Here is a 57,671-nt window from a genome sequence, read left to right as displayed (position 1 = left end):
ACGCGAATTGCAAGAAACGGCACCTTGATGACAAGTGAAGGCCGTCTTGTTGTGAAAAATGCAAAATATGAGCGTGACTTTAGACCAATCGATGAAAACTGTGACTGCTATACATGTAAAAACTATACACGTGCCTATATTAGACATCTCATCAGAACAAATGAAACGTTCGGAATTCGATTAACAACTTATCATAATCTTCATTTTCTGTTAAAATTAATGGAGCAAGTGAGAGAAGCTATCCGTGAGGATCGTTTAGGTGATTTTAAAGAAGAGTTTTTTGAGCGTTACGGCTTTAACAAACCGAATGCGAAAAACTTTTAACGCATAAACGAAAGGCTTTACAATGCTTTAGAAAGGGGTGAAATAGAATGGATGGTGGTATGGGTTCAATCATTATGATTGTTGTCATGTTTGCTGTGCTTTACTTCTTGTTAATCCGTCCACAGCAAAAGCAACAGAAAGCTGTGCGTCAGATGCAGCAATCTTTATCAAAAGGCGATAAAATCGTCACAATCGGTGGTTTACACGGTGAAATCGACTCAATTGATGAATCAAAAGTGGTCATCAAAACAAGCGAAAACAACCGTTTAACTTTCGATCGTCGTGCTATTAGAGAATTAGCTGACAAAGGCTAATCCTCTGATACATAGCCATAAAAAAAAGAGCGATATAACCGCTCTTTTTTTATTTGCCTCGAAGATTGACGCCAATCATTCCCCCCAGCATACAAATGCCTAAAAATGCTCCATGATAGATAAACTGCTCTGGTGAAAACGTTTTTCCAAATCCCAAATATTGAAATAGAAATACAGTGAGGGAAAAAATGATAGACGTGACCGCACCAATCAGCCAGCCACGCTCCTTTGCTTTCCCTCCAGAAATGATGCCTCCTAATAAAAGGGCAGCAAAGGACAAAATCATAATCATCCATTTAAATGATGTTTCCTGCATACTTGTGAATGTAAGCATGAGCGACACAAGTAAACTTGTGACAACCATCACGATAAAAATGGCAATTAAGCCGGATAAAATGCCTTTTCCAATATGTTTCGTTTCCTGCATGTAGATTCGTCTCCTCTCCAATTGAACGAAGCTTGTCTTTTACTAAAATGTATTCACAGTGAAGAAAAAATAGACATGTTTCAGACGTTTCTTTTCTACATAAATAAAGTGTTTTGACACAAGCTATGTTGGAGAAGGAGGGTTTACATCACATGCAGGATATCTTGATCATTTCCATGAGAACCATCATTTTATATTTTCTTATTTGGTTTATATTTCGCTTAATGGGCAAAAGGGAAATTGGCGAGCTGAGCATTTTAGATTTAGTCATTTTTATGATGATCGCAGAAATTGCGGTTCTCGCCATAGAAGAAGTAGAGGATCACATGTTACATACGGTATGGCCAATCCTGCTGTTAACCTTCATTCAAATCACACTTGCTTACCTCTCACTGAAATTCCAAGGCGTCCGGCGCTTTCTTGACGGCAAACCGGCCCTGCTCATCATCAATGGGAAAATAGACGAGGGTGCAATGAGAAAACAGCGATACAATTTTGATGACCTTCTCATTCAATTAAGAGAAAATAACATCGACAGCATTCAGGATGTCTCTTACGCCATTTTAGAGCCGTCTGGAAAGCTCGCCGTTGTCGAAAAAGAAAACAAGCGCAAACATGCAGCGCTTGAGCTTCCACTTGTTGCGGACGGTGTCGTGCAGCATGACCACCTTAAGCAAATCAATCAAAATGAACAGTGGCTGAAAGATGAGCTTGCTAAAAGAGGCTATCATGATATCGATCAAATCTCTTACTGCAGCTTTAATCAAAAAACATTTTATATTGATTTGAAAGATGAAGTGATCAAAAAGAGATGAGCTAAAACAGCTTCCCAATGAACGGGATGCGGCGCAGCTCTTCTCGTTTCACTAGCCCTAGGCAGATTAATAGAATGACATAGAGCGTGCACGTAACAAAAATGAGCGTCACAAGTTCAATAGGAGCAGAAAAGAGTCCGTCTACTTGAGATTTCAGCCAAAGGCTGACAGCCCCTGTACCGATAATCACAAGGACGCATAGTCCATATTCCTTTAATGGTAAATGAATAGGCAGCACCTTTCCGACAGTTGCCGCATGGAGCAGCGTGACAAGGATGATGCCGATTAAGATCGCAAGTGCTGCGCCCATAATGCCAAAGCCAGGCTGGGAAGCAAGGGCAAAAATCATCCCTGTTTTCACAATTGCACCTATCAGGCTGTTGGTCATCGCCGCACCAGCTAAATTGAGTGCTTGAAGCACGGCTTGAAGGGGCCCTTGAAAATAATAAAGAAGGAAAAATGGCGCCATGAATTTCACATAAATGGCCGCGTGCGATGAACCATACATAAAGAGCGTTAAATCTTCTGCGTAAACGAAAAGAATAATACATGAAATGCCTCCGCTGAGTAAACAAAGGCGCATCGCCTGCTTCAGCCGGTATTCGACCGTTTTACGTTTGTTCTGCTCCATTCCTTCACTGATCGCCGGAACTAATGCAGTGGAGAGTGAATACGTAATAAAACTAGGCAGTGTCAAAAGGGTCAGGGCAAGACCAGTCAACTCCCCGTACTGCCTTGTCGCCTCTACAGCTGCATAACCAGCAATGGCAAGACTTTGCGCGACAACAATCGGCTCTAAAAACCACGAAATATTCCCGATAAAACGGCTGCCTGTTGTTGGCAGGGCAATGCTCATCAGCTGTTTAAACGTGTCCTTCCCGTCATGAATCGCCTTAAAAAATCGTTTTCGAATACGAATCGTCTTTTTATAGCGGAAGGCGATCAGTAAGTAAGCAAGTGAAATCATCTCTCCAATCACAGATGAAATCATCGCACCTGCTGCCGCAAATTCAATCCCGTAAGGAAGGAAAGCCGTTGTACATACTGCCACTAATGAAATTCTTGCGACCTGCTCCAGAACTTGAGACATCGCAAGCGGGCTCATCTGCTGTCTGCCCTGGAAATAGCCTCGTAACACACTGGAAATGGCGATGACTGGTACGACGGGTGTAATGGCAAGCAGTGGATAGACCGTTCTAGGATCAGTCAGCATATTTTCTGCCATGATGGGCGCAAACCATAAAAAGAGCGGCGTGAATATCAGGCTGAGTGTTCCTGTTATCGCAAGGGACATGACCAGAATACGTTTTGTTTTCTGTTTGTCACCCCGGGCTTCTGCTTCTGCGACAAGCTTACTAATGGCGACAGGCAGTCCGAATTGTGTGAGCGTCACGGCGAGAAAAAAGGTAGGTGCAGCCATCATATAAAGCCCGACCCCTTCTTCGCCAATGAACCTCGCAATGACAATTCGATTGACAAAACCCAATATTCTCGTGATAAAACCTGCTAAAATTAAAATAATGGTCCCCTTTAAAAACGTTTGCTTCGTCAAATCACAGATCACCTGCCTTCTCAAACGACATAGAATCATATACAATAAGATATGCGTGTATATCGTCCAAGCATGACAAGTCTCTCGATAAAAAACTGAAAAGGGGGAGCTACGCAATGACACAACATCCAGCTGCTATATACAAAGACCATTTAAAGCCTTTTCTGTTCAGTAAGCTTGAAGAATTCATCGTTTTGGGCTATAAAGATGTAGATTTAGAGGAATTATGGTCATACTTAGAGAATAAGAAGTGGAAGAAAAAACAAGAGTATCCGATTCATGAAATGGTTGCAGATATTTTATCTGTGAAAATAGGCGAATTTATGAACTATGCAACCGTTCAGTCGTTTAAAACGTCTGCTTTTTTGGACAGTGAAGATGGCAAGAATATGCTTGATGAACTGTTGAAATAAGCCATCTTAATGGATTCAGGTGTTTAAGGAGGAAATACATAATGAAAAAAGGGCGCATTCTTGCGTTTTTCTTAGTGGTTCTGTTAATCGGAACTGGCGTGGGCTTACTGACAAAGCCTGTTGCGAAAGATATGACGCTAGGGCTGGATTTACAGGGTGGATTTGAAGTCCTGTATGATGTACATCCAGTGAAAAAAGAGGACAAGATCACAAATAGTGTTCTCGTTAGTACAGTGGAGGCTTTAAACCGAAGAGCCAATGTGCTAGGTGTAAGTGAGCCGAACATCTCGATTGAAGGCAATAATCGTATCCGTGTGCAGCTTGCAGGGGTAAAAGATCAAAACAGAGCTAGGGAGATTCTTTCCACTGAAGCACAGCTATCCTTCAGAGATACGAATGATAAAGAACTTCTTAACGGGGCTGACCTAGTCGAAAACAGTGCAAAACAAACATTCAGTCAAACGAATGAGCCAATTGTGACGGTTAAACTAAAGGATGCGAAAAAATTTGGTGACGTCACAAGAAAAGTAGCGGCGATGGCGCCGAATAACCAGCTTGTCATTTGGCTTGATTATCACAAAGGAGATTCCTTCAAAAAAGAAGTCTCAAAATCAAACCACAAGTATGTATCTGCACCAAATGTGAATCAAGAGATTAACAGCAGTGACGTACAAATTGAAGGGAAATTTACTGTCCAAGAGGCAAAAGACCTCGCAAGTATTTTAAATGCCGGGGCATTGCCAGTAAAATTAACAGAAAAATATTCCACATCTGTGAGTGCGCAGTTTGGTGAACAAGCACTGAACGAAACAGTGTTCGCAGGAATTGTAGGAATCGCATTTATCTTCTTATTCATGCTGCTTTATTACCGATTACCTGGTCTTATAGCTGTCATCACACTCTCAGCCTATATCTACATTACGCTGCAAGTGTTTGACTGGATGGGCGCGGTCATGACACTGCCTGGAATTGCCGCACTTATTCTAGGGGTAGGGATGGCTGTTGATGCCAACATTATTACTTATGAGCGGATCAAAGAAGAGCTGAAGCTCGGCAAATCTGTCCGTTCTGCTTTCAGGTCAGGGAACCGCAGATCATTTGCGACCATCTTTGATGCAAACTTAACAAGTATTATTGCCGGCGGAGTGCTGTTCTTCTTCGGGACAAGCTCTGTAAAAGGATTTGCAACAATGCTCATCCTCTCGATTTTAACAAGCTTTATCACGGCTGTATTCCTATCAAGATTCCTTCTTGGACTGCTTGTAGAGAGCCGTGCGCTCGACCGCAAAAAAGGCTGGTTTGGTGTCCGCAAAAAAGACATCATGAGTATCCACGAAACAACAGAAAATACCGAACCGAAAACGCCATTTGATAAATGGGATTTCGTCAGCAAACGTAAAGGCTTTATGATTTTCTCCATAGCTGTTACTATTGCGGGAATCATCGTCCTTTCGATCTTCAAGCTCAATGCTGGTATTGACTTTGCTAGTGGAACGAGAATTGATGTTCAAAGCGATCACAAGCTGACAACTGCACAAGTAGAGCAAGACTTTAAAAAGCTTGGTCTTGAAGCAGACAGTGTTGTGCTGTCGGGGCAAAAAGAAAATCAGGCAGCTGCTCGATTTGTCGGGGTGCCGAACAAAGAAAAAATCGCTGAAGTGAAGGATTACTTCAAAGATAAATACGGCACTGAGCCGAATGTAAGTACAGTATCACCGACTGTCGGAAAAGAACTTGCCCGTAATGCGCTATATGCCGTCATCATTGCTTCCATTGGGATCATTTTATATGTATCCGTCCGTTTTGAGTATAAGATGGCGATTGCGGCGATTATCTCACTGCTGTACGATGCATTCTTTATTGTCGCCTTCTTTAGTATCACGCGCTTAGAGGTGGATGTCACCTTCATTGCCGCGATCCTCACGGTCATTGGGTACTCGATCAACGACACGATCGTTACCTTCGACAGGGTTCGTGAGCAAATGAAGAAACGTAAACCGAAAACCATTGAAGATCTATCGTACATTGTGAACTTAAGCTTACAGCAAACCTTTACGCGATCTGTCAACACGGTGCTGACTGTACTTGTCGTTGTTGTCGCACTGCTTATCTTCGGATCAGCGTCGATTACAAACTTCTCCATCGCCTTACTTGTCGGCTTATTAACAGGGGTGTACTCATCCCTTTATATCGCGGCACAAATTTGGCTGATGTGGAAAGGCCGTGAGCTGAAAAAACCAGCTAAGATTGATACAGATCAAGATATTTAATCTAGAAAGACTGCCTTTTTCGGCAGTCTTTTTCTATCGATTTTTCTGAAAATAAGATGATTCGAAAAAACATTTCGGGTTTCATTGATCTTAAAATGGTCTTTTGCTATAATGACTTACGTTTAGACCAGTATAGAAAGCAAGTGTCTGTTTAGGCATTTGGCTTTATTCATTGGAGGGGCTGTTATGAAGGTTCGGGAAACTGAACTGCCAGGTATCGGTCATAAAGCCGAAATGATCACAAGAAATAATGAGAAGCTTGCCATCATTACACATGATGACGGCAGAAGAGAAATGTATCATTTTCATGAGGACGACCATGAAGAAACGATTTCTGGCATCCTGCTAAACGATGAAGAAGCAAGACAAATTGCGGCTATTTTAGGCGGCATGGTCTATAAGCCGAAAGCGCTTGAAACCGTAGAGGTAGCCATTGATGAACTGGTGATTGAATGGTTTAAAATTGAAAAGAATGCACCAGCTGTTCAAAGAAGCATCGGTGACCTCAATGTTCGCCAAAACTATCAAGTAACAGTCATCGCCATTGTGAGAAAATCACATGAGAAGATTTTAAATCCAGGACCAGATACCATCATCGAAGAAGGGGATACCCTTGTCATTTCTGGAGAAAGAAAAGAATTAAAGAATCTGATTAAAGAAAAACTCAGCAGCTGATGATGCCCATGCTGATAGGTTTTCTTCCACTGCTTTCTTTCGGTGTTTAAAAAAGGCAGCGAAAAGGGAAGAATAAAAGAAAAAGCTTGGGGGATATGTAGATGAACAAACAACAATGGACCATCATACTCGCATTTATTTTCGTATTAATTGTCTCAGTATTTGCCGTGATTAATGTACGGCCTGTCGAGGTACACTACTTATTTGGAACGGCTGAATGGCCGCTGATCCTTGTCATTATCGGTTCAGTTTTAATGGGCGGGCTGATTGTGGCATTTGCAGGAATCTTCCAAATTGTGAAACTGAAACGTGAACTAAAAGCATTAAAAGCTGAGCGTGCAGCCGCTGCACCTGCTGCTTCGACGAAAAAGGCAGACAAAGATCTTCAAAAAAAATCTCATGTCACGCCTTTAAAAGAACAGCCAGCATCATTTGACCGGAAGGAAAAATAATCTTCCAGCACAATTTCATAAAATAAAAATTGAAACCCCTCAGGCCACTCTAGTATAATAGTGTGGTTGAGGGGTGAATTTATGTTATTATCCAAAATGCGCTGGGAATATGAACATCCAAGCGAAGAAAAAGTGAAATCACTCTCTGAAAATCTGAATATTTCAGCGCTGACTGCATCGCTTCTCGTAAAAAGAGGACTTGAAGAAGTAGAAGAGGCGAGGTCTTTTTTATTTGATCAAAAAGCCGAATTTCATGATCCATTTCTATTAAAAGGAATGAAAGAAGCAGTAGAGCGCATCAACAAAGCGATCGAAGAGCAGGAATCGATTGTGATCTTCGGAGACTATGATGCAGATGGTGTGACAAGTACGTCTGTACTTTTACATACATTAAAAGAGCGGTCTGCGATAGTAGACTTTTATATTCCAGATCGATTTAAAGAAGGCTATGGGCCTAATGAACAGGCATTTCGATATATCAAGGAGCAAGGAGCATCGCTTGTCATCACGGTCGATACAGGCATTGCTGCTGTAAATGAAGCACGTATTGCAAAAGAAATAGGGTTAGACCTGATCATTACAGATCACCATGAACCAAGTGAGGAGCTGCCTGAGGCACTTGCCATTGTCCATCCTAAGCAGCCTGGCTGTGAGTATCCCTTTAAAGAACTTGCTGGTGTAGGCGTAGCGTTTAAAGTGGCGCATGCACTGCTTGGGAAGCTGCCAGTACAGCTGTTAGATCTTGCAGCAATCGGGACAATCGCGGATCTTGTACCGCTTCATGATGAGAATAGGTGGCTCGCCAAAAAAGGCCTTGTACAGCTTCGGCAGTCGAATAGACCGGGGCTGAAAGCGTTATTGAAAGAAGCGGGAGCCACTCTAGAAGAAGCCAATGAGGAAACGGTCGGCTTTCAAATTGCGCCAAGGCTGAATGCTGTAGGACGAATTGAACAGGCAGATCCTGCCGTTCATCTTCTGATGACTGAGGATAAGGATGAAGCAGAAGAGCTCGCTCGTTTTGTACAGGAACTGAATAAAGAACGTCAAAAGATTGTCAGTACGATCACAGAAGAAGCCATTCAAATGGTGGAAGAGACAGGTGATGACCAGTCTGCGATCGTTGTAGCGAAAGCTGGCTGGAATCCGGGCGTTGTCGGAATTGTTGCCTCTAAATTGACGGATACTTTTTCTCGTCCGGCGATTGTGCTTGGAATAGATGAAGAGACGCAAATGGCAAAAGGATCAGCCCGGAGTATTCCTGGCTTCGATCTGTTTTTCCATCTAAGCAAATGCCGCGACATCCTGCCGCATTTCGGGGGGCACCCGATGGCAGCAGGGATGACACTTCGAGCGGATGATGTCGCTTTACTAAGGGAAAGATTAAATCAATATGCAAATGAAACATTGACGGAAGAAGATTTTATTCCAATACAGCGGGTCGATGCAGTATGCAAGGTAGACGAATTGACGGTTGAAGCGATTGAGGAAGCGGGGATGCTGTCACCATTCGGTATGTCAAACCCAAAACCGTTCATTATGATTGAAGATGCGAAGCTTGAAGATATCCGAACGATTGGGGCAAATCACAACCATATTAAAATGTCTCTGAAAGACGAAGACAAGCTGCTTGACTGTGTCGGTTTTCACCAAGGGAAATTAAAAGAAGAAATTGTTCCAGGAAGCCGCATTTCCGTGATTGGAGAAATGTCCGTCAATGAATGGAATAACCGGAAGAAGCCCCAGCTGATGCTAAAAGATGCACGAGTTGATGAATGGCAGCTGTTTGATCTGCGCGGGAAAAAGGATTGGGAGAAGAAAGTTTCGACGCTTGATTCAGAAAAATCTTTGGTTGTCTGTTTTGATGAAGCAACAAAACAGGACGTCGATATCCCCATTCATCATGTTCATGCAGAAAATGTATCAACGTTTGATGTACAGGGCAAATATGTGGTCTTTGCGGATGTTCCCGCAGATGAGCAATTGCTGAAGCAGCTTTTAGAAAATCAAAAGCCTGCCAGAATTTATACGGTTTTTCAAAGAAAAGAAGATCATTTTATGTCCTCTTTCCCAAGCCGTGACCAATTCAAATGGTTTTATGGGTTCTTGTTTAAACGGGGAAGTTTTCCTATCAAAGAACAAGGAATGGACCTTGCCAAACATAGAGGCTGGACAAAAGATACAATCATTTTTATGACAAAGGTGTTTTTTGAACTCGGTTTTGTTAAAATAGAGAATGGTGTGCTGTCAATAGTACTTGATGCCCCTAAAAAAGATTTAACGGCATCAGCATCCTATACAGCAAAACAACGATTGATGGAACTCGATCAAACACTAACATATTCCTCAGCTAAAGAGCTGAAGGAATGGCTGAATAGCATGATGAGCGAAGTCTCACCTGTGCTTTGACGTACGAGGAGGAAAAGGAAAAGATGGATTTAAAACAATATGTGACAGTTGTACCTGACTACCCAAAGGAAGGTGTACAATTTAAAGATATTACAACGTTAATGGATAAAGGCGAAGTGTACCGTTATGCAACGGATCAAATCGTTGATTACGCGAAGGAAAGAGACATTGATCTCATTGTTGGACCTGAAGCGCGTGGATTCATTATTGGCTGCCCTGTAGCATACGCACTTGGTGTAGGTTTTGCACCGGTTCGTAAAGAAGGAAAGCTTCCTCGTGAAGTCGTTAAAGTCGATTACGGCTTGGAATATGGTAAAGATGTATTAACGATTCATAAAGATGCGATTCGTCCTGGTCAGCGTGTCCTGATTACTGATGACTTACTTGCGACTGGTGGAACAATTGAAGCATCCATTAAGCTTGTAGAGGAATTAGGCGGCGTTGTGGCAGGGATTGCATTTTTGATTGAACTGACGTATCTGGACGGCAGAAAGAAGCTTGACGGCTACGACATCATGACGTTAATGCAATACTAATGGAGTTTTCGTAAAAAGCACTCAGTAAGAAGGGTGCTTTTTTCCTATCAAAAATCTTTTAGCGGACTTCTTCTCTTTACATCTATCGAATTTTTCTTGATAATAAACTACAATACAGTTTTCATTTAAAAAGGTGATTCCATGGCGAACGAACAAGTTTTAACGGCGCAGCAGGTCATTGACAAGGCAAGAGAATACCTGTCCGCTGAACATATTCAATTTATAGAGCGAGCATATGAATATGCTGAAAATGCACACAAGGAGCAATACCGGAAATCTGGTGAGCCCTATATTATCCATCCAATTCAAGTGGCGGGTATTCTTGTTGATCTTGAAATGGACCCATCAACCATTGCAGGTGGTTTCCTGCACGATGTAGTTGAGGATACAGATGTGACATTACAGGATTTAAAAGAGCATTTTAACGAGGAAGTAGCAATGCTTGTTGATGGTGTCACAAAGCTCGGGAAGATTAAATATAAATCACAAGAAGAACAGCAGGCCGAAAACCATCGAAAAATGTTTGTTGCAATGGCGCAGGATATCCGCGTGATCTTGATTAAGCTGGCAGACCGTCTTCATAATATGAGAACGCTCAAGCATCTTCCGCAGGAAAAGCAGCGGAGAATTTCAAATGAAACACTTGAAATCTTTGCACCGCTTGCGCACAGATTAGGGATTTCAAAGATTAAGTGGGAGCTTGAAGATACAGCACTCCGCTATTTAAATCCGCAGCAATATTACCGGATTGTGAATCTGATGAAGCGCAAACGAGCGGAACGTGAGGAATACTTGGACGAGGTTGTCAATGAAGTGAAAGACCGCGTGTCTGAGGTAAACATCAAGGCTGAATTTTCCGGCAGACCAAAACATATTTATAGTATTTATCGCAAAATGGTCTTGCAAAATAAGCAGTTTAATGAAATTTATGATCTGCTTGCCGTTCGTATTTTGGTTGACAGCATTAAAGACTGTTATGCTGTGCTCGGGATTATCCATACATGCTGGAAGCCGATGCCAGGCAGGTTTAAGGATTATATTGCGATGCCAAAGCCGAACATGTACCAGTCTCTTCATACAACGGTGATTGGGCCAAAAGGCGATCCGCTTGAAGTTCAGATCCGTACAGTGGAAATGCATGAAATCGCAGAATACGGGATTGCGGCACACTGGGCATACAAAGAAGGTAAAGAGTCAGCAGAATCAACGGAAGAAGCGGTCTTCCAGAAGAAGCTCTCTTGGTTTAGAGAAATTCTTGAATTTCAAAACGAATCCACAGATGCAGAAGAATTTATGGAGTCGTTAAAGATTGATCTTTTCTCTGATATGGTGTTTGTGTTTACGCCAAAAGGAGACGTCATTGAACTGCCGTCGGGCTCAGTTCCGATTGATTTCTCTTACCGGATTCACTCGGAAATTGGGAATAAAACGATCGGTGCCAAGGTCAATGGCAAGATGGTCACACTCGATCACAAACTAAAAACAGGTGACATTATTGAAATTCTGACATCAAAGCACAGCTACGGGCCAAGTCAGGATTGGGTCAAGCTTGCCCAAACCTCCCAAGCGAAGCACAAGATCAGACAGTTTTTCAAAAAACAGCGCCGTGAAGAAAATGTCGAAAAAGGCCGAGAGCTCGTGGAGAAAGAGATCAAAAACCTTGAGTTTGATGTCAAAGACATTCTGACCGCTGAAAACCTGCAAAAAGTGGCTGACAAATTTAATTTTTCAAACGAAGAGGACATGTATGCAGCAGTTGGATATAACGGCATTACTGCACTACAGGTCGCCAATCGTTTAACGGAAAAAGAAAGAAAACAAAGAGATCAAGAAGAGCAAGAGAAAACCGTTCAAGAAGTGACGGTGGAACCGAAGACGTATCACGGGAAAAAACGGGAAGCTGGCGTAAGGGTCAAAGGAATTGATAACCTGCTTGTCCGCTTATCTAAGTGCTGTAATCCTGTTCCTGGCGATAGCATTGTCGGTTTTATTACGAAGGGCCGAGGCGTATCTGTTCACCGCGACGACTGTCCGAACGTGAAGACAGGAGAAGCGCAGGAGCGGTTAATTCCCGTCGAGTGGGAGCATGAGCAGCCTGCTCAAAACCGTAAAGAATACAATGTGGAAATTGAAATATTAGGATATGATAGACGCGGCTTACTTAACGAGGTGCTTCAAGCAGTCAACGAAACCAAAACGAACATCTCCTCTGTTTCTGGGAAGTCTGATCGTAACAAAGTGGCGACGATCCATATGGCGATCTTTATCCAAAATATTAATCACTTGCACAAAGTGGTCGAACGCATTAAACAAATCAAAGACATTTACTCTGTTCGACGATTCATGAATTAGAAAGGAAGTATATCGTCTATGAGGCTTGTTGTGCAGCGTGTGACAAATGCATCTGTGAAGGTAGAAGAAGAGATCACAGGTGCCATCAACGAAGGATATATGGTGCTTGTTGGTGTCACACACGAAGATACAGAAGAAGATGTGCTTTACTTAGCTGAAAAGCTTGCACATTTACGTATTTTTGAAGATGAAAATGGGAAAATGAATCGTTCATTATTGGACATAAAAGGAAGCGTTCTGTCTGTATCACAATTTACCCTATATGGTGATACGAGAAAGGGCAGACGGCCGAATTTTATAAAAGCCGCCAAGCCGGATGCAGCCAACTCGCTTTATGAATGTTTCAATAAAACCCTTAGAGAAAAAGGCATCCATGTGGAAACTGGCCGTTTTGGTGCGATGATGGACGTGTCATTGACCAATTCAGGACCAGTCACGATCTTGATGGACAGCAAAGAATAGATTCTCTTTAGACTGTAGATGAACTCATGCGGGAGTTTGTTTAGAGTCTTTTTCTTTTGCGGATAAACAAAAAAGAGGCGCAGCGGCCTCTTTCTTTTTAACGAAAATATTGTTTTAATCCTTCAGTCATTCCTTCTGTGACTCGTTCTTGGTAAGAGGCGCTATAAATGATCGCTTCCTCCTGAGGATTGCTTAAATAACCGAGTTCATATAAAAGGGAAGGGCGTTTGTTTTCTCTTAAAACAAAGTAATCTCCGAATTTGACACCCTTATCAGGGATTTGAGAGCGTTTTGCAACTTCTGAATGAACGCTTGACGCTAATTGCTGATCTTTTGCTGCTTGATAATAATACGCTGTACTTCCTCTAACACTTTGATCCATAAAACTATCATAATGAAGACTAATAAATGCATCTGCATTTCGGTAATGAGATGTTGCCACCCTTGATTGAAGGCTGATAAAGGTATCATCACTTCTTGTTAAATATACATTTGCACCAGAAGCCCTTAATTTGCCTGCCAGTAAATTGGCGGTTTTGATGGTGATGTTCTTTTCAAAAGCACCGTCTGCGCCAATTGTGCCGCTGTCTTTTCCGCCATGACCAGGATCAAGAACAATCGTTTTCCCTTTTAAAGAACCAGTTCCAGACGATGAATCGTGCTGAGGTCTTGGCGCGTCGCTGCTATTTTTCTTCGTTTGAACGACCCAGCTCGCCACATAGCCAGTTCCGCCGTTTGATAGTGTCACTTCGTACCAGTCACCTTGCGTCCGAACGATTTGATAGGCAGCTCCTTTTGTTGCTCTTTCTGCAATCCCAGCAGAGGTAGAAGCGCTTTTTCGAATATTGGTGCCATCATAGACAATGTACGCTTTTTGTTCAGAAGCCGAAGAGGATGAACTCTTTTCAGGTGCAGAGCCTGCTCCTTTGCCTGTGACAATGTAATAGCTTGCAACCCAGCCTTTTACGCCTTTCCCCTCAATTTCATACCAGCCGTTCTGCTCTCGCAAAATGGTGATCTGTGTGTTGCGGGCAAGTGAAGCGACGACTTGTGCATTTGGTGCGGCCGATTGCCTTACATTCAAGCTCGATACGCCAACTGTGCCTGTCTGGTTAGAGCGAGAGGACTCGCCGGAGCTTGATTGAGAAGTTTTCTGTCCCCCTGAAACATAATCAGAGTGAACCCAGCCTTCTGCTTGTTTATACGAAATTTTCGTCCATTCGCCGCTTGTCTCGAGCTTTTTAGCGGTAGCACCTTTCGGGAAAGTACCAATCACTTGATAGGAAGTCCCAGGGCCTGTCCGGATGCGAAGGTCGGAAGCTGTTGATGTAATTGTACTGCCTCCAGCCGTGCTTTGACCTTGCGCCTTTGGCTTCGCGGATTTTTGAGCGCCGGATGATGTGGTAATCAGCCATGAGACGACCCAGCCTTTTTGTCCGTTTGATAATTGGATCTGAACCCATTCTCCTTGTTCAGTGAGAATGGGATAGCTTTCGCCGCGTTTTACAACAGCTGCAATTCCATAGCTTAAACCAGGGCCCTTCCTCACATTGATTTCATCTGTTGCGACAACAGCTTGATCTGTTTGTGCTGTAGCATGTGTCATAGGCAAAGAACTCGCGATGAGAACAAAACAAGTAAGCAGCATCATCATTTGATTGTGTTTTTTCAGATTCAAAACGGTGTTTTCCCCTCCCTTGTAAAACCGATGAATGTTAATTCGTTATGTAGTGGATGAATTCCTTGCAGTTTCCCTAATAAAAATGAATCAATCTGTTTATACTAAATAAAAATGTGATAAAAGGATGTACAAACATGAGATTAAGCAGAAAATTAGGACGAGTGCAATATAATGGACATCGTGATATCGACCGCTGGCAGCACGACGAAATGGATCAGCCAGGCTTCCTTGAAGAGACCGCATCTGAATACGGATGTACGTCAAAAGAAGAGCTGGAAAAGAAAAAGAGGCACGGCAAGGGTTGACAGAGTGGCAGCACCGACCTTATTATAATATAAATCAACACACTTGAAAATTTAAAATGTGGAACTGATGATAGAGAATAGTAGGGTAAATTGCGTGAGCAGAGAGGAATCGCCTTAGGCTGAAAGCGAATCCGCATGGCATTTATCATGAAAGAACACTCTGTAGGTTTCCTGCTGAACGCTCTAAAAATGAGTCAATAGGCGGAGAACGTGAATCTGCGTTAAGGATTTGAGCGGGAACATGGCTGGATCATGTTCCAACTAGGGTGGCACCACGGGTATAACTCTCGTCCCTACTATACACATAGTAGAGGCGGGGGTTTTTTATATGTCCACATAAAAAATGAATGATGGTCGTAGGAGGACGAAAAATGAGTTTTAATATTCCAAGAGGCACACAGGATATTTTACCTGGAGAGTCAGAACGCTGGCAGTATGTTGAACAAATTGCGAGAGATACATGTGCAGCCTTTCAATACAAAGAAATCCGCACACCGATTTTTGAGCATACTGAGCTGTTTGCACGGGGAGTAGGCGAATCAACTGATATCGTTCAAAAAGAGATGTACACATTTGAAGATAAAAAAGGACGCAGCATCACACTTCGTCCAGAGGGAACAGCTTCAACCGTCCGTTCTTATGTTGAAAATAAATTGTTTGCACAGCCTGCTCAGCCAACAAAGCTGTATTACATCGGACCAATGTTCCGCTATGAACGTCCGCAAACAGGAAGATATCGTCAATTTTATCAATTTGGGATAGAAGCGATTGGTTCCAAAGATCCTGCCATTGATGCTGAGGTCATTTCGCTTGCGATGAGTGTGTATGAGAAAGCAGGTCTTTCTAACTTAAAGCTCGTCATTAACAGCCTTGGTGACAAAGAGAGCCGTGCAGACTACCGCACAGCACTGGTCAAGCACTTTGAACCAAGAATTGAGGAATTCTGTCACGACTGTCAAACGCGTTTACATCAAAATCCGCTGCGTATTCTTGATTGTAAAAAGGATCGTGATCATGAATTGATGGCAACAGCTCCATCCATTCAAGATTTCTTAAATGAAGAATCGCGGACTTATTTTGAAAAGGTTAAACAATACTTATCGGATATAGGCATTGAGTATGTCGTTGATCCAAATTTAGTACGCGGTCTTGATTACTACAATCACACAGCATTTGAGATCATGAGTAATGCAGAAGGCTTTGGTGCGATTACAACATTAGCCGGCGGCGGCCGTTATGATGGGCTCGTTGAAGGAATTGGCGGTCCTGAATCACCAGGGATCGGATTTGCGATGAGTATTGAGCGTTTCTTATCTGCGATCGATGCTGAAGGAATTGAGCTTCCTCTGCAAGATGGTATTGATCTATACATTGCTGCTCTCGGAGATGAAGCGAAGGATTATTCTGTTTCATTATTAAACCGTCTGAGAAAAGAAGGTATCTCAAGTGAAATGGACTATACAGGGAAGAAACTAAAAGGACAATTTAAAGCGGCTGATCGATTAAAAGCCAAATTTATTGCAGTTCTTGGTGAAGATGAGCTTGCGCAGCAAATTGTGAATGTGAAAGATACGACAACGGGTGAACAAATTGAATTGAAGCTTGATGAGCTGATTCAAATGTTGAAGGCCCACCAGAAAGCGTAAAGAAGGAGTGGAATGTTTGTGTTTGGTAGAACTTTTTATTGTGGAGAAGTAACAGAAAACCAAATCGGTCAGTCAGTTGTATTAAAAGGATGGGTTCAAAAAAGGCGTGACCTAGGCGGATTAATCTTTATTGATTTGCGCGACCGTACAGGGATTGTACAAGTTGTCTTCAATCCAGACCTATCAAAAGAGGCGCTTGAGACAGCAGAATCAATTCGTAATGAATATGTCCTTGATATTAAAGGAACGGTTGTTGCAAGAGAAGAAGCAACGATCAACCCAAATTTAAAAACGGGCAAAATTGAAATTCAAGTCGAAACGGTCACCGTTTTAAATGAAGCGAAGACTCCTCCTTTTGTGATTTCAGATCAAGCAGATGAGGTATCAGAAGATGTTCGTTTAAAATATCGTTACCTGGATCTTCGCCGCCCTGCAATGTTTGAAACAATGAAAATGCGACATGAAGTCACAAAAGCATTCCGCCATTTCTTAGACGACAACGGCTTTCTAGACATTGAAACACCAATTTTAACGAAAAGTACCCCAGAAGGTGCGCGTGACTATCTTGTTCCAAGCCGTGTACACGAGGGAGAATTTTATGCACTGCCTCAGTCTCCGCAATTATTTAAACAACTGCTGATGGTTTCTGGAATGGACCGTTATTATCAAATTGCCCGCTGTTTTAGAGATGAAGACTTGCGTGCTGACCGTCAGCCGGAATTTACACAAGTCGATATTGAAATGTCCTTTATGAGTCAAGAGGACATCATGACGCTTGCTGAAGAGATGATGGCGAAGGTGATGAAAGATGTCAAAGGTGTAGACCTTACATTGCCATTACCTCGTATGACATACGATGAAGCGATGAATTCTTATGGATCTGATAAGCCGGATACTCGCTTTGAGATGAAGCTGGTGAACATTTCAGACACGGTAAAAGACTCCGATTTCAAAGTGTTTAGCGGAGCTGTAAAAAATGGTGGATCTGTGAAAGCCATCAATGTAAAAGGGGCTGCAGCGAACTACTCAAGAAAAGACATTGATGCACTTGGTGCATTTGCAGCGAACTACGGTGCAAAAGGTCTAGCTTGGCTAAAAGCAGAAGGGACTGAATTAAAAGGGCCGATCGCTAAATTCTTTGATGAAGCAAAGCAAGCTGAATTAAAAGAACAGCTGCAAGTTGAAGAAGGCGACCTTTTACTTTTTGTTGCAGATAAGACGTCTGTTGTCCATGATGCGCTTGGTGCACTTCGCTTAAAACTTGGTAAAGAGCTTGAACTGATCGATGAGTCTGTATTCAATTTCTTATGGGTTGTCGATTGGCCGCTGCTTGAAAAAGATGAAGAAGAAGGCCGCTTCTATGCTGCTCATCATCCATTCACAATGCCAGTTCGCGAGGATCTTGAATTAATTGAAACAAGCCCGGAAGACATGAAGGCGCAGGCTTACGATCTTGTGCTGAATGGCTACGAGCTTGGCGGAGGTTCTATTCGTATTTTCGAAAAGGACATTCAAGAAAAGATGTTTGGCTTACTTGGTTTTTCAAAAGAAGAAGCTTACGAACAATTTGGCTTCCTGCTGGATGCGTTTGAGCACGGTGTTCCTCCGCATGGCGGAATCGCGCTGGGTCTTGACCGTTTAGTGATGCTGCTTGCAGGCCGCTCTAACTTAAGAGATACGATTGCATTCCCAAAAACGGCAAGTGCGAGCTGCGTTCTCACAGATGCCCCTGGCCATGTAAGCGAGGCGCAGCTTGATGAGCTGAGTTTAGCGATTAAAACAAAAGTAAAACAGTAAAATAGGCGCATGTTTATAGGTATGTAAACGCTTGAAAAAGAAATATGCCTATGATATGCTTTCATCAATAATAAATAAAGTCCTGATACGTACGGTGGTTACCTAGTTTTGACCGAACATTTTTTTATACGGGAGCTTGCCTTTCCTTTCTGCATAAATGCCTCTATAGAGGACTTATAAAGTCAGGAAGAAAGCACCCACCTGCATGGTGCGGGGTTCAAAACGAAGGAAATGCTGGCGGCGTCATCGGGACTTTTTTGTGTTTTTTTCTTTTAGAGAAGGATGACGGAGAAGTCTGAATATGATATGATTCTTTCGATTCATTTTAAATAAAGGTGGAGTGAGGCACTTGTTACATCAGTTTTCAAGAAACGAGCTTGCCATTGGCAAGGAAGGCTTAAATATACTAAAAAACAGTACAGTTGCAGTGCTTGGTGTGGGCGGCGTTGGTTCATTCGCAGTTGAGGCACTCGCTCGTTCAGGCGTTGGCCGTATTGTTCTTGTTGATAAAGATGATATTGATATTACAAATGTAAATCGTCAGCTTCCAGCATTGCTATCAACAGTTGGCCAGCCAAAGGTTGACTTAATGCAGGCGAGAATCGCTGATATTAATCCAGAATGTGAAGTTGTTGCGCTGAAGATGTTTTATACAGAGGAAACATACGAACAATTTTTTGAGTATCCGCTTGATTATGTCATTGATGCCTCAGATACCATTCACTATAAAATTCATTTAATGAAAGAGTGTCTGAAACGAGGTGTGAACATCATTTCAAGTATGGGAGCTGCGAACAAAACAGATCCGACACGCTTCAAAATTGATGATATTTCAAAAACACATACCGACCCTATTGCAAAAGTTGTGAGAACACGTCTGCGTAAGGAAGGGATTCGTAAAGGAATTGAAGTCATTTTCTCTGATGAAAGTCCGATTGTTATTCGTGAAGATGTCAGAAAAGAAGTTGGAAATGATGAAGCGAAGATTCGCAAGGCGCAAATGCCGCCATCATCCAATGCATTCGTTCCGTCTGTTGCTGGGCTGATCATGGGTGGTCATGTCATTATGAAGCTTTTAAAAGATATTCCAATTACACGTGTGAAGGATAAATAAACAGCCCGCCTGCTAACATGCAGGGGGCTTTTTTTATTTCTGGCGTTTTAAATTTTCATAGACCTGTTTCAATGCACCTTCAAATTTTCCGGTTTGTTTCGGTACATAGTATTGCTTGTTTTTCAGCGGATCAGGTAAATATTGCTGCTTCACCCAGCCGTTTTCGTAATCATGCGGGTATAAGTAATCGACGCCTCTTCCGAGTGCTGTGGCGCCTTTGTAGTGAGCATCTTTTAAATGAACTGGAACTTCACCAATTCTCCCTGTACGAATATCACCAAGTGCCGCATCAATCGCCTTATATGCTGAATTGGACTTAGGAGAAAGACACAGCTCAATCACTGCGTTCGCCAGTGGAATCCGTGCTTCTGGGAAACCGATTCTTTCTGCTGTTTGTACTGCGCTTAACACGCGGGGGCCAGCCTGCGGACTGGCTAAGCCAATGTCCTCGTAAGCCATCACGAGTAATCTTCTGGAAATGCTCTCAAGGTCTCCTGCTTCGATCAGTCTGGCAAGGTAATGCAGCGCCGCATCTGTATCAGATCCCCTAATGGATTTTTGAAAAGCCGAGAGGACATCATAATGAGCATCACCATTCTTGTCATGTGAGAAGCTCTTTTTTTGTAAACATTCTTCTGCTGCGGCAAGAGTGATTGTGATATGCCCTGTCTCATCAGCTTTTGTCGATAAGACAGCGAGCTCGAGTGCATTTAAAGCAGAACGCACGTCTCCTCCGCATCCATTGGCAAAATGATTCATCGCTTCATCGTCCACTGTCACCTCATAGCCGCCAAGCCCTCGATGCTCATCCTGTAAGGCTCTTGTTAACGCAGCTTTGATCTGCTCTGTTTCAAGCGGCTTCAGCTCGAATATTTGTGTCCGGCTTCGAATGGCAGGATTGATCGCATGGTAGGGATTAGCCGTCGTTGCCCCAATTAAAATGATCATGCCATTTTCTAAATAAGGAAGAAGAAAATCCTGCTTTCCTTTATCAAGCCGGTGGACTTCGTCTAAAATAAGGATCACCTGGCCGCTCATTTTCGCTTCAGCGGCAACAGCTTCCATATCCTTTTTGTTATGAATGACCGCATTCAGCGTTCGAAAAGCAATGCTTGTACTGCCAGCAATCGCGGTTGCAATCGATGTTTTGCCGATGCCCGGCGGTCCGTATAAAATCATCGAGGATAAATGTTTTGCCTCGACCATTCGCCTAATAATTTGACCTTCTCCAACAAGATGCTCCTGCCCAATAATGTCTTCAATATGACTTGGGCGCATCCGGTACGCTAAAGGTTTCATAATTATCTCTCCTATAGCAATGTCTTGTTTGTATAGAGTACCGAAATTTCTTCAAATAGAAAAGGGATTCGTCCTTCTATCATGCTCAGAACCCGTAAATGAAAGTTGTCTGAAAGTATGATATAATTGCTTCTGGTCTATTTATCGGCGTATATGAAATCAGAAAAATAATTGATGACATAGAATAGAAAACGCAGAGGTGTTTAACTTGAAAATATCAACTAAAGGCAGATATGGTCTGACGATCATGATCGAATTAGCCAAAAAACATGGCGAAGGCCCTACATCATTAAAATCAATCGCTCAAAACAATGATTTGTCTGAGCATTATTTAGAGCAGCTTGTATCACCACTCCGCAATGCCCGTCTTGTAAAAAGTATCCGCGGAGCGTATGGCGGCTATGTTCTTGCACATGAACCAAACGAGATCACAGCAGGTGATATTATTCGTGTATTAGAAGGACCCATTAGTCCTGTTGAAGTCATCGAAAACGAAGAACCAGCAAAGCGTGAACTATGGATTCGTATTCGTGATGCAGTAAAAGACGTACTAGACAATACAACTCTTGAAGACTTGGCAAGCTACACAGATGACGGGGATCAAGACTCGTATATGTTCTATATTTAGATCAGAGGTGTACCGGAAATGGAACGAATCTATTTAGATCATGCGGCCACAACGCCGATGGATCAGCGTATTGTGGACAAGATGATGCCGTACTTTACAGAGATATTTGGCAATCCCTCTAGTATTCATTCATATGGGCGCGAGGCAAGAAAGTGGCTCGATGAAGCAAGAGAAGTCATTGCAGGAGAATTACACTGTAAACCGCAGGAGATCATCCTCACAAGCGGTGGAACCGAGGCGGACAACCTGGCAATTACAGGTGTTGCCATGGCAAGACAGCATGAAGGAAAACATATCATCACAGTGAAAACAGAGCATCATGCGGTGCTGCATACATGTGAACGCCTAGAAAAACTAGGATTTGAAGTGACATATTTAGATGTGGACGAAACAGGATTGATTCATCTTGATCAATTAAATCAAGCATTGAGAGATGATACGATTCTTGTGACCGTCATGTACGGCAATAATGAAACAGGTGTGATTCAGCCAATCAAAGCCATTGGCGAACTTCTGCGTAATCACACTGCTCATTTTCATACAGACGCAGTGCAGGCGTTTGGCACAGTGCCCATTGATGCAGCAGATCTCCATATTGATCTTTTATCTGCTTCTGGCCATAAGCTGAATGGTCCGATGGGAACAGGTTTTTTATATGTAAACGAAGGCGTGAAACTTTCTCCGCAAATATTCGGAGGCGAACAAGAAAGAAAGCGCCGTGCCGGCACTGAAAATGTGGCAGGAATTGTTGGGCTTGCAGAAGCTGTTCAATTAACGAAGCAAAATAGAAGAGAAAAAGCGATGCATTATGGTAAGCTCAAAGAAACCATGCTGCAAGTATTCGAAGAGGAATCTCTCAATTTCTCTATCAATGGACATTCGAAAGAGACATTGCCGCACATTTTAAATGTTCATTTCCCGGGCGTCTCCATTGAATCGCTGCTTGTGAATTTAGATATGGAAGGAATTGCTGTTTCAAGCGGATCGGCATGTACGGCTGGATCTGTCCTTCCTTCGCACGTGTTAAGCGCCATGTATGGCGAAGAAGCAAAAGAGCTGACATCCTCAGTCAGAATAAGCTTCGGTCTTGGGAATGAAGAGGATCATGTGAAGCAGGCGGCACATAAGATAGCGGCTGTTGTCAAACGCCTAGCCAAATAAATGCTTCCTTTTGTTCGTGTGTGAAAAATGAAACAGCGAAGCACCTGAAGAACGAAACGCGCATGTTGTTTCATTGAAATTGGAGTTGATGAAGATGACAAAAAGACCAGAAGATACAAGAGTTGTGGTCGGTATGTCCGGAGGAGTCGATTCATCAGTTGCCGCTCTTATGTTAAAGGAGCAAGGCTATGATGTCATCGGCATATTTATGAAAAACTGGGATGACACCGATGAAAATGGTGTTTGCACAGCAACGGAAGACTATGAGGATGTCATCCGCGTATGTAACCAAATTGGAATCCCTTATTATGCAGTGAATTTCGAGAAGCAATATTGGGACAAAGTGTTTCAATATTTTCTTGATGAATATAAAGCGGGCAGAACGCCAAACCCAGATGTCATGTGTAACAAAGAAATTAAGTTCAAGGCATTCCTTGAGCATGCACTTTCACTTGGTGCGGATTATTTGGCAACAGGACACTATGCTCGTGTTGATCGAACTGGTGATGAAGTCAAAATGCTGCGAGGTCTTGATGCAAACAAAGACCAAACGTATTTCTTAAATCAGCTGACACAGGAACAACTTGATAAAGTCATGTTCCCAATCGGTGATTTAGAGAAAAAAAGGGTTCGTGAATTGGCAAAAGAAGCAGAGCTCGCAACAGCAGCGAAAAAAGATTCAACAGGTATCTGCTTTATTGGAGAAAGAAACTTTAAAACGTTCCTCAGTCAATATTTGCCTGCACAGCCTGGTGTGATGCAGACAATGGACGGAGAAGTAAAAGGGGAGCACGATGGACTGATGTATTACACGATCGGTCAGCGCCAAGGACTTGGCATTGGCGGCAGCGGTGATCCTTGGTTTGTCGTTGGAAAAGACTTGGAGAAAAACATCTTGTTTGTTGAACAAGGCTTCCACAATCCACTTTTATACTCTGAAAGCATTTCAGCTGTTAATATCAGCTGGACTCGTCCTCATATTGTCGGAGAAAACGGTGAATTAACTTGCACAGCAAAATTCAGATACCGTCAAGAAGATCACCATGTGAAGGTCAAAATGACAGGTGAGCAAGAAGCGATGGTGATCTTTGATGAACCTGTTCGTGCTGTTACCCCGGGACAAGCGGTTGTTTTTTATGATGGCGACGAATGTCTTGGCGGCGGTACAATTGACGATGTCTTCAAAGATGGTCAAAAGCTGTCGTATGTGTAGCATGTTTCAAAACCTCAACGTCGCTGTTGAGGTTTTTTAATGAAAGGATGAGAGAGCGAATGAATTATAACGAAATCGGCATAGAAGCCTTGAATCAAGGGAATATCGAAAAAGCAGCTGAAGCTTTTACAAAAGCGATAGAAGAAAGCCCGAAGGACCCGGTTCCATATATTAACTTTGCGAACTTACTTTCAAGTATCAATGAATTTGAACGCGCTTTAAACTTTTTTCAGAAAGCAATTGAACTTGATCATACTGCAGCTGCAGCCTATTATGGAGCAGGAAATGTATATACATTAAAAGAAGACTTTATGAAAGCGAAAGACTACTTTGAACAAGCACTAAAAGCGGGCATGGAAAATAGTGATTTGTTTTATATGCTTGGGCAGACGCTCATCAAATTAGAGCAGCCAAAGCTTGCGATGCCGTATCTTCAGCGTGCCGTTGAACTAAATGAAGAAGATAATGAAGCAAGATTCCAATTTGGCATGTGCTTAGCCAATGAACACATGCTGGAAGAAGCGGTGACAACTTTTAGTGAAGTCATCACGCGTGATCCGCAGCATGCAGATGCCTTTTATAATTTAGGTGTTGCGTATGCGTACTTAGAGAAAAAAGACGAAGCACTTGAGATGCTGGGTAAAGCCATTGACGTGCAGCCTGACCATATGCTGGCACTACATGCGCAAAAGCTGATTCAAGAGGCAGAATAGATGGAAGGAGGGAAGACCTGTGCAGGAACATCCAGATCAAATGAAGCTTGAGGACGAACCGTTTTTAAAGGGGACCATTCAAGCCGTTATTTTCCATAATGAAAGTAATTTATACTCGGTGTTAAAGGTAAAAGTCATTGAAACATCGGAAAACTTAGAGGAAAAAACAGCATCTGTCACAGGCTACTTCCCAGCACTTCATGAGGAGGAAACCTACACCTTTTATGGCAAAGTGACAAGCCATCCGAAATTTGGTGAACAGTTTCAGGCCACTCATTTTCAAAAGGAAGTACCAACAACGAAGCAAGGAATCATACATTATCTCTCAAGTGATTTATTTGAGGGGATAGGGAAAAAGACGGCTGAAGAAATCGTCGGGAAGCTTGGCAATCAGACGCTCCATAAGATTATGCGTGACCCAGCTGTTTTGTATGATGTACCGCGCTTATCAAAAAAGAAGGCGGATAAGCTGGCCGCAGCGCTTCAGGAGCATCAAGGGCTGGAACAAATCATGATCAGCCTGAATCAATATGGCTTTGGTCCGCAGCTCAGCATGAAGATTTACCAAGTGTATGAGAGTGAAACGCTGCAGAAAATCGAGGAAAATCCCTATCAGCTTGTCAAGGATGTCGAGGGAATCGGATTTATTAAGGCGGATGAGCTTGGTGCTAGAACAGGCATCTCAGGTAATGACCCAGAGCGGATTCGCGCCGCCTTGCTATATACAGTGGAGACAGCCAGTCTACAGGACGGTCATACGTACATACAAACGAAAGATTTGATCGTCGAAACCCGCAAACTGCTCAACCAAACAGGCAATGATTACAAAGTGACTGAAATGGATGTTGCCAATCAGATCATTGCACTTGGCGAAGGAAAAGAAATGATCATTGAAGACGACCGCTGCTATCATCCATCCTTATTTTATGCAGAACAAAGTGTCGCCAAACGCATTCAGAAAATCGTCTCCCAAACAGAATATGCAGATCAATTTCCTGAATCAGAATTCCTGCTAGCACTTGGTGAGCTGGAGGAGCGGTTAGGCGTCCAATATGCACCGACACAAAAGGAAGCGATTCAAAAGGCACTCATGTCCCCGATGCTGCTTTTAACAGGCGGGCCTGGAACAGGGAAGACGACGGTCATTAAAGGAATTGTCGAGCTTTACAGTGATCTTCACGGTGTTTCTCTTGATCCGAGTGATTATAAAAAAGATGAATCCTTCCCATTTGTGCTTGCGGCACCAACTGGACGGGCGGCTAAACGGATGACAGAATCAACAGGGCTTCCAGCTGTCACCATTCACCGGCTGCTAGGCTGGAATGGTTCGGAGGGCTTCTCTCATGATGAGGAACAGCCGATTGAAGGAAAGCTTGTCATCATTGATGAATCAAGTATGCTGGATATTTGGCTGGCGAATCATTTGTTTAAAGCCATTCCTGATCATATCCAAGTGATTATGGTAGGGGATGAACATCAGCTGCCATCTGTCGGACCAGGCCAAGTTTTACGGGATTTGCTTGCCTCAAAAGCCGTGCCGGCTGTTACCCTGACAGATATTTACCGGCAGGCAGACGGCTCCACCATTGTTGAACTTGCACATGATATGAAAAATGGTGTGCTGCCAAAGGATATCACTGCACGCTCAAAGGATCGGTCCTTCATTCAGTGTTCAGCTGATCAAATGAAAGAAGTCATTGAGAAAGTTGTCAGCAATGCTGCTCAAAAAGGGTTTTCGGCAAAGGATATTCAAGTGCTGGCACCGATGTATAAAGGAAAAGCAGGCATCAATGAGCTCAACAAAATGCTGCAGCACATTTTGAATCCTAAAAAACCAAAGGGCAGAGAAATCCCGTTTGGTGATGTGGTGTACCGGACAGGTGATAAGGTGCTTCAGCTTGTGAATCAGCCGGAGAACAACATTTTTAACGGCGATATCGGTGAAATTGTCTCGATTTTTTATGCAAAAGAAAATACAGAAAAAGAAGACATGGCTGTGATCTCCTTTGATGGAAATGAAATCACCTTTACAAAAAAAGATTTTCATCAATTTACACATGCTTATTGCTGCTCTATTCACAAATCACAAGGAAGTGAATTCCCGATTGTTGTGCTGCCAGTCGTGAGGAGCTATTACCGAATGCTTCGGCGGAATCTACTGTACACAGCCATTACACGCAGTAAAAAGTTTTTAATACTGTGCGGCGAGGAATCAGCGCTGGAGTGGGGCGTGAAAAACAATGAGGATTCCCTCAGACAAACGTCTTTAACAATGCGGCTGGTGCAAACTGAACAATTCATGGATGCAGAACTTGAAGCGCTCCAAAAAGAGCTTCCGTTTAGTGTACATGACGCAAATATTGGCATGGAGGGAATCACTCCATTTGATTTTATGCATGAGTAGAAGGCTTCCATATGGAAGCCTTTTAGTATGAAAAGAACTTCTCCCATTCTGTTCATGGAAGCCATTTCTTCGTATGAGTCATGAAGCAAACGCACACGATAAGACTGTTCCGCAAAAGGTGGTTGAGCACATTTTGAGAACATGCCGAGAACTTGAAGGAATGACGATCTATACAGATGAGCTGTCCCAATCACTTGGTTCCATAAAAGATATTTGCTTTTTAGCCGGAGGCAGCTGCGGAGGATATGTGTTAGAGGGGAAAAAGAAAGACTGTGCACTCATTCCATTCTCTGCTTTTGATCAGCTGACAGATAAAGGTTTGTATGTGAGCTGTCAGGAGGGAGTGGGCATGGATTCCTCTGCTCCATTCTTGTTATTTTCAAAATTAAAAAAGAAAATGATGCAGTCACCTGATGGTGAAAATTTAGGCATTTTGGAAGATGTATACTTTTGCTCAAATTCGGGCACAATCGTAGCATATGAACTCTCGGACGGCTTCTTTACAGAGCTATCAGGGATTCGGAAACAGCTGCAGGCTGCCGGAACCTTGATGAACGTTCAAAAGGAAGCACTGGTTCTAAACCGAACGTAAAGAGGTGCTGATTATGCTCATTTGCCCAAATTGCAAATGTAAAGACATCGGAAAAATTGGGGTCAATCAATATTATTGCTGGGGCTGTTTTATTGAATTGACACTGTCGAAAGGCAAAATATCTACACACCAAGTGGAGGAAGACGGGACACTAAGCAGCTTAGATGATCTGTTTAGTGACGATGAACGTTCAATTCAATTATAAGTGTTAAGGGGGAATTTCGAATGGGCAAAATGACTTCTTCACTATTAACGCTTGGTGCAGGTGCACTCGCATATCACTTTGCAAGCCGATATGATATGCCATCAAAGCGGGATATGAAAAAGCTAAGAAAACGTGTTATGAGAATGATGTAAACAAAAAGGGCTAAAATGATCTTCATTTTAGCCCTTTGTTTTTTTCAGCGTGATCGAAAAACCGGTCTATACGCTGAGGCATCCGTCAAGAGCGGATGTTCATTTTATGCCTGCCTGTATTCTAACCGTCTTGCAAGAATAGATAAGCTGAAATTGACGACAAAATACATCATAGCTGCCAATAGGAATATCGGCAGTAAATAGGATTGGCTTTGCCCATTTAATATTTGTGCGTGATGTAATAATTCTGGAAGCGCAATGACAACAGCAAGCGACGTATCTTTTAAAAGGGATATGAATTGACTGACAATTGGCGGCACCATTCGGCGCAGGGCCTGCGGCATAATAATCATTTTCAATGTTTGAATATAGGTTAAACCAGAAGACCTGGCTGCTTCGATCTGACCCTTATCAATTGATTTAAGGCCGCTCCGAATAATTTCTGACAGCATCGCAGATTCAAACACGGTTAAAGCTGCAATAGCAGATGCTGTGATGCTCAGCTTAATGCCGATTTCAGGCAATGCAAAATATGTGAAAAAGATGATCAGTAAAAGCGGCAGGTTCCGAATGGTTTCTACAACAACCGCAAGCACTTTTGATAAAACCGGAATTTGAGCGAACCGCAATGTGCCAACGACTAATCCAATGATAAAGCTCAAAATGATGGAAATAAAAGCCACTTTTAAGGTGACAGCAAATCCTTCAAGTAAAAAGGCGAGATGATCAGGCTGGTAGGCACCTATAAAATCCATGATGTTTCCTCCTTTCTAGTGGCTTCTTGCTAATCTTCTTTCTAAATAACCAACACCTAGACTGAGCGGAATGGTTAATAGCAGATAGAACATGGCGACAAAGATGTAGACATCAAACGTCACAAATGTTCTAGACGCAATGAGGTCTCCCTGATACATAAGATCAAACCCTGCAATGACACCTAAAATAGAGGAGTTTTTGACAAGGTTAATAAATTGATTCCCAAGAGGGGGAATGACGATTTTAATCGCCTGCGGCAAAATGATATACCGCATCGTCCCGCCATATGACAGACCTGAAGCACGGGCTGCTTCCATTTGTCCAAGCGGCACAGCTTGTATCCCTGCACGAATGGCTTCAGCAATAAAGGCAGACGTATAAATGGCAAGAGCGATCGTTCCAGCAGTAAAACCATCTGCTACTATACCCAGCACTGGTAAACCAAAGAAGAAAACAAAGGTGATCAATAATAACGGAATATTCCGAATAAATTCCACGTAAGCCGTCCCTAACCAGTTGAGCGGCCTGAGTGGCGCAATTCTCATAATGGCAATGAGTGTACCGATCAAAAAGCTTCCAATCAGAGCAATGACACTTGCACCAATGGTATATTTAAAGCCTTCTAAATAAAGATGAACGTTTTCAGTGAGAATGGAAAACCGCAGCAATCAGTTCACTTCCTTCCTGATCAACAGGGGAGCCAAGGAGCGGCTCACCTGAGGCATTGATCTTGACGAATCAAATGCTATTCTTTGATCCATTTTTTAAGAATCTTGTCATACTCTCCATTGTCTTTTAACGTTTTTAAGGCTTTATTGATCGCATCTGTTAATTCTTGATCTCCTTTTTTCACAGCAATGCCATAAGGCTCATCTGTAAAGGTGCCGCCGACCACTTCATAATTTGAATCCTCATCTGCCATACCAAATAAGATCGCATTATCAGTTGTCAGCACTTGCCCTTGGTTTGATTTTAATGCTGTAAAAGCCTCCTGATAGTTCTCGAATTCTAATACGGATGCTTCAGGTGCTTTCTCGCGGATATTTTGAGAAGAAGTAGAGCCTTTTACGGCCAGCACCTTCGTTCCTTTTTTAAGATCATCAATGGATTGAATGTCGCTTCCTTTTTTCACAAGCAGTGATTGTCCTGCTTCAAAGTATACATCTGAGAAATTGACTTCTTTTTTACGTTCTTCTGTAATTGTCATGGTCGCAACAATCGCATGAATATCTCCTTTTTGAAGTAAAGGAATTCTCGTTTTAGATGTGACTTCTTTGAATTCTGCTTTTCCTTCATCGCCGAGTATTTCCTTTGTGATGGCTTTTGCAATGTCAATATCAAATCCTTCAATATCACCGCTGCTCGGATTTTTTAGACCGAATAAACGTGTGTCATTTTTTACACCGAAAATGATTTTTTTGTCTTTCTTAATGGTTTCTAAAGAACTTCCTTGTTTTGCATCAGTTGACCCTTTTTCAGTAGATCCACAAGCAGCCAAAGCGGCAATGCAGCAAGTCATAAAGAGCATCAGGCCAAAGCGTTTCATTTTTTTCATCAAACCATTCCCCCTAGTGATTTAATATACGGCTTAAAAACAATTGAGCGCGTTTCTCTTGCGGTTTTTCATAAAATGCAGCCGGTGTTGATTCTTCAAGAATTCTGCCTTCATCAATAAAGACAATGCGGTCGGCCACTTCGCGGGCAAAGCCCATCTCATGTGTGACGACAACCATGGTCATGCCTTCACGGGCCAGCTGCTTCATCACATCTAATACCTCGCCGATCATCTCTGGATCAAGTGCAGATGTCGGTTCGTCGAAAAGCATCACCTCCGGCTTCATCGCAAGCCCTCTTGCAATGGCAACGCGCTGCTGCTGTCCGCCAGAGAGTCGTGAAGGGTAGGTGTCTGCCTTTTCAGGAATGCCGACTTTATTTAAATAAAATTCAGCTGTTTCCTTTGCTTCTTCCTTGCTTACTTTTTTGACCTTCATCGGCGCAAGCATAATGTTTTCAAGCACCGTCTTATGCGGATAGAGGTGAAAATGCTGAAAGACCATTCCGATATTTTGCCTGACAAGATTGATGTTGGTCTTCGGATGCTGAACAGACACTTGGTTGACGAGAACTTTTCCCGCATCAATGCTTTCAAGACGATTGATACACCTGAGCATCGTGCTTTTACCAGACCCTGAAGGACCGATGATCACAACAACCTCCCCTTTTTGAATATGTAGGTTAATGTCCTTAAGTACATGGAAATGGCCATAATGCTTGTTGACTTCTTCGAATGTGATCATGAAGAACCTCCTCTTGTGTTTCATTGACTAAAGCTAAAGTGGATTCTAGCACAACTTGTGTAAAAAGAAGTAAATAATGGAATATTTTCTGACGAGATTTTACTGCAAACAGTGACTTTGGATGGAGCTGTATGTTTCATGTGTATTCATTTTTAACAAAGTTAGGACAAATTTTATTTACGTGGATAATTGCAGAAAATGGTTAAACAATAAGGAAAGAGGTGAAAAAGGTGAAGAAACGTCCGATCCAATTTCTGATATATGCTGCAGGGGTCCTGCTTGTCCTTGCATCCTTGCTCATTTTACTGCAGCTCGACGAGTTATGGATGCCTGTTTTTGTATTGCTGAAGGCGGTTCTCATTCCGCTTCTCATCGCCATTTTTATTTCTTACCTGCTTTATCCTATTGTCGAAAGACTGCATGCACGAGGGCTGCCGAGAACAATCAGTCTCTTACTCATCTATGTCCTGTTTTTTGGCGGGATTGGTTTTGCGGTTTATAAAGGAGCGCCTGTTATGATCGCACAGTTAAATGAGCTGTCAGAACAAATTCCTGTCATCGCGGAAACGTATAATGGCGCTTTATCACATATTCATCATCATACGAGCCACTGGCCTGACGGACTTCACGACCGCTTGGACCGCTTCATTGTTCAATCGGAGACATATGCAGCCAATAGCGCTGAGCGGATGATTCTTAGCTGTAAAGTTTTATTTGATTACGTTTTAGTTGCAGCACTCATCCCTTTTCTTGTTTTTTATATGGTAAAAGACATGAACACGATGAAGCGGGCGGCATGGTATTTAACGCCGCCATCATTTAGGAAGAGGGGGCATGCCTTTGTCAAAGCAGTGGATGAATCGCTTGGTGATTATATTCGAGGGCAGCTGCTTGTCTGTTCTTTAATCGGGGGTGCAGCAGCCATTGTGCTCTGGCTTTTCCATATCCCGTATCCGCTCGTTCTTGGCATGCTGATAGGAGCAACGAACGTGATTCCGTATTTTGGACCGATAATTGGCGCAGTTCCTGCCATCTTTATTGCGTTTACCATCTCAGTGAAATCGGTCATCATTGTATTGATCACAGTAGCGGTGCTGCAATTTTTAGAGAGCAATGTCCTCAGCCCGATCATTGTAGGGCGAAGCCTTCATATGCATCCTGTCGTCATTATGCTTGTCTTGCTTGCAGGAGGGGAGCTGTTTGGCTTAATTGGGATGATTTTAGCTGTACCAGCAGCTGCGATTATTAGGGTGATCATTGTGCAATATATCCTGATGAGGCGAAGCGTTCATTGACAAGACGAGCCGAGTTGTCTATAATAATTTCGATTCATACATATTGAAATTCAATGACGGACCCGAGTACGTTAAAAAGCTGTTGCAGAGAGAGGCTTTATTTGCTGTGAAAAGCCTTATCAGACCTTTAACGGAAGCTAGTCCCGAGTGCAGATAAACACTGCCGCTCTCTTCCGGCGTTATCGGATGTGAAGGTGATAGACGAATTTGTCTATAATCAGGGTGGTACCGCGAGAACATCTCGTCCCTGTGTAAGTCGTTTTGTGCTTGCATAGGGCGGGGTGTTTTTTCGTTTGTGTGGAGATTGATGAATGAAAAGGGAGGATTTTTGAATGAAAACTTTAACTTCAGCTCAAGTACGTCAAATGTTTTTAGACTTTTTTAAAGAAAAAGGACATGCTGTAGAACCGAGTGCGTCACTTGTACCGCATGACGATCCGACACTTTTATGGATCAACAGTGGGGTGGCAACATTAAAAAAATATTTTGATGGCCGCGTCGTACCTGACAATCCGCGTATTTGCAACGCGCAAAAATCGATTCGTACGAATGATATTGAAAATGTAGGGAAGACAGCACGCCATCACACGTTCTTTGAAATGCTTGGCAACTTCTCTATTGGTGACTATTTTAAAGAAGAGGCCATTGAATGGGCGTGGGAATTCCTCACAAGTGAAGAGTGGATTGGTTTTGATCCGAATTTGTTATCTGTGACAGTCCACCCAGAGGACGAAGAAGCATATATTCTTTGGAGAGATAAAATTGGTGTGCCTGAAGAACGTATTATTCGCCTTGAAGGAAACTTCTGGGATATTGGCGAGGGCCCAAGCGGACCAAATACAGAAATTTTCTATGACCGCGGTGAATCATACGGTGACGACATGAACGATCCAGAATTATATCCAGGCGGGGAAAACGAGCGTTATCTAGAAGTATGGAATCTTGTGTTCTCTGAATTCAACCATAATCCAGATGGATCATATACCCCACTTCCGAAGAAAAACATAGATACAGGGATGGGCCTTGAACGAATGGTATCTGTCATTCAAAATGTGCCAACGAACTTCGATACAGACCTTTTCATGCCGATTATTCGTGCAGTCGAAACCATTTCTGGAGAAAGCTATGGTTTGGCGAAGGAAAAAGATACAGCATTTAAAGTCATTGCTGACCATATCCGGACAGTTGCCTTTGCTGTAAGCGACGGTGCGCTTCCTTCCAATGAAGGCCGCGGATATGTATTAAGACGTTTGCTGCGCCGCGCTGTGCGTTATGCAAAAACGATTCATATCCACCGTCCGTTTATGTATGATCTAGTGCCAGTTGTTGCTGAGATCATGAAGGATTTCTACCCAGATGTACAAGCAAAAGAAGAATTTATTGCGAAAGTCATCAAAAACGAAGAAGAACGTTTCCACGAAACACTGAACGAAGGGTTAGCGATTTTGTCAGAAGTGATCAAAAAAGAAAGAGACAAAGGCAGTTCACAAATTTCAGGTGAAGATGTATTTAAGCTGTATGACACGTATGGATTCCCTGTCGAGCTGACAGAAGAATACGCAGAAGATGAAAACATGACAGTTGATCGAGAAGGCTTCCAAGCGGAAATGGAGAAGCAGCGTGAACGGGCAAGAAATGCGAGACAAGATGTCGGCAGTATGCAGGTTCAAGGCGGCGCTTTAGGCGATATTAAAGTGGAAAGTACCTTTGTTGGCTACGAAAATTTAACTGCGGAAACTCGCATTATCGAACTGCTTCAAAATGGTGAACTTGTCTCTGAAGCACATGAAGGAGACACGGTGCAAATCTTGTTAGATGAAACACCTTTCTATGCGGAAAGCGGCGGACAAGTGGCTGATAAAGGGACACTAAAAAGTGCAGAAGCCATCATTGAGATCAAAGACGTGAAAAAAGCACCAAACGGTCAGCATGTCCATGAAGGAGTCGTCGTAAGCGGTACGGCTCAAAAAGGTCTCGAGGTCACTGCTGAAGTGGAATCAGCTCTTCGAAAAGGCATTGTGAAAAACCATACAGCGACACACCTTCTGCATCAAGCGCTGAAAGATGTATTAGGAAGCCACGTGAACCAAGCAGGGTCATTGGTGAATGAAGACAGACTTCGCTTTGATTTCTCTCACTTTGGACAAGTGACGAAAGAAGAATTGTCTCAGATTGAAAAAATCGTGAACGAAAAGATTTGGGAAGGTATCTCAGTTGCTATTGATCTGAAACCAATTGCTGAAGCAAAAGAAATGGGTGCAATGGCGCTCTTTGGCGAGAAGTATGGCGATATTGTCCGTGTTGTCCAAGTGGGCGATTACAGCATCGAGCTATGCGGCGGCTGTCACGTGCAGAACACTGCGGAAATCGGTTTGTTTAAAATCGCGTCTGAGTCGGGTATTGGTGCTGGAACACGCCGTATTGAAGCTGTGACTGGTAAAGGCGCTTATGAAGAATTAAATGACCAGCTGGCGATTTTAGAACAGGCAGCAAGTGAGCTGAAGTCAAATACGAAGGATGTACCAAAACGGATTGCTTCATTACAGGCAGATTTAAAAGAGGTTCAAAGAGAAAACGAATCTCTCCTTGCGAAATTAAGCCAAGCAGAAGCAGGCTCTATTTTAGAGAAAGTGACAGAAGTTGGCGGAGTGAAAGTATTAACTGAAAAAGTAAACGCTAAAGACATGAACCATTTAAGAACAATGGTTGATGACTTAAAAGCTAAATTAGGATCAGCTGTCATCGTCCTGGGAGCCGTTCAAAACGGAAAAGTAAACATTTCAGCAGGAGTGACAAAAGACGTGATCGAAAAAGGTCTTCATGCAGGAAAGCTTGTGAAGCAGGCAGCTGAAATCTGCGGCGGAGGCGGAGGCGGACGTCCAGACATGGCACAAGCAGGCGGAAAACAACCAGAAAAGCTTGAAGAAGCACTGGCAACTGTCGAAGAATCTGTCAAATCCGTTTTATAATCAGGCGATGTAGTGTAGAATAATGGTATTAGATGAGCGGTTAGAAAAAAGCTTGCTAGTAGAATGTTGGAAGAGAGGTGCAAGAAGCAGTGAGTTCATTTGATAAGACAATGAAGTTTAACTTCTCTGATGATTCAGCTGAAACCAATGTGAATGAAGTGCTCATTACAGTTCATGACGCACTCCAAGAAAAAGGATACAACCCGATCAATCAAATTGTCGGATACTTGCTGTCAGGCGACCCTGCTTATATTCCAAGACATCAGGATGCACGCAACCTAATTCGTAAACTAGAACGAGACGAATTAATTGAGGAATTGGTTAAATCGTACTTAGAGACACATAAAGAGGCGTAAAACATGAGAATTCTGGGCTTAGATTTAGGCACGAAAACCCTTGGTGTTGCGATCAGTGATGAAATGGGATGGACAGCGCAAGGGATTGAAACAATTAAAATTGATGAAGCAGGCGGAGACTTTGGTCTCAGCCGCCTGTCTGAGATCGTTGCAGAATTTGGAGCGGATAAAATTGTACTTGGCTTTCCAAAAAATATGAACGGCACGGTCGGTCCTAGAGGCGAAGCCAGCCAATCATTTGCGAAAGTGCTAGAAAACACGTACAATGTTCCTGTTGTGCTTTGGGACGAGCGTCTGTCAACAATGGCAGCGGAAAAAATGCTCATCTCTGCAGATGTGAGCAGACAAAAGCGTAAAAAAGTCATTGATAAAATGGCGGCTGTTATGATCCTGCAAGGATATTTAGACAGCTTAAATTAAAATGAGGTGAATCAAATGGAACACGGAGAAAAGCAAATTACAATCGTTGATGATAATGGAAATGAACAGCTTTGCGAAGTACTATTTACTTTTGAAAGCGACCATTTTAACAAATCTTATGTCCTTTACTACCCAATTTCTGAGCAAGACAATGAGGAAATTGAAATTCATGCATCAAGCTTTACACCGAACGAAGACGGTGAAGATGGCGAGCTAGAGCCGATTGAAACGGATGAAGAATGGGACATGATTGAAGAAACGTTAAATACGTTCTTAGATCAAGAAGACGAAGAATAGAACAAATAAAAGGCCTGTGAACAGATCTTCTTGATCTTTCTTCACAGGTCTTTTTTTATGATTAATATGTTAACTTTATTTTATTTTATGTTGACATAATGAATTGTACCTTTTACTCTGTTTTTAACAATAAATTGAGTGAGGGGCATGGAGATTGAAAATACAAGATATGATGCAAATAGCGTTAATGACAGCGGTCATCGGGATGTTAGGCTTAATCCCGCCGATTTTACTTACATTTACACCTGTACCGATTACATTGCAAACCGCAGGTCTTTTGCTTGCTGGCGGGCTGTTAAAGCCTAAACAAGCACTAATCAGTTTATGTCTTTTTCTTTTGGTTGTGGCAGCAGGCGCACCTCTTTTGTCAGGCGGGAGAGGCGGGATAGGGGTCTTTTTTGGTCCAAGCGGTGGTTTTCTTCTTGCTTATCCTGTTGCTGCCTTCATGATCAGCTTATGGGTGAACCGGCTGAAAAAAGTAACCGCACTGCGTCTTTTTGTGATCTATGCGGTTTGCAGTATTGTGATTTTGTATATGTGCGGCATCCCCTTTCAAGCCATGATGATGCATATGAAGGTCTCGCAGGCGGCTTTCCTTAGTTTGATTTATCTTCCAGGTGATCTCATCAAAGCGGGAATGTGTGCTGTCTTTACGGTCAAAATCATACAGGCCCTGTCATATCGAAAAAGGGATCTGCATAAAGGGAGGCGTGCAGTTTGAACAGAATAACGGAAAGCTATGCAGTACATGCAGAAATGAAACCAGATCAGATTGCCATCATAGATGAGCAAGAAAGCATTACATATCAAGATTGGTATGAACGTGTGCAGAGATCAGCACAGTGGTTACAAGGAACGGCTCATCAGCAAAAAAGAATCGCTTTTTTATTATCAAATGGTGCTTCTTTTTTGCAAATATTTGCGGGCGCTGCTTATGCAGGATGGACAGCCGTTCCGCTTGATCCGAGATGGAGTCATGAAGAATGTGTCGAAAAGCTCCTGTTAAGTGAGGCGGATCTCGCCATTATAGAGGATCGATTGATAAAGAGATTTGAACAGGGAAGCGTGGACATGCCGCTTCTTTCTTTATCTGAATGGAAGGAAAGAATGAGCCTTCTCACAGACAGTCCATATAACAGCTGCGATACCGAGAAGGATCCTGTCTTTTATATGGGATTTACGTCAGGATCAACGGGCTCACCGAAAGCCTTTATTAGGCGTCAGCAGTCTTGGATCGAGAGCTTTCAAATGACCGCCGCTTCATTTGGAATCACTCATCAAGATCATGCTCTTATATTAGGTACACTCTTATCCTCTCACTTTTTATATGGTGCCATCAGTACATTATACTTTGGCGGCACAGTGACGCTTTTAGAAAAATTTGTGCCAGTAAAAGCGAAGAAAGCCTTAGAGGCAGGTGATATCACCGTGATGTATACTGTCCCAACAATGACAGAAACGTTACTGCAAATTGAAGCTTTTAGAGAAGACAATCCGCTTCTTGTCATGTCATCGGGAGCAGATTGGAGCATCTCTTCAAAAGAACAGCTCGTGACCAACTATCCACATGTCACTTTTTTTGATTTTTATGGCACATCAGAGTTAAGTTTTGTCTCTTATTTGTCTTCAAATGACTTTATGCAAAAACCTACTTCTGTTGGACGGCTTTTCTCCTCCATTCAAGTAGAAGTAAGGCGGCCCGATCAATCTGTCTGTCAGCCAAATGAAACAGGGAGGATTTATGTAAAGAGCCCAATGACTTTTTCAGGTTACTTGCATGAGCAGAAACCGCCGGAGGAGTGGCTGACAGTTTACGATATGGGATGGCTGGATGAAGACGGTTATCTGTATATGTGCGGTCGTGAGAATGGCATGATTGTCTATGGAGGACTAAATATTTTCCCAGAAGAAATTGAGCGTGTGCTAAATGAACAGCCAGAGGTCAAACGGTCGATTGTGGTTGGCGTTCCTGACCCATATTGGGGTGAAATCCCTGTTGCCATATTGGAGCAAGTGCCGCAAATAAAGGGGGTTCGACAAGCTGTTAAAGAAAAGCTGGCGGCCTACAAGGTACCAAAAAAATGGCTTGTGATTGATCAAATGATTGAAACATCCGGCGGAAAAATAGCCCGCGCGAGCATGAAAAAGTGGGCGGAGGAGCAATTGTCATGCAAGCAGTGATCGTAGAAGCAAAACGAACACCCTTCGGTGACAAAAATGGGATGCTGAAAAATTATCGCCCAGAGCAATTAGCCGCTCCCCTTATTCGGCATTTGTCTCAGATGAGGACACCGGATGACGTCATATTAGGCAATGTCGTCGGAGGCGGTGGAAATATGGCCCGTCTGTCCTCCTTAGAAGCAGGTCTTCCTTTACACGTTCCCGGTATGACAATTGACAGGCAGTGTGCCTCGGGTCTTGAAGCGATCAGAACAGCTTGCGTCATGGTTCAATCGGGGGAGGGCACGATGTATATCGCTGGCGGGACTGAGAGCATTTCCAGATCACCAATGAAAGAGAGAGCCCGCTTTTCACCGGAGCGGATAGGAGATCCGCATATGGGAGAAGCAGCTGAGCTGACCGCGTCGGCATTTTCTGTCACGAGAAAAGAACAAGATGACTATGCCCTTTTAAGCTGGGAAAGAAGTTTAGCAGCATTCACACATGGTACATATTCAGAAGAAATCGTTTCGATTGACGGGATGAACATAGATGAAGCGGCTGCTAAAATAAGACCGATGGCAAAGCTGATCAAGCGGGCAAAGCCTGTATTTTTACCGGGAAAAGGAACTGTGACCGCCGCCAATAGCTGTAAGGAAGCAGACGGAGCAGCCGCCGTCGCTGTGATGGAAAGATCGCTAGCGGAAGCAAGTGGATATAAGGCAATGCTACGATACGCCGGAAGTGCTGTGACAGCGATACATCCTCATTTTCCAGCTGCTTCACCAATTGATGCGATCAAGAAGCTTTTACATCAAGAGAACATCAAGGCAGAGGAAGTGGCGTTATTTGAAATCAATGAAGCGTTTGCGCTGAAAGCTGCACTTATTGCCCGGACGCTGGGGATACCATATGACCGGATCAATAGAAGAGGCGGTGCACTTTGCCTTGGGCATCCTTACAGCGCGTCAGGAGCTGCTATGATGGTGAGATTATTTTATGAAGGGCGCGGCTTACCGAATGGAAGCTATGTCATGGCTGCTATTGGAAGCGGTGGCGGCGTTGGTTTAGCCGTTTTGTGGCAAGTTCTGTCATGACATGCATAAGCAAGGAATTGCCGAACTCCGTCGAATCATGTACTATAAAAGCTAGATGTGAGGAGGGCCATGCATGTTTTCAGAACAAAAGAAACGACCATTCTTCAAAAGAAAAATGGGGATCGTCCTGTTATCTGTCCTTGCTGTCATCATCATTGCAGCATTATCAGGCTTTTTATATGTTAAATCAGCACTCGGACCGGTCGATCAAAAAAGTAAACAAACCATTAATATTCATATTCCAAATGGGACATCTGTCCGCGAAATTGCGGGCATTTTAAAAGAAAATGGGCTCATTTCGAATGACGCGATTTTTACTTATTATGCAAAATACAAAAAGGCGTCCGGCTTTAAAGCGGGATATTTTCATTTAAAACAAACAATGGACGCAGACACGCTGATCAAAAAGCTGACATCTGGCGGGACAGATTACGCCTTTCAGCTTGTGATTCCAGAGGGAAGACAGCTGTCTGATATTGCAGCCATTATTGCAAATCAGACGAATTTTTCAGCGAAGGAAGTTGAAGCGAAGCTGGATGATCCTGATTTTATTCAAACACTAATGAAAAAATATCCGAAAACCGTGACATCACAGGTGAATGGAAAACAGGTGAAACATCCGTTGGAGGGTTATTTATTCCCTGCTACGTATCCATTTTATCGTGAGGATGAATCGCTCGAAACGATCATTGAAACGATGATTAAACAAACAGATCAATACGTGAAAACGTATGAAAAAGACATGAAAAAGAGAAACATGTCCATACATGATGTGTTAACGATGGCATCACTGATTGAAATGGAAGCAACAGAAAAGACAGATCGGGCAAAAATCTCAAGTGTATTCTATAACCGGTTGAAAAAGGACATGCCGCTTCAAACTGATCCAACCGTTCTTTATGCACTTGGTGAGCATAAATCCCGCGTGTATTACAAAGACCTAAAAGTGAAATCTCCTTATAACACGTATAACAACAAAGGGCTGCCGCCTGGACCTATTGCAAATGCTGGTGAATCTTCTTGGAAAGCCGCTTTGCATCCAGAGAAAACGGATTACGTTTACTTCCTTGCGAAGAAAAATGGCGAAGTCGTATTTACGAAAACGTTAAATGAGCATAATAAAGCAAAAGCGAAATACATCACAGGCAGCAATTAATGTACAAGTGAATCGAAAAAGACTGTAGACAATACGAGATTGCCTGCAGTTTTTTTCGTTGGAATCTCCATTTTATAGGTTCGCAATTGCCACTTCTTTGTGGTAAAATATATCGGGTTGTTTTTACTTAGATGAACGAAAGATTGACGAGAGAGAGAGCTGCAATAGGCAGGACTCTTCTTTTTCAGGTCATGAAGGAGCTAGACAGATAATGACTATCGAAGATGATCGAATAAATGATTATATTGAACATTTAATTCACCCAAGTCCTGATGCAATCGCTCAATTAGAGATCTATGCAAAAGAGCATCATGTGCCAATTATGGAAAAGGTTAGCATTGAGCTTTTACTGCAGCTGCTTTCGATGAAAAAGCCGAAAAAAATTCTTGAGGTTGGGACAGCGATTGGCTATTCCGCCATTCGAATGGCAACAGCTCTGCCAGATGCTGAGATTTATACGATTGAGCGCAATGCAAAGCGCTATGAAGAAGCGACACGGAACATTGAGGAATTAAAGTTAAAAGAAAGAATACACGTGTTTTTTGGTGATGCGATGGAATCGGCTAAAACGGTCCAAACGATGGCGCCCTATGATGTGATCTTTATTGATGCTGCAAAAGGGCAGTACAAGCGTTTCTTTGAATTGTTTGAACCGATGCTCGCTCATGACGGAATGATTATTACAGACAATGTCTTATTTAAAGGCTTAGTGGCAACGAATTATGAAGAAGAAATTGAAGATAAACGAAAAAAACAATTAATTGGAAAAATTGATCGATACAATCAATGGCTCATGTCAAACCCTGATTTCCAAACGTGCATTATTCCAGTTGGAGACGGGATCGCCATTAGTACAAAAAGAGGTGACCAATCATGAAGAAACCAGAATTGCTTGTGACGCCAAGCAGCGTGTCAGACGTACTGCCATTAATTGAGGCAGGAGCTGATGCATTCTTAATAGGCGAACAAACATACGGTATTCGTCTTGCAGGTGAGTTTTCAAGAGAAGATGTGAAACAAACGGTTCAGCTTGCACATGCCCATCACAAAAAAGTGTATGTGGCAATGAATGCGATTTTTCATAATGACCGCGTGCAGCTGCTTGGAGATTATTTAACCTTTCTCGATTCATTAAACGTGGACGGCGTCGTTTTTGGAGACCCGGCCGTGATCATGGCCGCAAAGGAAACAGGGGTGAACCTGAACCTTCACTGGAGTACAGAAACGACTGGAACCAACTATTACACTTGTAACTATTGGGGCAGAAAAGGCGCATCGCGTGCTGTTCTTGCTAAAGAGCTGAACATGGACAGTGTGATCGACATCAAAGAAAATGCTGAAGTGGAGATTGAAATTCAAGTTCATGGCATGACATGTATGTTTCAATCAAAACGTACGCTCATCGGCAACTACTTTGAATACCAGGGCAAACAAATGGATGTCGTAGGCAGAAATATGGAGGAAGGGCTATTCCTGCATGACCAAGAGCGTCAAAACAAATACCCTATTTTCGAGGATGCAAACGGGACACATATTATGAGTCCAAATGATGTGTGTATGATTGACGAATTAGAAGAGTTTGTTGACGCAGGCATTGACTCATTTAAAATTGACGGAATTTTAAAGTCACTTTCTTATATGACAGAGGTGACATCACTTTATAGAAAAGCAATTGATTTACTAACGACTGACAAAGACGCGTATGAAGATCAGAAAGAAGACTGGGTGAAGCGGATTGAAGAGATTCAGCCAGTGAATCGTTCGATTGATACAGGGTTCTTCTTTAAAGAAACGGTTTATTAAGATAAGAGGAGGCAGAGGAAATGGCATTATTGAAAGATGGTATTTCTGAAATGATTGATGGTAAACGTGTCATTACAAAAAAACCAGAACTGCTTGCACCCGCAGGAAACTTGGAAAAGCTGAAAATTGCTGTACATTACGGAGCTGACGCTGTTTTTATTGGCGGGAAAGAATTTGGACTTCGCTCAAATGCAGATAACTTTTCAATTGAAGAAATGGCAGAAGGTGTCGCATTTGCAAACAAATATGGTGCACGCATTTATGTGACAACAAATATCTTCGCCCACAATGAAAACATGGACGGGCTGGAGGAATACCTTCAAGGGATCGAAAGCGCTGGAGTAGCAGGCATTATTGTAGCTGATCCACTGATCATTGAAACATGTAAACGTGTTGCACCGAAGCTTGAAGTCCATTTAAGCACACAGCAATCTCTTTCAAATTGGAAAGCTGTTCAGTTTTGGAAGGAAGAAGGGCTTGAGCGTGTGGTGCTCGCACGTGAAACTAGTGCGCTAGAAATTAGAGAAATGAAAGAAAAGGTCGATATTGAAATCGAAACATTCATTCACGGTGCGATGTGTATCGCATACTCTGGCCGCTGCGTGCTCAGTAACCATATGACGGCAAGAGATTCTAACCGCGGAGGCTGCTGCCAGTCCTGCCGCTGGGATTATGATCTTTATAAACTAGAAGGTTCTGAGGAAGCGCCTTTATTTGCTGAGGAAGATGCGCCATTTGCAATGAGTCCAAAAGATTTGAAGCTTGTTGAATCCATTCCTCAAATGATCGAAATGGGAATTGACAGCTTAAAAATAGAAGGACGGATGAAATCCATTCATTATGTTGCCACTGTTGTAAGTGTATACCGCAAAGTCATTGATGCGTATTGTGCTGATCCAGACAATTTTGTCATTAAGCAGGAATGGTTAGATGAATTAGATAAATGTGCAAACCGTGACACAGCACCAGCCTTTTTCGAAGGCGTACCAGGAACAGATGAACAAATGTTTGGCATTCATGGAAAGAAAACGACATTTGATTTCGCAGGTCTTGTTCTTCATTATGATGAAAAAGAACAAATCGTGACATTGCAGCAGCGTAACTTCTTTAAGCAAGGTGACGAAGTCGAATTCTTCGGACCAGAAATTGAGAATTTCACATGCAAAATTGAAACGATTTGGGATGAAAAAGGAAATGAACTAGATGCTGCTCGTCATCCGCTGCAAATCGTCAAATTCAAGCTTGATCAAAAAGTATACCCTAGCAACATGATGAGAAAGGGGAAATAACAGCCACATGAGGAGTAAACCAGTTGTCATTGGTATTGCTGGCGGCTCGGGTTCAGGTAAAACGAGCGTCACCAATTCAATCTATGAAAAATTTAAAGGACATTCCATCCTCATGCTTCAGCAAGACTTATATTACAAAAATCAAAGTCATATGCCATTTGAAGAGCGCCTGCTCACGAACTATGATCATCCGCTTGCATTCGACAATGACCTGATGTTTGAGCATTTGGAACAGCTCCTAAGATACGAATCCATTGAAAAACCAATATACGATTTTAAACTAAACACACGTTCAGAAGAGACGGTTCATGTTGAGCCGAAGGATGTCATTATCGTTGAAGGTATCTTTGCGCTCGAAGACGAACGTTTGAGAGACTTAATGGATATTAAACTGTATGTTGATACAGATGCAGACCTTCGCATCATCCGCCGTATTTTACGCGATACGAAGGAAAGAGGCCGGTCGATCGATTCTGTGATTGAACAATATGTATCTGTTGTCAGACCGATGCATAATCAATTCATTGAACCGACGAAACGATACGCCGATATCATCATCCCAGAAGGCGGCCAAAACCATGTGGCGATAGACTTAATGGTGACAAAAATTCAAACGATTCTTCAAAACCGAGCAGAGTAAATGGTGGAGAAGAAAAAGACCTTTACAGTGTAAAGGTCTTTTCAGCATCATCTTACCAAACTCTCACAAAAACTTGTCCTAAGACAGACGTTCCTTTATAAAGAGTGATAGTGGCATCGCCGCGTGAATGAGCGGTCACTAGCCCACTAGAGCTTACAGAAGCAACACTCTGGTTATCTGTCCAATAACGTGTTGCTGCAGCATTATAGACTGAGCATTGCTCACCAACTCTCATAGGTAAATCTTAATTTTGAATCGAAATTACATCTAATGTTTTAAATCCCGAGGAGCAGCTATTGACTGTGAAATCCGCTGTTTCTTTGGCGGAAGCCATGCCCATTAGTGAAAAAGATAAGGTAGAGATGGATAGAACAGAAACAATTGTTTTCTTCATGTTCATTTAAAACACTCCCTAGCATGTATTTGGTCTTGCATTGATAAAATTCAGTGAAAACCAAATATTTCCTTATTAATATTTGTTAATTATGTGTGAACATTTATTAAAGCAGCATTCTCGGAAAAAATCTTAAGGGTTTGATATGATAAGAAAACAATGAAGAAAAGAAGAGATGGAGAAATCACTACCACATAGCGAAAGAATGAAGTTGAAAAAGTATATTAAAAAAACGACAAACAAATCATCACAAATTTTCAAACAATTCTTGATCAAAATGCAATTTTGTAATAATATAGCATAGACATATCGTACACTGACCATATTATGTATTGGAAGATGGAGAATGGATAAGCTATTCTTCTACATATGATCGAAATGGCCGAACGAGGTACAGGAGCTTCCTGTGCCTTTCCACAGTTTGTGCGATTTTAGACCGCTGCGAGTGGTCCTGTCTAATAAAAGGCATAATAGTTGCATCTAAAAGGGACGCCATGTAAGATGGACTTTTACGAATATGGTACAGAAGGAATGAGGGCCTGAACATGTCCTCATTCTTGTATATTTCAGTCGTCACTCACGTGCAGAAAGTTTGTATGATGAGGATTAATAGAAGGAGTGAATGATTCATGGCACAAGAGAAAGTATTTCCAATGACAGAAGAAGGAAAACGTAAATTAGAAGAAGAGCTTGAATATTTGAAAACGGTTAAACGTAAAGAGGTTGTAGAGCGTATTAAAATCGCTAGAAGTTTTGGAGACCTCTCTGAAAACTCGGAATATGATTCTGCTAAAGAAGAGCAGGCGTTTGTAGAAGGCCGTATTACAACGCTTGATAATATGATTCGTAATGCTAAAATTATCGAAGATGAAGGAAACTCAAATGTGGTTTCACTTGGTAAAACGGTGACATTCGTTGAATTACCAGACGGGGAAGAAGAGTCTTACACAATTGTTGGAAGTGCAGAAGCTGATCCGTTCGAAGGCAAGATTTCAAACGATTCACCTATTGCAAAAAGCCTTTTAGGTAAACAAGTAGATGACAAAGTAACCGTTCAAACACCTGGCGGAGAAATGTTCGTCCAAATTGTAAAAATTTCATAATCACGTTTATCAGGTAAACACCTCGTCCACAATAGGGACGAGGTGTTTTTATGCGCAAAAAAAGAAGAATTCAATGGACAGGTGCGATTATTTTTATACTATTGCTCGGTCTTCTGATGAGACTGGCAGAAATTCAGCTGTTCTTCACAGAATCGTTTTCAAAGCTTGATATCAATTTAATACAAGAAAGTGTTAAACAGCGAACAGAAGAAGTCGTTATTTCAGACGGTCGCGGTGAGTTTTTAGATCGAAACGGCCAAGCACTTCTTACAAAAGAACAGCCTGCGGTTATCTTATTTCCTTTCCTGCAATATGATCTTCCACGCTTACAGCAAACCGCCTCTATTCTTGAGATGGAAGAGGATGAACTCAAAAAACAGTTAACAGAAACGAAAAAACCTCTCATTTTAAAAGATGACATCACGAAAAAAAAACTGAAAGACATCAATGATATGAAATATTCAGGTGTGTACGGCGTATATATGAAAGAGAAGGACAAAAAAAGACTTGCCCTCCACACATTAGGTTTCACAAGCGAAAATCCAGAACTACTCAGAAAGCGTTATCCTGACAAAAAAGAGCTTTCCATACGTACTGAAATCGGCACATTTGGGCTGGAAAGCACCTTTGACGAATTTCTATTACCCGAACAAGACACAAAATTGTTATATCATGTGGACGGAAGGGGAAACCCTTTGTTCGGTATGGACGTCAAATATACAGCAGAAGCTCATTCCTTTTATCCACTTCAGGTACAGACAACGATAGATGAAGACATGCAGGCTGAAATGGAGAAGGTGCTCAAAGACCAAGGCGTTGAAAAAGGCGGTGCCGTTCTGCTCGACATTGAAAGCAGCAGTGTACTGGCAATGGCAAGTACCCCAAATGTCACAAGCAAAAACCGGCATGAGGCAAGAAATTACATGCTGACAGCGATTGCTCCAGGCTCTGTCTTTAAAACAGCTGTACTTGCCGCAGCAATCGAAAAAAACCTTGACCAGCCACAAACCATGTATGACTGTCGAAAGAATTTATATGGAGAGCCTGAAGGAAAACAGGAAGTGCTGAATCTGACGGACAGTTTCTCGCAGAGCTGCAATTATACCTTTGCGGCACTTGCTGAAAAGCTCATTCAAACAGATGATCAAATCATTGAAAAGACGGCTGCAAAGCTTGGACTCATAGATCGAGCTGGCTGGGAAGGGGATGTCTATCATAAGCAGCACTTCAAACAGTTTGATCGTGAAGAAACAGGCAGTGTGTGGGGAGATAAAAGAGACAAGCATGTCAAAAAAGCCATTGCACAAACCGCAATAGGACAAAAAAATGTGAAAACGACACCTCTGCAAATCGCGAATATGATGGCTGCGATCGCAAGAGGAGGAGAACGAAAAGAAGTGAAAATCGCAGAAAAAGTGCTGTATCAAAACGGAACAACGATGCTGTCCTTTCAAAACAAACGGCCTGAAGGGGGCAGCATTGACCGCTATACAGCTCAAAAGCTGCAAAAATTCTTAAGGCAGGTGGTGACCTCTGACAAGGGAACAGGAAGAAGGTTTCAAGATTTGCCATACGATGTAGCGGGAAAATCAGGTACTGCCCAAACCGGCAGTCAAGACAAAAAGGGGAATCCGCTTTATCATAAGTGGTTTGCTGGATACTTTCCGGTAGAAAAACCAAAATACGCCCTTGTCGTTGTTCACCTTGATGAGACAAGTGGCCGGGCTAAGACAAATGATGCGTTTTATGATATTGTAAAAAAGGTCAATGAAATTGAAAAGAAACAGACATAGAACATCCCTTCATGACATGTTAGAATAGTAACGACTTAGGGAACAGAGGCAAAGGAGTGCAGAGATTTTGAGTAGAAATTCTCGATTTGAACATCGTGATAAGCGCAGAAAGGCAAATATGGTGCTTAACATATTAATTGGTATCGTTGTGGTGCTTATTTTGGTTGTCGCATCGAGTTTGTTAATTTTTAATAAGCCGAAAGATCCAGATGTAGCGGATGCGCCATCAAAAACGGCACCTGCAACAAGTGAAAATAAACAAAACTCACAAGAAGATGTGAAAGATCCAAAGAAAGACACATCCAATGATTCAGATGCAAAAAAAGATGATTCATCTGATCAAGACGACGAAACGAAGAAGACAGATGATGAAGAAAAGCCTAATAAAGATGCGTTAAAAGACGCCAAAGAAACAGATGGCGGCAAAACGAGTGATGTAGACAAAACATACGAAAATGATGACTGGGAGCCTGTAGGAACAGAGCAATCCGGTTCACATACAGCAACCTATGATTCCAGCTCAAAAGACTGGAAAGAAATGATCAAAGCCATGTCCTATGCGACAGGAATTTCAGAAGATCAAATGACCGTTCTTTGGTTAGGAAATAACGGAGGTCCTCAAGATGCAAAAGGAACCATCCGTGATAAATCAACAGGTGAACGCTACCGTGTGGAAATTACGTGGGTAGATGAAAAAGGCTGGAAACCTGTGAAGGTTGAAAAATTAAGATAAACATGAAAAAAAGATAGCAGATATGCTATCTTTTTTGTTTAAACATTTGCTTTAAAATGAACAACTGCTGTATACAAAATCCGCTCATCGATTACAGTCGTTTGATGACTGACAGAATGAACGGTCAGCAGAATCGCCTGATTATGTTCAATTTGTTTTTGGATCTTTTGTTCAAGTTCTTTTAAAGATGTTGCTTCAAAAAATTCTATTTTATCCTTTAAAAAATCCAGCTGAAAATCCATTTGATTCACCTCTCTATACTCTTCATTCATCTTAATCTCTCTCCCTCAGGAGGGCAAATGTTTTTCTGTCTCTCCCAGTATTTTTTAGTAGGAAAGAAACAGAAGTTGTGGTAGGATAGGAACTGTTCGACGGAATAAAACATACTATACGCATAGGAATAAATAGATAAAGTGGAGGGAAAGAAAATGGGACGCGAATTTCTTTCTTTATTTGATCATTGGGCCGACTCTTATGACGACACGGTAAGTGGTCATGACGAGCAGTATAGAGAAGTGTTTCGCCGGTATCCGGCTATTTTAAAAGAAATTGCCCGCCGTTCAGGCCAAGATGTTCTTGAGTTTGGAAGCGGTACGGGGAATCTAACAGCGCTACTCCTTGCAGCTGATAAAAACGTGTTTGGTGTTGAACCATCAGATGCCATGAAGAAAGCGGCTCTTCAAAAAGGACTGCCAGATCTATTTCATGATGGGGATTTTTTATCATTTCCAGCGCCGCCTTTTGAGCCAGATACGATCGTCAGCTCATATGCATTCCACCATTTAACGGATGAAGAAAAAAAACAAGCCATTCACACCTATAGCAACATCCTTCACTCAGATGGTAAAATAGTTTTTGCTGATACAATGTTTCAAAATCAAGCAGCACATCAAGCTCAGATCGACAAAGCGAGAGCCGCAGGGTTCGATCAGCTTGCAGAGGATTTAGAAACGGAATATTATCCATCCATTGATGTGCTAAAGCAAATCTTTGAAGAAGAAGGTTTTAGCACATCCTTTCATCAAATGAATGATTTTGTTTGGATCGTAGAAGCGAAGAAAAGGGAATGAAAGGATGTTTTTGATTTGAAAATCGCAGTTATAGGTGCAATGGAAGAAGAAGTGACGATTTTAAGAGATCAACTAAAAAATGCTACACAAGAAAACATCGCTGGGTGTGAATTTACAACAGGTGTTTATGAAGATAAAGAAGTGATTTTATTAAAATCAGGGATTGGAAAAGTAAATGCAGCGGTCAGCACAACATTACTGCTTGACCGCTTTCAGCCAGATTATGTGATCAATACAGGATCTGCTGGCGGTTTTCACCACTCATTAAATGTAGGTGATATTGTCATCTCTACTGATGTGAGACATCATGATGTAGATGTGACCATCTTTGATTACGAATATGGACAAGTGCCGGGACTTCCAGCTGCTTTCATTGCAGATGAAAAGCTTGTGAAGCTGGCAGAAGAATCTGCTTTAGAAATTGATCATATTCAAGTGGCAAAAGGAACGATTGCAACAGGAGATTCGTTTATGAATGATCCGGATCGTGTAGCGTTTGTGAGAGAGAAGTTTCCAGAGCTGTATGCGGTGGAAATGGAAGCCGCAGCCGTTGCACAGGTCTGTCAGCTCTTTGGTACGCCATTTGTTGTCGTTCGTGCGCTATCGGATATTGCAGGGAAAGAATCCAATATCTCCTTTGATCAATTCCTTGAGCAAGCAGCGATTCACTCAACCGACCTTGTCTTGCGTATGATAAAGCAAACACAATAAAAGAAGGGGTTTCCCCCTTCTTTTCCATGCAAAGGAAGGGAATCATATGGCTGTCATAAAGGATATTACTGAATTAATTGGCCGCACACCGCTTTTAAAGCTGTCAGGGATTGGCGTCCCAAAAGGCGTTGAGGTGTATGCAAAGCTTGAGATGATGAATCCAGGTGGAAGTATTAAGGATCGATTAGGTGATATGCTCATCAGAGAAGCATTGGCATCTGGCAAACTGCGTCCAGGCGGAACTATTATTGAAGCGACTGCTGGAAACACAGGAATTGGGCTTGCCCTAAGTGCAAGAAAGCATCAATTACAGACCATTTTTTGTGTACCAGAACATTTTAGTCAAGAAAAACAACAGCTGATGAAGGCGCTCGGTGCAGAGATTATTCATACGCCGAGAAAAGAAGGCATGAAGGGTGCGATTGATCGAGCCCTTGAACTAGAGGCAAGCCTTGACAATGCCTATTGTGTTTTACAATTTAAAAACCAAGTAAATCCATTGACTTACTACAGAACACTCGGTCCCGAATTGTGGTCCGACTTAAAAGGGAATATCGATGTATTCGTGGCTGGAGCAGGATCTGGCGGGACTTTTCAAGGGTGTGCCGCCTATTTAAAAGAGCAGCATCAGGCGTTAAAAACAGTGGTTGTGGAGCCTGAAGGATCAATTTTAAATGGAGGGGACCCTGGCCCGCATAGAACGGAAGGAATTGGCCTTGAATTTATCCCAGATTATATGGAGCAGGCTTTATTCGATGAGATTTACACTGTCAGTGATGGTGATGCGTTTCGAATGGTGAAAGAAGCAGCTGAAAAAGAAGGTGTTCTCATCGGCAGCTCCTCTGGTGCCGCTTTATTTGCCGCTTTAGAGGAAGCAAAGAAAGCAGCACCTGGGACAGTCATTGTCACCATTTTTCCTGACAGCAGTGAGCGATATTTAAGTAAAGGAATTTATGAGGGAGGAAAATAGCATGAAACCAAAAACAATGATGATTCACAGCGGAACAACAGGTGATGAAAGAACAGGCGCCGTGTCTGTGCCGATTTATCAAGTGAGTACTTATAAGCAGCCGAAAGCAGGCGAACATACGGGGTATGAATACTCCAGAACAGCAAATCCAACAAGAACTGCACTGGAAACAGTCATTCGTGATCTTGAAGGAGGAGCAAGCGGCTACGCATTTGGTTCAGGGATGGCAGCCATTACGGCTGTGATGATGCTGTTTAACAGCGGAGATCATATTGTCCTGACAGATGACGTGTACGGCGGAACCTACCGCGTCATCACAAAGGTGCTAAACCGTATTGGCATTACTGCAACCTTTGTTGACACAAGTGATCCTGAAGCAGTGAAAAAAGCCATTTTACCTGAAACAAAAGCCGTTTACATTGAATCACCAACCAATCCTTTACTCAAAATGACGGATCTAAAAGCCATCGGCGAATTGACAAAAGAAGCCAACATCTTGATGATTGTCGACAATACATTTTTCACACCGTATTTCCAAAAGCCGATTGAATATGGCGCAGACATTGTCTTGCACAGTGCGACTAAATATTTAGGCGGCCATAGTGATGTTGTAGGCGGGCTTGTCGTCACAGCGACAAAAGAACTTGGAGAAGAACTGCACTTTGTTCAAAACTCGACAGGCGGGATTCTTGGACCGCAGGATTCATGGCTTCTCATGAGAGGGATGAAAACGCTTGGACTAAGAATGGAAGCACATCAACAAAATGCACAGAAAATCGCTGAGTTTTTAAAGCAACATGCAGCCGTCACACGTGTTTATTATCCAGGTCTCGATACTCACCCTGGACATGAACTTGCGAAAACACAAGCATCCGGCTTCGGCGGCATGATCTCTTTTGATATTGGAAAAGAAGAACATGTCGATGTATTTTTAAGCCAGCTTAAGCTGTTTACAATCGCAGAAAGCCTTGGAGCGGTTGAAAGCTTAATTTCTGTCCCTGCCCGGATGACCCATGCGTCCATTCCAAAAGACCGCCGGGAGGAGCTTGGCATCACAGATGGTTTAATTCGTATTTCCGTCGGAATTGAAGATGTGGATGATTTACTACATGATATCAAGCAAGGACTAAGCGCACTGGCGAATGGATAGATTTACATGCTCCTCGCTTTCTCTCACTATGTTAAGCTATGAATAGACATTGATAACTGGAAGGTGAAACAAGTGAAGAAAAAGTGGAGTGATTTAGTGACAGATTACAAGCAGTACGCTTTTATTTTGCTTGCTGTCAGCACCTTTTTATATATTGGTACGATCTTACCGAACCAGCACATCGAAGCATCTCCAAAAATGCTGATGATGGGAATAGATTGTGTTTTCTTATTAGCAGCTTTTGTTTGTGTTAAACGCGCGATTTTCTTTCAAAAGAAACTGCAAGAATTAGATGAAGATTAATTCGAAAGCCTCCTCATTTGCCTGAGGAGGCTTTTTTTATTGTATTGGATAATCGGACAAGAATAACTGTAGAAATTTAGTCAAAAACACAAAAATCACCTATATGACTAAAAACAGGTTTACAAAATGGTGCTTGCTGGATATACTTACAAAGTAATTAAAAAAAAACGTAAAGGAGGCTGAAGAATATGTTATTCGTATCTACTTGTGATCAATTCAACCAACAATTTCATCATGTCATCAGCCTGTGGAAGAGTTCGTGTCCTTCCTTTGCCTTATACGGTGCACGCTTCAAAACTGTTTAAGTAAACGAGGATTTCACACGTATCATCCATTGCAGGTTGGAAGACACTGTCTTTTGATCTGCATTTTTGTGTGCCCGCAGGTCAACTGATAAAGAAGATCTGCGGGCTATTTCGCGTGCTGCGAACTGAAGGGAGGTGAGCGTATATGACAATCCATTTATTTTTTATTACTTTGACAATTAAGCGGAAATACAAGGACATTGAGACAGTTCTTTACGAACAAGAAGTCGAAACAATTTATGAAGAAATGAAACAGAAACAACTAAAGTATATGAACTAAAACAGGAAATGAAAAATGTGAAAAGGAGGAGATTGACATGTTTATGATGCTAGCCATGCTTGATTGTTATACGATGGAGAAGGACCAGGTTTAGACACGCTCCACATTGATCACCTGCACATATGATACCGTAAACGGTGATTGTGAGGTGATCAATGAATGTCGATGTCACCATATATGAGATTTCCGTCTGTGGGGCACGGGTATGCATCTATTCCGCATTCCTTAAAGCACGGATACGGCAATCCATACCGCATGCAAAGAGAGCAAGAGGAAATGCTCAGACGTTATATGTATCAGTACCGGACTTATTGGTATTAAAGAAAAGGAGCAGGAAACCATGACGTTTCCTGCTCCTTTTACGTTAGCAAATCCAGCTTGCACCAATGATGATCAACAAAATGAACAGTACAACAAGCAATGCGAATCCGCCTGCAAAACCGCCACCGTAGCCACCGCAGTAGCCTCCAGAATAACCGCCAAAGCCCATAATCTAGCACCACCTTTATCTAATCAAGATACATTTATAAATTATGCAGCTCATGCAGAAAACGAAATCAATCTGAGCACAAATAATGAAAACGCCTATTCAAGTTAAAAAATAATTTTCACTTTCTGCGAAACATTTTCTGAAAAGGAGCGTCTTATAAAAGACAAATAAATTAGGACTAGGTCTTAATTTTTGTTAGGTGAGAGCCGATATGAAAAGTAAGAAAATTTGTAAATAGTTTATTTACTGGTGAAAAGCAGGTGTTAACATTGATTCAAAGCTGGATTGGAAAACAAATGAGGGAACCAAAAGGCTTGTTCTCAAAATGGGTTGCCCGCTATATGGAAAAAAATCATCATAATATCAATGAATGGACGCTTCAACTCTTAAATATACAAGAAAATGACCGAATTTTAGAAATTGGGACTGGAAGAGGCATCACCTTATCAAAGGTAGCTGAAAAACTTGACCGCGGAAAAGTATATGGAGTGGATGCCTCTCGTCATATGATTAAATATGCAAAAAGAAAACATAAGAAGCTTGCGGAACAGGACAAAGCCGTTATTACGCTTGGTAAGGCTGAGCAATTACCTTTTGAAGACAGATCATTCAATAAATTATTTACGGTGCAGACGATCTATTACTTGAAGGATATTGAGCAAGTCATGAAGGAAGTGTACCGCGTCCTTCAAGTGGATGGAGAAGTATTTTTATCCTTCCAAAAGCAGGAGCTGATCAACGAACAAAAACGGTCAACATCTTTTTCATCGTACAGTGAAGAAGAGATCAGCCGTCTGTTTTCAGCATATCACTTTAGAGAAGTCTCGGTTTATCACTATGATACATACATCTGTATCAAAGCCTTAAAATGATGAAAATATTTCCCAGGTAATGAACAAGCACTCAAAAAAGAGGCTCTTTGTCAGATGAGCCTCTTTGCCTGCAATAAAAAAAGGCTCTTCATCAGAAGAGCCTTTTGTATGTGATATAGGCGCCAGCCAGGTGTGTAAGGAATGATAGTATATATAAGGAATTTGTTTGTCGATTAAGGATACCTGTCTGGCTTATTTCTTATATCGACACCGTTCTGCAAAAGTTTAGCTTTTTTTTCAATATTTTCTTTTTTATTTCGCTGAAAGACACATTTTTCTTTCTCACATAGACATGTGTCTCCCTCTTTTTCACATAATGTGCTGTTTGAAGAAGGAAATTGCTTAAGAAATAGAGAAAATTGTAGAGACTTCATTTTTAAACAAAAGGGAGGAATGAAATCATGTCGGGAAACAAAGGTGTCGTTTATAAAGGAGCAGGAAAAGTAGCAGTTGAGGATATTGGATACCCTGATTTGGTCTTAAAAGACGGCCCGGGTGTACCTAAAGCCAATGTGGGGCGCAAATGTGAGCATGGCGTCATTTTAAAAGTAGTGACGACGAATATTTGCGGAAGTGATCAGCACATGGTGAGAGGGCGTACGACTGCACCTGAAGGGCTTGTCCTTGGTCATGAAATTACGGGTGAAGTCGTGGAAGTTGGGCGAGATGTGGAGTTTATTCAAAAAGGGGACCTCGTGTCCGTTCCGTTTAATATTGCCTGCGGACGCTGCGTCATGTGTAAGGAACAAAAAACCCATGTGTGCTTAAATGTAAACCCGGACCGCCCAGGCTCTGCCTATGGATATGTAGATATGGGCGGATGGGTTGGCGGCCAATCCGAGTATGTCATGGTTCCATATGCAGATTTTCAGCTGCTCAAATTTCCAGACAAAGATCAAGCGATGGAAAAAATACTTGATCTCACGATGCTTTCCGATATTTTCCCGACAGGTTTTCATGGTGCTTATACGGCTGGAGTAAAGCCTGGTTCGACCGTATATATTGCAGGTGCTGGGCCGGTAGGTCTTGCAGCAGCACATTCGGCTCAGCTTCTTGGCGCATCTGCTGTGATTGTTGGAGATCTGAATGAGCAAAGACTGGAACAGGCAAGAAGCTTCGGCTGTGAGACGATCAATCTACGAAAACATGATCGAATCGGCGAACAAATCACGAATATTTTAGGGGAGCCAGAAGTTGATTGTGCCGTCGATTGTGTCGGCTTTGAAGCTTCGGGTCATGGAGACCAGGGAGAAGCTCCAGCAACTGTTTTAAATACGATTATGGATATTACCAAAGTTGGAGGCAAGCTTGGAATTCCAGGGCTTTATGTCACAGAAGATCCAGGAGCAGTGGATGCCGATGCAAAAGTCGGTTCTCTGAAAGTGCGAATTGGACTTGGCTGGGCGAAAGCTCATACCTTTGTGACAGGTCAAACCCCTGTTATGCAATATCATCGCAGTCTAATGAAATCCATTTTAAGCGGCAGAGCACAGATCGCCAAAGCCGTCAATGCGACCGTCATTGACCTTGATCAAGCTCCTAAAGGATATAGTGACTTTGATTCGGGTGTGGCGAAGAAATTTGTCATTGACCCGCACGGGATGCTTTCTCGATAATTTTTAACATGAAAGGAGCCGCTCAATAAAATGGGACGGCTCTTTATTGTGGAAAATCACATAGACTATACAAATCCATTTCAAGGCGGAGGAATTAGATGAATTCAGATCAGGCCAAAAGAAGAGTAGTAGAACAATTTGGAAGAAATGCAGAAAAGTATGTGACGAGTCAAACTCATGCAAAGGGAGCAGACCTTGATCTAATTGTTGAATGGGCAGCCCCAGAAGAGAGCTGGGTCGTACTCGATATAGCAACTGGTGGCGGGCATACCGCAAAAGCACTGGCTCCATATGTGAATCAAGTGTTTGCGACGGATTTAACGAAAGAGATGCTTTCTCATACATCACTTCATTTAAAAGCGTATCCACAAATTTTTTATGTAGTAGCGGATGCAGAAAGCCTTCCTTTTTTAGATGGCACATTTGATATGGTCACATGCCGAATTGCAGCACACCATTTCCCGCACCCTGAACAGTTTGCCAAAGAGGCATCTCGCGTATTAAAGTCAAATGGTCTGTTTTTCTTTATTGATAATGTTTCGCCAAATGATGAAGAGCTTGCACTATTTATCAATGAGCTGGAAAGATTGAGAGACCCAAGTCATGTGTCCTGTCTATCTACAGAACAATGGAGGGAATTGTTTTATAAAGAGGGAATAAAAGAAGTAAGATCAATGGAACGAAAAAAACGTTACCCTTTTCAAGAATGGGTCAAGCGAACAACGAAAACTTTAAAGGAAGAAGAGATCGTTACAAAATACATGTTAGATGCTAACGAGAAAATAAAGCAATATTATAGATTGAACATGACAGAGGATCAGATAGAATCAATAGAGGTGGATGACTGGATTGCTCTTTTCAGGAAAGAATAAAAATGTTGATTAAACTTTTCTGGACAAAACAGACTCAAACATTTGTGAAGGGTGACACCCCTGTGCTGTAATATGACCGAAATTTGTATTTGATCCGCATAAATTGATTAAAAAACTTACAAGAACACCTTGTAAGTTTTTTGTTTTCAAGATTTAAAAAAGCCTGTACTATTCTCCTGCATTCCGTAACATGTTAAAATGAAAAGATTGGAAATATAAGTCTTTAGTAGATTTCTTTACTATATATTAAGATTTGATTGGATGATATTTATTATAAGGGATTTTATGTGAGAGAAAGATAGACAGAATAGAGGAGAGAGATAGGTTGCTAAAAGTACAAGACATTAAGAAAAATTATGAGAATCAGCAGGTATTAAAAGGGGTAACCTTTCACTTAAAAAAAGGAGAATCATTTGGTCTATTGGGACCGAATGGTGCTGGGAAATCCACATTAATTGGCATCTTGACAGGGCTTATCCGAGCAACTAGCGGCTCTGTAACGATTGAAGGTTTAGATTTAAACAAAGAAACAAATAGAGCACAGCAAATGATTGGTATTGTCCCGC

General features: G+C 42.2%; 61 protein-coding genes, 1 other RNA gene, 1 pseudogene and 2 other annotated features (2 of these 65 only partly in view). Of the genes and pseudogenes, 51 read left to right on the top strand and 12 right to left on the bottom strand.

Features of this window, described 5'->3' with window-relative positions:
- Both tgt and yajC read left to right on the top strand, forming a co-directional pair.
- Positions 1–324, top strand: partial view of a tRNA guanosine(34) transglycosylase Tgt gene (tgt, locus tag NSQ25_RS12420; protein WP_024423141.1) — the 3' end only. The gene continues 822 nt to the left of window position 1, outside the view; only the last 324 of its 1,146 coding nucleotides appear in the window; its start codon lies beyond the left edge, outside the window; it ends in the stop codon at positions 322–324.
- 47 nt (positions 325–371) lie between these two features.
- On the top strand, positions 372–638 hold the full coding sequence (gene yajC, locus NSQ25_RS12415; RefSeq protein ID WP_008360993.1) for a preprotein translocase subunit YajC: 267 nt from the start codon (positions 372–374) through the stop codon (positions 636–638).
- A 49-nt stretch (positions 639–687) separates the two neighbouring features.
- Here the strand turns inward: yajC and NSQ25_RS12410 are convergent, their stop codons facing one another.
- Positions 688–1,065, bottom strand: coding sequence for a TIGR04086 family membrane protein (locus NSQ25_RS12410; protein WP_101676820.1), 378 nt, complete (start codon positions 1,063–1,065; stop codon positions 688–690).
- A gap of 152 nt (positions 1,066–1,217) precedes the next feature.
- Here NSQ25_RS12410 and NSQ25_RS12405 point away from each other — a divergent pair, with 152 nt between their 5' ends.
- Positions 1,218–1,880, top strand: coding sequence for a DUF421 domain-containing protein (locus tag NSQ25_RS12405; protein WP_034279889.1), 663 nt, complete (start codon positions 1,218–1,220; stop codon positions 1,878–1,880).
- A gap of 1 nt (position 1,881) precedes the next feature.
- Here the strand turns inward: NSQ25_RS12405 and spoVB are convergent, their stop codons facing one another.
- Positions 1,882–3,432, bottom strand: coding sequence for a stage V sporulation protein B (gene spoVB / locus NSQ25_RS12400; protein ID WP_101676822.1), 1,551 nt, complete (start codon positions 3,430–3,432; stop codon positions 1,882–1,884).
- Between the two features lie 116 nt (positions 3,433–3,548).
- Between spoVB and NSQ25_RS12395 the strand changes: the two genes are divergently transcribed.
- From NSQ25_RS12395 to dtd, 8 genes are all read left to right on the top strand, one after another.
- Positions 3,549–3,845, top strand: a complete 297-nt coding sequence (locus NSQ25_RS12395; RefSeq protein ID WP_003216788.1) for a post-transcriptional regulator — start codon at positions 3,549–3,551, stop codon at positions 3,843–3,845.
- A 41-nt stretch (positions 3,846–3,886) separates the two neighbouring features.
- Entirely contained in the window at positions 3,887–6,115 is a 2,229-nt protein-coding gene (secDF, locus tag NSQ25_RS12390) for a protein translocase subunit SecDF (protein ID WP_034279892.1), read from the top strand.
- Between the two features lie 186 nt (positions 6,116–6,301).
- Positions 6,302–6,790, top strand: a complete 489-nt coding sequence (locus tag NSQ25_RS12385; RefSeq protein ID WP_034279894.1) for a cation:proton antiporter regulatory subunit — start codon at positions 6,302–6,304, stop codon at positions 6,788–6,790.
- A 101-nt stretch (positions 6,791–6,891) separates the two neighbouring features.
- The gene (locus NSQ25_RS12380; protein WP_024423135.1) at positions 6,892–7,242 is read left to right on the top strand and encodes a lipopolysaccharide assembly protein LapA domain-containing protein; all 351 of its coding nucleotides are present in this window, start codon (positions 6,892–6,894) and stop codon (positions 7,240–7,242) included.
- An 81-nt stretch (positions 7,243–7,323) separates the two neighbouring features.
- Positions 7,324–9,648: a single-stranded-DNA-specific exonuclease RecJ gene (gene recJ, locus NSQ25_RS12375; protein ID WP_098676995.1), complete on the top strand. Its 2,325-nt coding sequence runs from the start codon at positions 7,324–7,326 to the stop codon at positions 9,646–9,648.
- 23 nt (positions 9,649–9,671) lie between these two features.
- Positions 9,672–10,184, top strand: a complete 513-nt coding sequence (locus tag NSQ25_RS12370) for an adenine phosphoribosyltransferase (RefSeq protein ID WP_034279900.1) — start codon at positions 9,672–9,674, stop codon at positions 10,182–10,184.
- A gap of 141 nt (positions 10,185–10,325) precedes the next feature.
- The gene (locus NSQ25_RS12365; RefSeq protein ID WP_034279902.1) at positions 10,326–12,536 is read left to right on the top strand and encodes a bifunctional (p)ppGpp synthetase/guanosine-3',5'-bis(diphosphate) 3'-pyrophosphohydrolase; all 2,211 of its coding nucleotides are present in this window, start codon (positions 10,326–10,328) and stop codon (positions 12,534–12,536) included.
- Positions 12,537–12,554: 18 nt separating this feature from the next.
- A complete protein-coding gene (gene dtd / locus NSQ25_RS12360; RefSeq protein ID WP_070326446.1) occupies positions 12,555–12,998 on the top strand; it encodes a D-aminoacyl-tRNA deacylase in 444 nt (147 codons plus the stop codon).
- A 97-nt stretch (positions 12,999–13,095) separates the two neighbouring features.
- On the opposite strand, the gene NSQ25_RS12355 is transcribed toward dtd, so the two are convergent.
- Entirely contained in the window at positions 13,096–14,676 is a 1,581-nt protein-coding gene (locus NSQ25_RS12355) for an SH3 domain-containing protein (protein WP_326136205.1), read from the bottom strand.
- Positions 14,677–14,813: 137 nt separating this feature from the next.
- Between NSQ25_RS12355 and NSQ25_RS12350 the strand changes: the two genes are divergently transcribed.
- The 5 genes from NSQ25_RS12350 to NSQ25_RS12330 all read left to right on the top strand — a co-directional run bounded on the left by NSQ25_RS12350 (position 14,814) and on the right by NSQ25_RS12330 (position 19,541).
- A complete protein-coding gene (locus NSQ25_RS12350) occupies positions 14,814–14,984 on the top strand; it encodes a YrzK family protein (RefSeq protein WP_003216250.1) in 171 nt (56 codons plus the stop codon).
- Between the two features lie 58 nt (positions 14,985–15,042).
- Positions 15,043–15,282, top strand: a binding site (T-box leader).
- A 73-nt stretch (positions 15,283–15,355) separates the two neighbouring features.
- On the top strand, positions 15,356–16,630 hold the full coding sequence (hisS, locus tag NSQ25_RS12345; RefSeq protein WP_326136206.1) for a histidine--tRNA ligase: 1,275 nt from the start codon (positions 15,356–15,358) through the stop codon (positions 16,628–16,630).
- A gap of 18 nt (positions 16,631–16,648) precedes the next feature.
- Entirely contained in the window at positions 16,649–18,427 is a 1,779-nt protein-coding gene (gene aspS, locus NSQ25_RS12340; RefSeq protein WP_326136207.1) for an aspartate--tRNA ligase, read from the top strand.
- A gap of 76 nt (positions 18,428–18,503) precedes the next feature.
- Positions 18,504–18,684, top strand: a non-coding RNA gene (gene ssrS / locus NSQ25_RS12335) — 6S RNA.
- A 92-nt stretch (positions 18,685–18,776) separates the two neighbouring features.
- On the top strand, positions 18,777–19,541 hold the full coding sequence (locus NSQ25_RS12330) for a tRNA threonylcarbamoyladenosine dehydratase (RefSeq protein ID WP_024423127.1): 765 nt from the start codon (positions 18,777–18,779) through the stop codon (positions 19,539–19,541).
- Positions 19,542–19,574: 33 nt separating this feature from the next.
- Here NSQ25_RS12330 and NSQ25_RS12325 read toward each other — a convergent pair whose 3' ends face one another.
- A complete protein-coding gene (locus tag NSQ25_RS12325; protein WP_034279916.1) occupies positions 19,575–20,840 on the bottom strand; it encodes a replication-associated recombination protein A in 1,266 nt (421 codons plus the stop codon).
- 208 nt (positions 20,841–21,048) lie between these two features.
- Between NSQ25_RS12325 and NSQ25_RS12320 the strand changes: the two genes are divergently transcribed.
- The 8 genes from NSQ25_RS12320 to NSQ25_RS12285 all read left to right on the top strand — a co-directional run bounded on the left by NSQ25_RS12320 (position 21,049) and on the right by NSQ25_RS12285 (position 27,908).
- A complete protein-coding gene (locus NSQ25_RS12320; RefSeq protein WP_024423125.1) occupies positions 21,049–21,468 on the top strand; it encodes an Rrf2 family transcriptional regulator in 420 nt (139 codons plus the stop codon).
- An 18-nt stretch (positions 21,469–21,486) separates the two neighbouring features.
- Entirely contained in the window at positions 21,487–22,629 is a 1,143-nt protein-coding gene (locus NSQ25_RS12315) for a cysteine desulfurase family protein (protein WP_326136208.1), read from the top strand.
- 94 nt (positions 22,630–22,723) lie between these two features.
- Positions 22,724–23,842 carry a tRNA 2-thiouridine(34) synthase MnmA gene (gene mnmA / locus NSQ25_RS12310; RefSeq protein WP_024423123.1) on the top strand — a complete coding sequence of 373 codons (1,119 nt, stop codon included), beginning with the start codon at positions 22,724–22,726 and terminating at the stop codon, positions 23,840–23,842.
- A 59-nt stretch (positions 23,843–23,901) separates the two neighbouring features.
- Positions 23,902–24,555 carry a tetratricopeptide repeat protein gene (locus NSQ25_RS12305; protein WP_034279920.1) on the top strand — a complete coding sequence of 218 codons (654 nt, stop codon included), beginning with the start codon at positions 23,902–23,904 and terminating at the stop codon, positions 24,553–24,555.
- A gap of 19 nt (positions 24,556–24,574) precedes the next feature.
- Positions 24,575–26,959: an ATP-dependent RecD-like DNA helicase gene (locus NSQ25_RS12300; RefSeq protein ID WP_265192032.1), complete on the top strand. Its 2,385-nt coding sequence runs from the start codon at positions 24,575–24,577 to the stop codon at positions 26,957–26,959.
- A 73-nt stretch (positions 26,960–27,032) separates the two neighbouring features.
- Entirely contained in the window at positions 27,033–27,551 is a 519-nt protein-coding gene (locus tag NSQ25_RS12295; RefSeq protein ID WP_081279470.1) for a PRC-barrel domain-containing protein, read from the top strand.
- Positions 27,552–27,564: 13 nt separating this feature from the next.
- The gene (locus tag NSQ25_RS12290) at positions 27,565–27,756 is read left to right on the top strand and encodes a hypothetical protein (RefSeq protein WP_003216308.1); all 192 of its coding nucleotides are present in this window, start codon (positions 27,565–27,567) and stop codon (positions 27,754–27,756) included.
- 20 nt (positions 27,757–27,776) lie between these two features.
- Positions 27,777–27,908, top strand: coding sequence for a YrzQ family protein (locus NSQ25_RS12285; protein WP_003216198.1), 132 nt, complete (start codon positions 27,777–27,779; stop codon positions 27,906–27,908).
- A gap of 104 nt (positions 27,909–28,012) precedes the next feature.
- Here the strand turns inward: NSQ25_RS12285 and NSQ25_RS12280 are convergent, their stop codons facing one another.
- The 4 genes from NSQ25_RS12280 to NSQ25_RS12265 all read right to left on the bottom strand — a co-directional run bounded on the left by NSQ25_RS12280 (position 28,013) and on the right by NSQ25_RS12265 (position 30,961).
- A complete protein-coding gene (locus NSQ25_RS12280; RefSeq protein WP_024427867.1) occupies positions 28,013–28,663 on the bottom strand; it encodes an amino acid ABC transporter permease in 651 nt (216 codons plus the stop codon).
- Positions 28,664–28,678: 15 nt separating this feature from the next.
- The gene (locus NSQ25_RS12275; protein ID WP_024427868.1) at positions 28,679–29,332 is read right to left on the bottom strand and encodes an amino acid ABC transporter permease; all 654 of its coding nucleotides are present in this window, start codon (positions 29,330–29,332) and stop codon (positions 28,679–28,681) included.
- 77 nt (positions 29,333–29,409) lie between these two features.
- Positions 29,410–30,219 carry a transporter substrate-binding domain-containing protein gene (locus tag NSQ25_RS12270; RefSeq protein ID WP_034279926.1) on the bottom strand — a complete coding sequence of 270 codons (810 nt, stop codon included), beginning with the start codon at positions 30,217–30,219 and terminating at the stop codon, positions 29,410–29,412.
- 13 nt (positions 30,220–30,232) lie between these two features.
- Positions 30,233–30,961 carry an amino acid ABC transporter ATP-binding protein gene (locus NSQ25_RS12265; RefSeq protein WP_041086396.1) on the bottom strand — a complete coding sequence of 243 codons (729 nt, stop codon included), beginning with the start codon at positions 30,959–30,961 and terminating at the stop codon, positions 30,233–30,235.
- A 230-nt stretch (positions 30,962–31,191) separates the two neighbouring features.
- On the opposite strand from NSQ25_RS12265, the gene NSQ25_RS12260 reads away from it, so the two are divergent.
- From NSQ25_RS12260 to udk, 13 genes are all read left to right on the top strand, one after another.
- The gene (locus NSQ25_RS12260) at positions 31,192–32,256 is read left to right on the top strand and encodes an AI-2E family transporter (protein ID WP_041118105.1); all 1,065 of its coding nucleotides are present in this window, start codon (positions 31,192–31,194) and stop codon (positions 32,254–32,256) included.
- 44 nt (positions 32,257–32,300) lie between these two features.
- Positions 32,301–32,508: a binding site (T-box leader), on the top strand.
- Positions 32,509–32,588: 80 nt separating this feature from the next.
- Positions 32,589–35,225, top strand: coding sequence for an alanine--tRNA ligase (alaS, locus tag NSQ25_RS12255; protein ID WP_214755508.1), 2,637 nt, complete (start codon positions 32,589–32,591; stop codon positions 35,223–35,225).
- Between the two features lie 89 nt (positions 35,226–35,314).
- Entirely contained in the window at positions 35,315–35,581 is a 267-nt protein-coding gene (locus NSQ25_RS12250; protein WP_008358522.1) for an IreB family regulatory phosphoprotein, read from the top strand.
- Positions 35,582–35,584: 3 nt separating this feature from the next.
- Positions 35,585–36,001, top strand: a complete 417-nt coding sequence (gene ruvX / locus NSQ25_RS12245; protein ID WP_024427871.1) for a Holliday junction resolvase RuvX — start codon at positions 35,585–35,587, stop codon at positions 35,999–36,001.
- A gap of 15 nt (positions 36,002–36,016) precedes the next feature.
- Positions 36,017–36,298, top strand: coding sequence for a DUF1292 domain-containing protein (locus NSQ25_RS12240; RefSeq protein ID WP_024423112.1), 282 nt, complete (start codon positions 36,017–36,019; stop codon positions 36,296–36,298).
- Between the two features lie 154 nt (positions 36,299–36,452).
- Entirely contained in the window at positions 36,453–37,019 is a 567-nt protein-coding gene (locus NSQ25_RS12235; RefSeq protein WP_034279938.1) for a biotin transporter BioY, read from the top strand.
- A complete protein-coding gene (locus tag NSQ25_RS12230; RefSeq protein ID WP_326136209.1) occupies positions 37,016–38,479 on the top strand; it encodes an acyl-CoA synthetase in 1,464 nt (487 codons plus the stop codon). The genes NSQ25_RS12235 and NSQ25_RS12230 overlap by 4 nt, the downstream gene beginning before the upstream one ends.
- The gene (locus NSQ25_RS12225) at positions 38,467–39,555 is read left to right on the top strand and encodes an acetyl-CoA C-acyltransferase (protein WP_326136210.1); all 1,089 of its coding nucleotides are present in this window, start codon (positions 38,467–38,469) and stop codon (positions 39,553–39,555) included. Before NSQ25_RS12230 ends, NSQ25_RS12225 begins: the two co-directional genes overlap by 13 nt.
- 73 nt (positions 39,556–39,628) lie before the next feature.
- Positions 39,629–40,711 carry an endolytic transglycosylase MltG gene (gene mltG, locus NSQ25_RS12220; RefSeq protein ID WP_065214590.1) on the top strand — a complete coding sequence of 361 codons (1,083 nt, stop codon included), beginning with the start codon at positions 39,629–39,631 and terminating at the stop codon, positions 40,709–40,711.
- Between the two features lie 211 nt (positions 40,712–40,922).
- Positions 40,923–41,588 (top strand): O-methyltransferase, encoded by a 666-nt coding sequence (locus tag NSQ25_RS12215; RefSeq protein ID WP_039180249.1) that lies wholly within the window; start codon positions 40,923–40,925, stop codon positions 41,586–41,588.
- Positions 41,585–42,514, top strand: coding sequence for a peptidase U32 family protein (locus tag NSQ25_RS12210; protein WP_176966912.1), 930 nt, complete (start codon positions 41,585–41,587; stop codon positions 42,512–42,514). Before NSQ25_RS12215 ends, NSQ25_RS12210 begins: the two co-directional genes overlap by 4 nt.
- Positions 42,515–42,534: 20 nt before the next feature.
- Positions 42,535–43,803 (top strand): U32 family peptidase, encoded by a 1,269-nt coding sequence (locus tag NSQ25_RS12205; RefSeq protein WP_061109402.1) that lies wholly within the window; start codon positions 42,535–42,537, stop codon positions 43,801–43,803.
- Between the two features lie 7 nt (positions 43,804–43,810).
- A complete protein-coding gene (udk, locus tag NSQ25_RS12200; RefSeq protein WP_024423106.1) occupies positions 43,811–44,443 on the top strand; it encodes a uridine kinase in 633 nt (210 codons plus the stop codon).
- A gap of 52 nt (positions 44,444–44,495) precedes the next feature.
- On the opposite strand, the gene NSQ25_RS12195 is transcribed toward udk, so the two are convergent.
- Positions 44,496–44,678, bottom strand: coding sequence for an Ig-like domain-containing protein (locus NSQ25_RS12195; RefSeq protein ID WP_255290962.1), 183 nt, complete (start codon positions 44,676–44,678; stop codon positions 44,496–44,498).
- Positions 44,679–44,687: 9 nt separating this feature from the next.
- A complete protein-coding gene (locus tag NSQ25_RS12190; protein WP_326136211.1) occupies positions 44,688–44,843 on the bottom strand; it encodes a hypothetical protein in 156 nt (51 codons plus the stop codon).
- 623 nt (positions 44,844–45,466) lie between these two features.
- Here NSQ25_RS12190 and greA point away from each other — a divergent pair.
- The 3 genes from greA to NSQ25_RS12175 all read left to right on the top strand — a co-directional run bounded on the left by greA (position 45,467) and on the right by NSQ25_RS12175 (position 48,466).
- The gene (gene greA, locus NSQ25_RS12185; RefSeq protein WP_008358505.1) at positions 45,467–45,940 is read left to right on the top strand and encodes a transcription elongation factor GreA; all 474 of its coding nucleotides are present in this window, start codon (positions 45,467–45,469) and stop codon (positions 45,938–45,940) included.
- A gap of 50 nt (positions 45,941–45,990) precedes the next feature.
- Complete coding sequence (locus NSQ25_RS12180) at positions 45,991–47,733, top strand: penicillin-binding protein 2 (RefSeq protein ID WP_034279959.1); 1,743 nt, start codon at positions 45,991–45,993, stop codon at positions 47,731–47,733.
- Positions 47,734–47,800: 67 nt separating this feature from the next.
- Positions 47,801–48,466: a YrrS family protein gene (locus tag NSQ25_RS12175; RefSeq protein ID WP_326136212.1), complete on the top strand. Its 666-nt coding sequence runs from the start codon at positions 47,801–47,803 to the stop codon at positions 48,464–48,466.
- Between the two features lie 38 nt (positions 48,467–48,504).
- Here the strand turns inward: NSQ25_RS12175 and NSQ25_RS12170 are convergent, their stop codons facing one another.
- Positions 48,505–48,708 carry a YrzA family protein gene (locus NSQ25_RS12170; RefSeq protein ID WP_024423103.1) on the bottom strand — a complete coding sequence of 68 codons (204 nt, stop codon included), beginning with the start codon at positions 48,706–48,708 and terminating at the stop codon, positions 48,505–48,507.
- A gap of 186 nt (positions 48,709–48,894) precedes the next feature.
- Here NSQ25_RS12170 and NSQ25_RS12165 point away from each other — a divergent pair, with 186 nt between their 5' ends.
- The 7 genes from NSQ25_RS12165 (at position 48,895) to NSQ25_RS12135 (ending at position 53,576) form a co-directional block, all read left to right on the top strand.
- Positions 48,895–49,536, top strand: a complete 642-nt coding sequence (locus tag NSQ25_RS12165; RefSeq protein ID WP_046311888.1) for a class I SAM-dependent methyltransferase — start codon at positions 48,895–48,897, stop codon at positions 49,534–49,536.
- Between the two features lie 15 nt (positions 49,537–49,551).
- Positions 49,552–50,247 (top strand): 5'-methylthioadenosine/S-adenosylhomocysteine nucleosidase, encoded by a 696-nt coding sequence (mtnN, locus tag NSQ25_RS12160; protein WP_024423101.1) that lies wholly within the window; start codon positions 49,552–49,554, stop codon positions 50,245–50,247.
- A gap of 46 nt (positions 50,248–50,293) precedes the next feature.
- Positions 50,294–51,217, top strand: a complete 924-nt coding sequence (locus NSQ25_RS12155) for a cysteine synthase family protein (protein WP_326136213.1) — start codon at positions 50,294–50,296, stop codon at positions 51,215–51,217.
- Position 51,218: 1 nt separating this feature from the next.
- The gene (locus NSQ25_RS12150; protein ID WP_024423100.1) at positions 51,219–52,367 is read left to right on the top strand and encodes a bifunctional cystathionine gamma-lyase/homocysteine desulfhydrase; all 1,149 of its coding nucleotides are present in this window, start codon (positions 51,219–51,221) and stop codon (positions 52,365–52,367) included.
- A gap of 72 nt (positions 52,368–52,439) precedes the next feature.
- Entirely contained in the window at positions 52,440–52,670 is a 231-nt protein-coding gene (locus tag NSQ25_RS12145) for a YrhC family protein (RefSeq protein WP_034279976.1), read from the top strand.
- A 450-nt stretch (positions 52,671–53,120) separates the two neighbouring features.
- Positions 53,121–53,255 (top strand): YrzI family small protein, encoded by a 135-nt coding sequence (locus tag NSQ25_RS12140; RefSeq protein ID WP_065214597.1) that lies wholly within the window; start codon positions 53,121–53,123, stop codon positions 53,253–53,255.
- A gap of 165 nt (positions 53,256–53,420) precedes the next feature.
- Complete coding sequence (locus NSQ25_RS12135) at positions 53,421–53,576, top strand: hypothetical protein (RefSeq protein ID WP_223251019.1); 156 nt, start codon at positions 53,421–53,423, stop codon at positions 53,574–53,576.
- A 43-nt stretch (positions 53,577–53,619) separates the two neighbouring features.
- Here the strand turns inward: NSQ25_RS12135 and NSQ25_RS12130 are convergent.
- Positions 53,620–53,694 (bottom strand): annotated as a pseudogene (locus NSQ25_RS12130) (YjcZ family sporulation protein); the annotation flags it as partial.
- Between the two features lie 320 nt (positions 53,695–54,014).
- Between NSQ25_RS12130 and NSQ25_RS12125 the strand changes: the two are divergent.
- The 4 genes from NSQ25_RS12125 to NSQ25_RS12110 all read left to right on the top strand — a co-directional run.
- Positions 54,015–54,617: a class I SAM-dependent methyltransferase gene (locus tag NSQ25_RS12125; protein WP_034279979.1), complete on the top strand. Its 603-nt coding sequence runs from the start codon at positions 54,015–54,017 to the stop codon at positions 54,615–54,617.
- Between the two features lie 401 nt (positions 54,618–55,018).
- A complete protein-coding gene (gene fdhA / locus NSQ25_RS12120; protein WP_024423097.1) occupies positions 55,019–56,233 on the top strand; it encodes a formaldehyde dehydrogenase, glutathione-independent in 1,215 nt (404 codons plus the stop codon).
- A gap of 98 nt (positions 56,234–56,331) precedes the next feature.
- Entirely contained in the window at positions 56,332–57,105 is a 774-nt protein-coding gene (locus NSQ25_RS12115) for a class I SAM-dependent methyltransferase (RefSeq protein WP_061109397.1), read from the top strand.
- 325 nt (positions 57,106–57,430) lie between these two features.
- Positions 57,431–57,671: the 5' portion of an ABC transporter ATP-binding protein gene (locus NSQ25_RS12110; protein ID WP_120208267.1), read on the top strand. It continues 704 nt past the right edge of the window; the window shows 241 of its 945 coding nt (coding positions 1–241); it begins with the start codon at positions 57,431–57,433; its stop codon lies off the right edge, out of view.

This window comes from Bacillus sp. FSL R5-0512, from assembly GCF_038593295.1.
GTDB lineage: Bacteria > Bacillota > Bacilli > Bacillales > Bacillaceae > Bacillus > Bacillus safensis.
This window is presented reverse-complemented; position numbering and strand designations above follow the sequence as displayed.

Excerpts from the sequence above, each read along its gene's own strand:
- mnmA (WP_024423123.1), top strand. The coding sequence starts at position 22,724 with ATGACAAAAAGACCAGAAGATACAAGAGTTGTGGTCGGTATGTCCGGA.
- NSQ25_RS12155 (WP_326136213.1), top strand. The coding sequence starts at position 50,294 with ATGGCTGTCATAAAGGATATTACTGAATTAATTGGCCGCACACCGCTT.
- yajC (WP_008360993.1), top strand. The coding sequence starts at position 372 with ATGGATGGTGGTATGGGTTCAATCATTATGATTGTTGTCATGTTTGCT.
- greA (WP_008358505.1), top strand. The coding sequence starts at position 45,467 with ATGGCACAAGAGAAAGTATTTCCAATGACAGAAGAAGGAAAACGTAAA.
- NSQ25_RS12295 (WP_081279470.1), top strand. The coding sequence starts at position 27,033 with ATGAGTCATGAAGCAAACGCACACGATAAGACTGTTCCGCAAAAGGTG.
- NSQ25_RS12395 (WP_003216788.1), top strand. The coding sequence starts at position 3,549 with ATGACACAACATCCAGCTGCTATATACAAAGACCATTTAAAGCCTTTT.
- mltG (WP_065214590.1), top strand. The coding sequence starts at position 39,629 with ATGTTTTCAGAACAAAAGAAACGACCATTCTTCAAAAGAAAAATGGGG.
- fdhA (WP_024423097.1), top strand. The coding sequence starts at position 55,019 with ATGTCGGGAAACAAAGGTGTCGTTTATAAAGGAGCAGGAAAAGTAGCA.
- NSQ25_RS12280 (WP_024427867.1), bottom strand. The coding sequence starts at position 28,663 with ATGGATTTTATAGGTGCCTACCAGCCTGATCATCTCGCCTTTTTACTT.
- NSQ25_RS12385 (WP_034279894.1), top strand. The coding sequence starts at position 6,302 with ATGAAGGTTCGGGAAACTGAACTGCCAGGTATCGGTCATAAAGCCGAA.
- NSQ25_RS12210 (WP_176966912.1), top strand. The coding sequence starts at position 41,585 with ATGAAGAAACCAGAATTGCTTGTGACGCCAAGCAGCGTGTCAGACGTA.
- udk (WP_024423106.1), top strand. The coding sequence starts at position 43,811 with ATGAGGAGTAAACCAGTTGTCATTGGTATTGCTGGCGGCTCGGGTTCA.
- NSQ25_RS12290 (WP_003216308.1), top strand. The coding sequence starts at position 27,565 with ATGCTCATTTGCCCAAATTGCAAATGTAAAGACATCGGAAAAATTGGG.
- NSQ25_RS12240 (WP_024423112.1), top strand. The coding sequence starts at position 36,017 with ATGGAACACGGAGAAAAGCAAATTACAATCGTTGATGATAATGGAAAT.
- NSQ25_RS12350 (WP_003216250.1), top strand. The coding sequence starts at position 14,814 with ATGAGATTAAGCAGAAAATTAGGACGAGTGCAATATAATGGACATCGT.
- NSQ25_RS12325 (WP_034279916.1), bottom strand. The coding sequence starts at position 20,840 with ATGAAACCTTTAGCGTACCGGATGCGCCCAAGTCATATTGAAGACATT.
- recJ (WP_098676995.1), top strand. The coding sequence starts at position 7,324 with ATGTTATTATCCAAAATGCGCTGGGAATATGAACATCCAAGCGAAGAA.
- NSQ25_RS12135 (WP_223251019.1), top strand. The coding sequence starts at position 53,421 with ATGTCACCATATATGAGATTTCCGTCTGTGGGGCACGGGTATGCATCT.
- NSQ25_RS12365 (WP_034279902.1), top strand. The coding sequence starts at position 10,326 with ATGGCGAACGAACAAGTTTTAACGGCGCAGCAGGTCATTGACAAGGCA.
- NSQ25_RS12190 (WP_326136211.1), bottom strand. The coding sequence starts at position 44,843 with ATGAACATGAAGAAAACAATTGTTTCTGTTCTATCCATCTCTACCTTA.
- NSQ25_RS12370 (WP_034279900.1), top strand. The coding sequence starts at position 9,672 with ATGGATTTAAAACAATATGTGACAGTTGTACCTGACTACCCAAAGGAA.
- NSQ25_RS12165 (WP_046311888.1), top strand. The coding sequence starts at position 48,895 with ATGGGACGCGAATTTCTTTCTTTATTTGATCATTGGGCCGACTCTTAT.
- NSQ25_RS12315 (WP_326136208.1), top strand. The coding sequence starts at position 21,487 with ATGGAACGAATCTATTTAGATCATGCGGCCACAACGCCGATGGATCAG.
- NSQ25_RS12305 (WP_034279920.1), top strand. The coding sequence starts at position 23,902 with ATGAATTATAACGAAATCGGCATAGAAGCCTTGAATCAAGGGAATATC.
- NSQ25_RS12115 (WP_061109397.1), top strand. The coding sequence starts at position 56,332 with ATGAATTCAGATCAGGCCAAAAGAAGAGTAGTAGAACAATTTGGAAGA.
- NSQ25_RS12215 (WP_039180249.1), top strand. The coding sequence starts at position 40,923 with ATGACTATCGAAGATGATCGAATAAATGATTATATTGAACATTTAATT.
- NSQ25_RS12285 (WP_003216198.1), top strand. The coding sequence starts at position 27,777 with ATGGGCAAAATGACTTCTTCACTATTAACGCTTGGTGCAGGTGCACTC.
- NSQ25_RS12140 (WP_065214597.1), top strand. The coding sequence starts at position 53,121 with ATGACAATCCATTTATTTTTTATTACTTTGACAATTAAGCGGAAATAC.
- NSQ25_RS12265 (WP_041086396.1), bottom strand. The coding sequence starts at position 30,961 with ATGATCACATTCGAAGAAGTCAACAAGCATTATGGCCATTTCCATGTA.
- NSQ25_RS12180 (WP_034279959.1), top strand. The coding sequence starts at position 45,991 with ATGCGCAAAAAAAGAAGAATTCAATGGACAGGTGCGATTATTTTTATA.
- ruvX (WP_024427871.1), top strand. The coding sequence starts at position 35,585 with ATGAGAATTCTGGGCTTAGATTTAGGCACGAAAACCCTTGGTGTTGCG.
- hisS (WP_326136206.1), top strand. The coding sequence starts at position 15,356 with ATGAGTTTTAATATTCCAAGAGGCACACAGGATATTTTACCTGGAGAG.
- NSQ25_RS12195 (WP_255290962.1), bottom strand. The coding sequence starts at position 44,678 with ATGAGAGTTGGTGAGCAATGCTCAGTCTATAATGCTGCAGCAACACGT.
- NSQ25_RS12170 (WP_024423103.1), bottom strand. The coding sequence starts at position 48,708 with ATGGATTTTCAGCTGGATTTTTTAAAGGATAAAATAGAATTTTTTGAA.
- NSQ25_RS12270 (WP_034279926.1), bottom strand. The coding sequence starts at position 30,219 with ATGAAAAAAATGAAACGCTTTGGCCTGATGCTCTTTATGACTTGCTGC.
- NSQ25_RS12205 (WP_061109402.1), top strand. The coding sequence starts at position 42,535 with ATGGCATTATTGAAAGATGGTATTTCTGAAATGATTGATGGTAAACGT.
- alaS (WP_214755508.1), top strand. The coding sequence starts at position 32,589 with ATGAAAACTTTAACTTCAGCTCAAGTACGTCAAATGTTTTTAGACTTT.
- NSQ25_RS12410 (WP_101676820.1), bottom strand. The coding sequence starts at position 1,065 with ATGCAGGAAACGAAACATATTGGAAAAGGCATTTTATCCGGCTTAATT.
- NSQ25_RS12405 (WP_034279889.1), top strand. The coding sequence starts at position 1,218 with ATGCAGGATATCTTGATCATTTCCATGAGAACCATCATTTTATATTTT.
- NSQ25_RS12380 (WP_024423135.1), top strand. The coding sequence starts at position 6,892 with ATGAACAAACAACAATGGACCATCATACTCGCATTTATTTTCGTATTA.
- NSQ25_RS12150 (WP_024423100.1), top strand. The coding sequence starts at position 51,219 with ATGAAACCAAAAACAATGATGATTCACAGCGGAACAACAGGTGATGAA.
- secDF (WP_034279892.1), top strand. The coding sequence starts at position 3,887 with ATGAAAAAAGGGCGCATTCTTGCGTTTTTCTTAGTGGTTCTGTTAATC.
- dtd (WP_070326446.1), top strand. The coding sequence starts at position 12,555 with ATGAGGCTTGTTGTGCAGCGTGTGACAAATGCATCTGTGAAGGTAGAA.
- NSQ25_RS12225 (WP_326136210.1), top strand. The coding sequence starts at position 38,467 with ATGCAAGCAGTGATCGTAGAAGCAAAACGAACACCCTTCGGTGACAAA.